At 69.9% G+C, this 51,344-nt stretch carries 48 protein-coding genes and 1 pseudogene (1 of these 49 only partly in view); 24 read left to right on the top strand and 25 right to left on the bottom strand.

The window, feature by feature from the left end:
• The 3 genes from PSH25_RS33915 to PSH25_RS07330 all read right to left on the bottom strand — a co-directional run.
• On the bottom strand, nucleotides 1–3,384 hold a 3,384-nt coding region (locus tag PSH25_RS33915; protein ID WP_238658274.1), incomplete at its 3' end, for a tetratricopeptide repeat protein.
• Nucleotides 3,385–3,776: 392 nt separating this feature from the next.
• Entirely contained in the window at nucleotides 3,777–5,072 is a 1,296-nt protein-coding gene (locus PSH25_RS07335; protein WP_238658273.1) for a GAF domain-containing protein, read from the bottom strand.
• Between the two features lie 216 nt (nucleotides 5,073–5,288).
• A complete protein-coding gene (locus tag PSH25_RS07330) occupies nucleotides 5,289–5,732 on the bottom strand; it encodes a MerR family transcriptional regulator (protein WP_238658272.1) in 444 nt (147 codons plus the stop codon).
• Between the two features lie 55 nt (nucleotides 5,733–5,787).
• On the opposite strand from PSH25_RS07330, the gene PSH25_RS07325 reads away from it, so the two are divergent.
• Complete coding sequence (locus PSH25_RS07325; RefSeq protein ID WP_238658271.1) at nucleotides 5,788–6,708, top strand: oxidoreductase; 921 nt, start codon at nucleotides 5,788–5,790, stop codon at nucleotides 6,706–6,708.
• Nucleotides 6,709–6,814: 106 nt separating this feature from the next.
• Here PSH25_RS07325 and PSH25_RS07320 read toward each other — a convergent pair.
• The 4 genes and pseudogenes from PSH25_RS07320 to PSH25_RS07305 form a co-directional block, all read right to left on the bottom strand.
• Nucleotides 6,815–6,931, bottom strand: a pseudogene (locus PSH25_RS07320) (RNase III inhibitor); the annotation flags it as partial.
• A gap of 36 nt (nucleotides 6,932–6,967) precedes the next feature.
• The gene (locus tag PSH25_RS07315; protein ID WP_238658270.1) at nucleotides 6,968–7,828 is read right to left on the bottom strand and encodes an LLM class F420-dependent oxidoreductase; all 861 of its coding nucleotides are present in this window, start codon (nucleotides 7,826–7,828) and stop codon (nucleotides 6,968–6,970) included.
• Nucleotides 7,829–7,864: 36 nt separating this feature from the next.
• Nucleotides 7,865–8,536 (bottom strand): response regulator, encoded by a 672-nt coding sequence (locus tag PSH25_RS07310; protein ID WP_238658269.1) that lies wholly within the window; start codon nucleotides 8,534–8,536, stop codon nucleotides 7,865–7,867.
• The gene (locus tag PSH25_RS07305; RefSeq protein ID WP_238658268.1) at nucleotides 8,524–9,624 is read right to left on the bottom strand and encodes a sensor histidine kinase; all 1,101 of its coding nucleotides are present in this window, start codon (nucleotides 9,622–9,624) and stop codon (nucleotides 8,524–8,526) included. Before PSH25_RS07305 ends, PSH25_RS07310 begins: the two co-directional genes overlap by 13 nt.
• A 200-nt stretch (nucleotides 9,625–9,824) precedes the next feature.
• Between PSH25_RS07305 and PSH25_RS07300 the strand changes: the two genes are divergently transcribed.
• Together PSH25_RS07300 and PSH25_RS07295 are read left to right on the top strand one after the other, a co-directional pair.
• Nucleotides 9,825–10,226 carry a DUF6069 family protein gene (locus tag PSH25_RS07300; protein ID WP_238658267.1) on the top strand — a complete coding sequence of 134 codons (402 nt, stop codon included), beginning with the start codon at nucleotides 9,825–9,827 and terminating at the stop codon, nucleotides 10,224–10,226.
• Nucleotides 10,223–10,678, top strand: a complete 456-nt coding sequence (locus PSH25_RS07295; RefSeq protein WP_238658266.1) for a hypothetical protein — start codon at nucleotides 10,223–10,225, stop codon at nucleotides 10,676–10,678. Before PSH25_RS07300 ends, PSH25_RS07295 begins: the two co-directional genes overlap by 4 nt.
• 28 nt (nucleotides 10,679–10,706) lie before the next feature.
• On the opposite strand, the gene PSH25_RS07290 is transcribed toward PSH25_RS07295, so the two are convergent.
• The gene (locus PSH25_RS07290) at nucleotides 10,707–11,549 is read right to left on the bottom strand and encodes a LysR family transcriptional regulator (protein WP_238658265.1); all 843 of its coding nucleotides are present in this window, start codon (nucleotides 11,547–11,549) and stop codon (nucleotides 10,707–10,709) included.
• Between the two features lie 72 nt (nucleotides 11,550–11,621).
• Here PSH25_RS07290 and PSH25_RS07285 point away from each other — a divergent pair, with 72 nt between their 5' ends.
• Nucleotides 11,622–12,872, top strand: a complete 1,251-nt coding sequence (locus tag PSH25_RS07285; protein WP_238658264.1) for an MFS transporter — start codon at nucleotides 11,622–11,624, stop codon at nucleotides 12,870–12,872.
• Here PSH25_RS07285 and PSH25_RS07280 read toward each other — a convergent pair.
• Nucleotides 12,799–13,269, bottom strand: a complete 471-nt coding sequence (locus tag PSH25_RS07280; RefSeq protein WP_238658263.1) for a hypothetical protein — start codon at nucleotides 13,267–13,269, stop codon at nucleotides 12,799–12,801. The genes PSH25_RS07285 and PSH25_RS07280 overlap by 74 nt on opposite strands.
• Nucleotides 13,266–13,943, bottom strand: coding sequence for a DJ-1/PfpI family protein (locus PSH25_RS07275; protein ID WP_238658262.1), 678 nt, complete (start codon nucleotides 13,941–13,943; stop codon nucleotides 13,266–13,268). Before PSH25_RS07275 ends, PSH25_RS07280 begins: the two co-directional genes overlap by 4 nt.
• Nucleotides 13,944–14,064: 121 nt before the next feature.
• Here PSH25_RS07275 and PSH25_RS07270 point away from each other — a divergent pair, with 121 nt between their 5' ends.
• A complete protein-coding gene (locus PSH25_RS07270) occupies nucleotides 14,065–15,024 on the top strand; it encodes a GlxA family transcriptional regulator (RefSeq protein ID WP_238658261.1) in 960 nt (319 codons plus the stop codon).
• Here PSH25_RS07270 and PSH25_RS07265 read toward each other — a convergent pair.
• The 4 genes from PSH25_RS07265 to PSH25_RS07250 all read right to left on the bottom strand — a co-directional run bounded on the left by PSH25_RS07265 (nucleotide 14,966) and on the right by PSH25_RS07250 (nucleotide 18,733).
• A complete protein-coding gene (locus PSH25_RS07265) occupies nucleotides 14,966–16,216 on the bottom strand; it encodes an MFS transporter (protein ID WP_238658260.1) in 1,251 nt (416 codons plus the stop codon). The two genes, PSH25_RS07270 and PSH25_RS07265, sit on opposite strands and share 59 nt — an antisense overlap.
• Before the next feature lie 127 nt (nucleotides 16,217–16,343).
• Nucleotides 16,344–17,213 (bottom strand): fructosamine kinase family protein, encoded by an 870-nt coding sequence (locus PSH25_RS07260; protein ID WP_238658259.1) that lies wholly within the window; start codon nucleotides 17,211–17,213, stop codon nucleotides 16,344–16,346.
• 57 nt (nucleotides 17,214–17,270) lie between these two features.
• The gene (locus PSH25_RS33910; RefSeq protein ID WP_238658258.1) at nucleotides 17,271–18,125 is read right to left on the bottom strand and encodes a DUF4253 domain-containing protein; all 855 of its coding nucleotides are present in this window, start codon (nucleotides 18,123–18,125) and stop codon (nucleotides 17,271–17,273) included.
• A gap of 17 nt (nucleotides 18,126–18,142) precedes the next feature.
• Complete coding sequence (locus PSH25_RS07250; protein WP_238658257.1) at nucleotides 18,143–18,733, bottom strand: DinB family protein; 591 nt, start codon at nucleotides 18,731–18,733, stop codon at nucleotides 18,143–18,145.
• Nucleotides 18,734–18,848: 115 nt separating this feature from the next.
• On the opposite strand from PSH25_RS07250, the gene PSH25_RS07245 reads away from it, so the two are divergent.
• A complete protein-coding gene (locus tag PSH25_RS07245; RefSeq protein ID WP_238658256.1) occupies nucleotides 18,849–19,346 on the top strand; it encodes a YcxB family protein in 498 nt (165 codons plus the stop codon).
• Between the two features lie 132 nt (nucleotides 19,347–19,478).
• Nucleotides 19,479–19,853, top strand: a complete 375-nt coding sequence (locus tag PSH25_RS07240; protein ID WP_238658255.1) for a cupin domain-containing protein — start codon at nucleotides 19,479–19,481, stop codon at nucleotides 19,851–19,853.
• Nucleotides 19,854–19,871: 18 nt separating this feature from the next.
• Here PSH25_RS07240 and PSH25_RS07235 read toward each other — a convergent pair whose 3' ends face one another.
• Together PSH25_RS07235 and PSH25_RS07230 are read right to left on the bottom strand one after the other, a co-directional pair.
• Nucleotides 19,872–20,627 carry an MBL fold metallo-hydrolase gene (locus PSH25_RS07235; RefSeq protein WP_238658254.1) on the bottom strand — a complete coding sequence of 252 codons (756 nt, stop codon included), beginning with the start codon at nucleotides 20,625–20,627 and terminating at the stop codon, nucleotides 19,872–19,874.
• Complete coding sequence (locus PSH25_RS07230) at nucleotides 20,624–21,280, bottom strand: pyridoxamine 5'-phosphate oxidase family protein (RefSeq protein WP_238658253.1); 657 nt, start codon at nucleotides 21,278–21,280, stop codon at nucleotides 20,624–20,626. The genes PSH25_RS07235 and PSH25_RS07230 overlap by 4 nt, the downstream gene beginning before the upstream one ends.
• Nucleotides 21,281–21,433: 153 nt before the next feature.
• Here PSH25_RS07230 and PSH25_RS07225 point away from each other — a divergent pair, with 153 nt between their 5' ends.
• The 3 genes from PSH25_RS07225 to PSH25_RS07215 are packed head-to-tail and all read left to right on the top strand — an operon-like array spanning nucleotide 21,434 to nucleotide 22,767.
• Entirely contained in the window at nucleotides 21,434–21,961 is a 528-nt protein-coding gene (locus PSH25_RS07225) for a CGNR zinc finger domain-containing protein (protein WP_238658252.1), read from the top strand.
• A gap of 52 nt (nucleotides 21,962–22,013) precedes the next feature.
• Nucleotides 22,014–22,430 carry a VOC family protein gene (locus PSH25_RS07220; RefSeq protein ID WP_238658251.1) on the top strand — a complete coding sequence of 139 codons (417 nt, stop codon included), beginning with the start codon at nucleotides 22,014–22,016 and terminating at the stop codon, nucleotides 22,428–22,430.
• A 19-nt stretch (nucleotides 22,431–22,449) separates the two neighbouring features.
• Nucleotides 22,450–22,767 carry a hypothetical protein gene (locus PSH25_RS07215; protein ID WP_238658250.1) on the top strand — a complete coding sequence of 106 codons (318 nt, stop codon included), beginning with the start codon at nucleotides 22,450–22,452 and terminating at the stop codon, nucleotides 22,765–22,767.
• A gap of 58 nt (nucleotides 22,768–22,825) precedes the next feature.
• Here PSH25_RS07215 and PSH25_RS07210 read toward each other — a convergent pair whose 3' ends face one another.
• Entirely contained in the window at nucleotides 22,826–24,280 is a 1,455-nt protein-coding gene (locus PSH25_RS07210; RefSeq protein WP_238658249.1) for an alkaline phosphatase PhoX, read from the bottom strand.
• 179 nt (nucleotides 24,281–24,459) lie between these two features.
• Between PSH25_RS07210 and PSH25_RS07205 the strand changes: the two genes are divergently transcribed.
• The 3 genes from PSH25_RS07205 to PSH25_RS07195 are packed head-to-tail and all read left to right on the top strand — an operon-like array spanning nucleotide 24,460 to nucleotide 26,841.
• Nucleotides 24,460–25,257 carry an ABC transporter ATP-binding protein gene (locus PSH25_RS07205; protein ID WP_238658248.1) on the top strand — a complete coding sequence of 266 codons (798 nt, stop codon included), beginning with the start codon at nucleotides 24,460–24,462 and terminating at the stop codon, nucleotides 25,255–25,257.
• Nucleotides 25,254–26,015 carry an ABC transporter permease gene (locus tag PSH25_RS07200; RefSeq protein WP_238658247.1) on the top strand — a complete coding sequence of 254 codons (762 nt, stop codon included), beginning with the start codon at nucleotides 25,254–25,256 and terminating at the stop codon, nucleotides 26,013–26,015. The genes PSH25_RS07205 and PSH25_RS07200 overlap by 4 nt, the downstream gene beginning before the upstream one ends.
• Nucleotides 26,016–26,061: 46 nt before the next feature.
• Complete coding sequence (locus PSH25_RS07195) at nucleotides 26,062–26,841, top strand: MerR family transcriptional regulator (RefSeq protein WP_238658246.1); 780 nt, start codon at nucleotides 26,062–26,064, stop codon at nucleotides 26,839–26,841.
• 36 nt (nucleotides 26,842–26,877) lie between these two features.
• On the opposite strand, the gene PSH25_RS07190 is transcribed toward PSH25_RS07195, so the two are convergent.
• Entirely contained in the window at nucleotides 26,878–27,474 is a 597-nt protein-coding gene (locus tag PSH25_RS07190; protein ID WP_238658245.1) for a VanZ family protein, read from the bottom strand.
• A gap of 164 nt (nucleotides 27,475–27,638) precedes the next feature.
• On the bottom strand, nucleotides 27,639–29,114 hold the full coding sequence (locus tag PSH25_RS07185) for an arabinofuranosidase catalytic domain-containing protein (protein ID WP_238658244.1): 1,476 nt from the start codon (nucleotides 29,112–29,114) through the stop codon (nucleotides 27,639–27,641).
• A 199-nt stretch (nucleotides 29,115–29,313) separates the two neighbouring features.
• On the opposite strand from PSH25_RS07185, the gene PSH25_RS07180 reads away from it, so the two are divergent.
• Entirely contained in the window at nucleotides 29,314–30,327 is a 1,014-nt protein-coding gene (locus PSH25_RS07180; RefSeq protein WP_238658243.1) for a LacI family DNA-binding transcriptional regulator, read from the top strand.
• 10 nt (nucleotides 30,328–30,337) lie between these two features.
• Here PSH25_RS07180 and PSH25_RS07175 read toward each other — a convergent pair whose 3' ends face one another.
• The 4 genes from PSH25_RS07175 to PSH25_RS07160 are packed head-to-tail and all read right to left on the bottom strand — an operon-like array spanning nucleotide 30,338 to nucleotide 35,153.
• Nucleotides 30,338–32,050: an amylo-alpha-1,6-glucosidase gene (locus PSH25_RS07175; RefSeq protein ID WP_238658242.1), complete on the bottom strand. Its 1,713-nt coding sequence runs from the start codon at nucleotides 32,048–32,050 to the stop codon at nucleotides 30,338–30,340.
• A 56-nt stretch (nucleotides 32,051–32,106) separates the two neighbouring features.
• Nucleotides 32,107–32,931, bottom strand: a complete 825-nt coding sequence (locus PSH25_RS07170; protein WP_238658241.1) for a carbohydrate ABC transporter permease — start codon at nucleotides 32,929–32,931, stop codon at nucleotides 32,107–32,109.
• Nucleotides 32,928–33,899: a carbohydrate ABC transporter permease gene (locus PSH25_RS07165; protein WP_238658240.1), complete on the bottom strand. Its 972-nt coding sequence runs from the start codon at nucleotides 33,897–33,899 to the stop codon at nucleotides 32,928–32,930. Before PSH25_RS07165 ends, PSH25_RS07170 begins: the two co-directional genes overlap by 4 nt.
• 18 nt (nucleotides 33,900–33,917) lie before the next feature.
• Nucleotides 33,918–35,153 carry a sugar ABC transporter substrate-binding protein gene (locus PSH25_RS07160; RefSeq protein ID WP_238658239.1) on the bottom strand — a complete coding sequence of 412 codons (1,236 nt, stop codon included), beginning with the start codon at nucleotides 35,151–35,153 and terminating at the stop codon, nucleotides 33,918–33,920.
• A gap of 299 nt (nucleotides 35,154–35,452) precedes the next feature.
• On the opposite strand from PSH25_RS07160, the gene PSH25_RS07155 reads away from it, so the two are divergent.
• Entirely contained in the window at nucleotides 35,453–37,288 is a 1,836-nt protein-coding gene (locus PSH25_RS07155; RefSeq protein ID WP_238658238.1) for an RICIN domain-containing protein, read from the top strand.
• Nucleotides 37,289–37,474: 186 nt separating this feature from the next.
• Nucleotides 37,475–39,043, top strand: a complete 1,569-nt coding sequence (locus PSH25_RS33905) for an arabinofuranosidase catalytic domain-containing protein (RefSeq protein ID WP_308193633.1) — start codon at nucleotides 37,475–37,477, stop codon at nucleotides 39,041–39,043.
• An 82-nt stretch (nucleotides 39,044–39,125) separates the two neighbouring features.
• Here the strand turns inward: PSH25_RS33905 and PSH25_RS07140 are convergent, their stop codons facing one another.
• The gene (locus PSH25_RS07140; RefSeq protein WP_238658237.1) at nucleotides 39,126–40,460 is read right to left on the bottom strand and encodes an extracellular catalytic domain type 1 short-chain-length polyhydroxyalkanoate depolymerase; all 1,335 of its coding nucleotides are present in this window, start codon (nucleotides 40,458–40,460) and stop codon (nucleotides 39,126–39,128) included.
• Between the two features lie 249 nt (nucleotides 40,461–40,709).
• Here PSH25_RS07140 and PSH25_RS07135 point away from each other — a divergent pair, with 249 nt between their 5' ends.
• The 3 genes from PSH25_RS07135 to PSH25_RS07125 all read left to right on the top strand — a co-directional run bounded on the left by PSH25_RS07135 (nucleotide 40,710) and on the right by PSH25_RS07125 (nucleotide 45,443).
• Nucleotides 40,710–41,717: a PaaX family transcriptional regulator gene (locus PSH25_RS07135; RefSeq protein ID WP_238658236.1), complete on the top strand. Its 1,008-nt coding sequence runs from the start codon at nucleotides 40,710–40,712 to the stop codon at nucleotides 41,715–41,717.
• Between the two features lie 449 nt (nucleotides 41,718–42,166).
• Complete coding sequence (locus PSH25_RS07130; RefSeq protein WP_372492737.1) at nucleotides 42,167–43,633, top strand: endo-1,4-beta-xylanase; 1,467 nt, start codon at nucleotides 42,167–42,169, stop codon at nucleotides 43,631–43,633.
• A gap of 508 nt (nucleotides 43,634–44,141) precedes the next feature.
• Nucleotides 44,142–45,443, top strand: coding sequence for an RICIN domain-containing protein (locus tag PSH25_RS07125; RefSeq protein WP_372492736.1), 1,302 nt, complete (start codon nucleotides 44,142–44,144; stop codon nucleotides 45,441–45,443).
• A gap of 73 nt (nucleotides 45,444–45,516) precedes the next feature.
• On the opposite strand, the gene PSH25_RS07120 is transcribed toward PSH25_RS07125, so the two are convergent.
• Entirely contained in the window at nucleotides 45,517–46,287 is a 771-nt protein-coding gene (locus tag PSH25_RS07120; protein ID WP_238658233.1) for a FadR/GntR family transcriptional regulator, read from the bottom strand.
• 147 nt (nucleotides 46,288–46,434) lie between these two features.
• On the opposite strand from PSH25_RS07120, the gene PSH25_RS07115 reads away from it, so the two are divergent.
• The 5 genes from PSH25_RS07115 to PSH25_RS07095 form a co-directional block, all read left to right on the top strand.
• On the top strand, nucleotides 46,435–47,697 hold the full coding sequence (locus PSH25_RS07115) for an ABC transporter substrate-binding protein (protein WP_238658232.1): 1,263 nt from the start codon (nucleotides 46,435–46,437) through the stop codon (nucleotides 47,695–47,697).
• 4 nt (nucleotides 47,698–47,701) lie between these two features.
• Nucleotides 47,702–48,682 carry a carbohydrate ABC transporter permease gene (locus PSH25_RS07110; RefSeq protein WP_238658231.1) on the top strand — a complete coding sequence of 327 codons (981 nt, stop codon included), beginning with the start codon at nucleotides 47,702–47,704 and terminating at the stop codon, nucleotides 48,680–48,682.
• Nucleotides 48,682–49,509, top strand: a complete 828-nt coding sequence (locus PSH25_RS07105; protein ID WP_238658230.1) for a carbohydrate ABC transporter permease — start codon at nucleotides 48,682–48,684, stop codon at nucleotides 49,507–49,509. Before PSH25_RS07110 ends, PSH25_RS07105 begins: the two co-directional genes overlap by 1 nt.
• Before the next feature lies 1 nt (nucleotide 49,510).
• Nucleotides 49,511–50,734 (top strand): mandelate racemase/muconate lactonizing enzyme family protein, encoded by a 1,224-nt coding sequence (locus PSH25_RS07100; protein WP_238658229.1) that lies wholly within the window; start codon nucleotides 49,511–49,513, stop codon nucleotides 50,732–50,734.
• Between the two features lie 106 nt (nucleotides 50,735–50,840).
• A protein-coding gene (locus PSH25_RS07095) for a zinc-dependent alcohol dehydrogenase (RefSeq protein ID WP_238658228.1) crosses the window boundary here: on the top strand, nucleotides 50,841–51,344 show its 5' end (the start). It continues 522 nt past the right edge of the window; the window shows 504 of its 1,026 coding nt (coding positions 1–504); its start codon is at nucleotides 50,841–50,843; the stop codon falls past the right edge of the window.

Here is a 51,344-nt window from a genome sequence, read left to right as displayed (position 1 = left end):
AGCGAGCGCGTCGGACTGCCGCCCGACCTGGCTGTAGCGGATGCCGAGGTTGTTCAGCGCGCCGGCCAGTTCGGGGAGGAATGCGGGGTTGGTGGCGGCCAGTTCCCGGTAGGCGGTGACGGCTTCCTCGGTGGGAGCGAGCGCGTCGGACTGCCGCCCGACCTCGCTGTAGCGGTTGCCGAGGTTGTTCAGCGCACCTGCGAGGTTGGGGAGGAATGCGGGGTTGGTGGCGGCCAGTCGCTGGTAGGCGGTGACGGCTTCCTCGGTGGGAGCGAGCGCGTCGAATCGCCGCCCGACCTCGCTGTAGTGAATACCGAGGTTGTTCAGCGCGGTGGCCAGGTTGGGGAGGAATGCGGGATTGGTGGCGGCCAGTTCCCGGCGCAGGGTGACAGCTTCTTCGGTGACAGTGACGGCGTCGGATCGCCGCCCAACCGCGCTGTAGCGGTTGCCGAGGTTGTTCAGCGCGCCGGCCAGATCGGGGAGGAAGGCGAGGTTGGTGGCGGCCAGTTCCCGGCGCAGGCTGACAGCTTCTTCGGTGGGAGCGACGGCGTCGGATCGCCGCCCAACCGCGCCGTAGCGGATGCCGAGGTTGCTCAGCGCGGTGGCCAGGTCGGGGAGGAAGGCGGGGTTGGTGGCGACTAGTCGCCGGTAGACGGTGACGGCTCTTTCGCTGGGAGCGAGCGCGTCGGATCGCCGTCCGACCGAGCTGTAGCGGTTGCCGAGGTTGTTCAGCGCGGAGGCCAGGTCAGGGAGGAAGTCGGGGTTGGTGGCGGCCAGTTCCCGGTGCAGGGTGACGGCTTCTTCGGTGGGAGCGAGCGCGTCGGATCGCCGCCCGACCTCCCCGTAGCGGATGCCGAGGTTGTTCAGCGCGGTGGCCAGGTTGGGGAGGAAAGCGGGGTTGGTGGCGGCCAGTTCCCGGTGCAGGGTGACGGCTTCTTCGGTGGGAGCGAGCGCGTCGGATTGCCGCCCGACCTCGCTGTAGCGGATGCCGAGGTTGTTCAGCGTGCCGGCCAGTTCGGGGAGGAAGGCGGAGTTGGTGGCGGCCAGTTCCCGGTAGGCGGTGACGGCTTCTTCGGTGGGAGCGAGCGCGTCCAAGCGCCGACCGACCTCCCCGTAGCAGATGCCGAGGTCGTTCAGCGCGGAGGCCAGTTCGGGGAGGAAGGCGGGCTTGGTGGTGGCGACATCGCGGTAGACCGTGACGGCCTCTTCGGTAGGTTCCACGGCTTCCTGCCGGTAGCCCCACCGACGGAAGCGTTCAGCTACGAGTAGCCCTGCCACCGCCACGTCGGGCATGAGTGCCCGATCAGCCTCGGCCAGGAGACGAATCAGATCCAAGCCGTCCAGGCCAGCGTCGGCCGCGTGACGCCAGAAATACCGCCACAGGTAGATGGGTCGCTCCGCGTGCAGCCCGGCGTCGAGTCTCGCCCGGTACAGGGAAGCCAAAGCACCGGCGATCGGGTACGCGTCCGGATCGAACACCTGCTGGTGAGTGGCGCGGAAGGGCGGACGGAGATGGTCAGCCAAGCTTTGATGCGCTACCCGATAGACGGCGGTGCCGCCCTCGCCGTCCTGCACGATGTACCGGCCGAGCTGGTCCAGCAGCCAACTGAGATCGTCGCGCCCGAACGCCTCCGCCGGCTCTCGTCCGGCGTTGGCGATGGTCAACCATTCGTCCTCCGGCAGACCCGCACCATAGCCCCGAGTCAGCGCCGCAAGCAGCTGCCGAGCCACGGTTAGATGGTCGTTCGCTCCCGTCCTCTGAGCCCCCGGCGGTGAGCTGATCGTGGCGAGGTCACTGTCGAACGCCTGCTCGACCGAGACAGCCACCCATCTCTGCCAGTCTTCGGAACTGGTGTCGACCGGCACAGCACTGAGCTGGTCGGCCACCAGCCGTGCGAGTAGGAATGGTCGGCCGGCCTGCCAAACCGCCGCTGCGACGCCCGCTCCGACATGGTCAGCGACCAGCGCTGGATCCATGATTGGATCCACCCCCGCCAGCCGGGCCGCCACATAGTCGACAACATCGCGACGAGTCCGCTCCTGTGCCTGCTCAGTGTCCAGATCGATTCCGGGTCCATCCGGATTCAGCGTGGACACCAGGCCCGCCCCGCCCCCCAGCCGGGGAAGATCGCGGGTGGACACCACCACCACCGCGTGCCGGGACAGGCGCAACATCAGCTCCTCCGCCAGTGTGAACGCTTCGCCACGTGACTCGTCCACGCCGTCCACGACCAGCACCGGTGGTGCGGCGCCTGCCTCCACTGCCCGCTGCACATGGCCGACCAGCTCCGGGGCGTTGCGCCGGGCTGCTTGCGCCGGGAGCACGCCAGACCTGACCAACTGCCCGGCGATCAGCTCCGCGGCCTGGTCCACACTCAGACCACGAGCGTGAACGTGCGCGTGTATCGACCGTTCGCCAGGATCGTCGTGCTCCCACGGCCGCCTCTCTGTCAGCAGGCGGGCGCGCTCGTGTGGATTCGACAGGCTGACGGCCCGGCCCGTGATGGCGGACTTACCAGTCCCTGCCGAGCCTGTCACCACGTACACGCCCGGTATGCCGGCCCGAACCCACGCGACCACCTGGTTCACCTCGGTCGTGCGGCCAGTGAACCAGGACCCCTCATCCTCACGCGCACCGCCACGGGCTGCCCGTAACAGGTGCTCCACCACCTGTTCCGGAGCCCCCGGGTCGAACAGTGGGTTGGGGAACATCCACCAGGCGCTGCCGCCGCTGCGAAACTGCGGCGTCTGCCGGCCGCCAGGCCACTCCTTGACCACCGCATCGCAGAGGTCGTCGCCACGGATCGACTGGTTATGCACCGACCAGCGCAGCCGCAGCATCGCCGACTCCGGTCCATGTGCCAGCAACGCCCGCAGACGTTCACCCAGCAGACCGTCCTGGGCGGTTTCGACAGCCATGCAGGATGTCAGCACTCCTACCCACAGATGCTCGCCGTCGACCGGAAGTTGCTGCATCACCTCGGCCGCCACCGCAACCGCGAGCAACCCTTCACCGGAGAAGCAGGCATCCAGGATCAGCAGCAGCTGGCTCGAACCGGACGATGCGCAGTACGCGGCCACGTCCAGGGCACCGATCCCCGCCGCCGGTCCACTCCCACTGTCACTGGCCAGCAACCTCAACCCAGTGGGGGATCCGATCCCGTGCCCGGCCCACAGCAGCACCAGCGGTCCGTTCGAGTTCTCGTCCGCGAGCCCACGAAGCCGGTCTCGCGCGGTGTTCTCGTCCGGGTCGGCCAACAATGCACTGACGAAGTCCGCCTCCAGCAACTCCGCGAAGGCCTTCACGTCCGGCACCGCATGGCGCAGAGGCAGGTGCCGATCCTGATCGTATTGACCTACGGCGATGCCAACGAATCGTCCCACCCGTTCGACGCTCCCTCTCCGACAACGCGTGATGAGCGCGCCTGACCGTACACAAAGGCCAGCCCAGAGCACATGACAAATAGCCGACAGCGGCGAGCAGGCACCGCGAGGGGTCGCTTTACAGGGGATGCCTGGCGCGCCGTCACAGGCGTCGCGGGCTGCGACGAGTGCGCCGTGGTCAAGCGTTTTCAGACCGGGTATGAGTCCGATTGCCACGCGTACGGCGAAGTGTTTCACCGCTTGGGGGACGGAGGTTTCCTCGATGGCCAACGCTTCGCTGGTCTCGCATATGCGCTCCGAGTGCTCGGGCAGTCGTACAACGAGCACGCCGACCCTACCGTAGGGAGTGGCGTCCCTAGCTGCTCAGCTCCCGCCGGCGCTCTCGCCCGCGATCAGCGGTTGAGGTAGGCGGTCAGGCCGCCGAGTTCCTCGCTGGCGATGAAGACCGACCGTACGTTGAGGATGGCTTCCTCGACGTGGGCGGGGCAGCCCCACGCCGCGTCGCCCCACGAGTCGGCAATCTTGATCTCGGCCGGCGCGGTGCACCCGGCGGCGCCGCCGAGCTGGCAGTGCTCGGGGTGCGGGGTGGCGGCCTGCGCGGCAGCGGCGGCACGCATCTGGGTGGCGAGTTCCGCGGCGGCGGCGGCGCGCTGCTCGGCCTCGGCGCGCAGTTCCCGCTCCACGCGCAGCACCTTGGCCAGCTCGTCATTGGCTGACTTGGCGCGTGCTTCGGCCGCGAGTTTCGCCTGCTCGATCTCGTGGCGTTCGATGGCCAGGGCTGCGGTGCCAGCGAAGAGCCGGGTGAGGGCGAGATCGGTGTCCTGCGGGACGCGTGGGGTGCGGTGGTACATCGCGAAGGTGCCCAACAAGCCGCCGTCGCGGGCCAGGATCGGCGTGGACCAGCAGGCCGCCAACCCGGCCTGGTCGGCCAGGTCCCGGAAGTCGTCCCAGAACGGATCGGTGGCGATGTCGGTGACGATGACTGGTTCGCGCCGGTGGGCGGCGGTGCCGCACGAGCCGATACCTTCGCCGGTCGCGATGCCGTCAATGGCCTCGTTGTAGAAGTCGGGCAGGCTCGGCGCGGCGCCGTGGCGCAGGTGCCGGGCGTCCGGATCGGCGAGCAGGACGGAGACGAGCACCTCCTGCGGTGCGAGGTTCTCGATACAGCGGGCCATCCCGTCGAGCACCTCGGCCAGGGGTGCCTGACGGGCGATCTGCTCCAGCAGGGCGCGGTGTTCCGCCATCAGCCGTTGGGCATGCTTGACCTGCGTGGTCTCCACGCCGAGCACGCGAATCCCGGTGACGTTGCCGTCGGCGTCCCGGCGAGGCTCGTAGGTGAAGTCGAAGAACGCCTCCCGCGCCTGCGGGCCGCTGCCCAGCATGACCCGGACGTCACGGCCGGTGTAGGGCTCACCCGTGTGGAAGACCTGATCCAGCAGCGCGATGAATCCCTGACCGGCCAGTTCGGGCATCAGATCGGCGACCGCGACCCCGACGCGGGCACGTTCTTCGCCGATGCTGGCGAAGAATGCCGGGTTCGCCGTCTCCACCAGGTGCGTTGGCCCCGCCAGAGACGCGAAGACGGCGATGGACTGCCCGAACAGCGCCCGCAGGTCCTCCTCCGCCGCTTGCTCGGCAGCCGCCGGACCCGCAGCAGCAGTAGACCGTTGGTCTGGTACTGCGGTCATGGTGTGGTTTCGCCTCTCGTCTGCGGATACGGGAACGCCAGTGGTGCCACCCGGGCGGTGTGGGTGGCCGTGGTGCGGAGGTGCTTGGCTGAGGCCACCGCCGGTGCAGCGTACCCATCTGCCCGAGATTCAGGTCCTACCCACCAACCAGGCACCGCAACCCGTCACCCGAACGGCCACGAGAGCCAACGAACCCAGTCTGGGCGGCGGTGTTCGTCAGCCCAGCTGAGGCGTGTGCTCTGTCGGGGCGGGCTGAGGTTGCTGTTGCCAGGGGTCACCGGAGGCGCCGGCGGCGAGGTGTTGTTCGTAGCTGGCCACTTTGCCGTTGATGAGTTCGAGGGTGTCATGCAGCTGCGTGAGCTGACCGGCGATGTGGCGCTGGTGTTCGCGGAGCAACGTGAGCCGCTCGGCCTCGTTGCCGCTGCCGTCGCGTACGAGCTGGGCCAGGCGGCTGATCGTGGTGAGTGGCATCCCGGAGGCACGGAACCTCACGCAGTTCGCCAGCCACTCGACGTCCCAGGCGCTGTAGACGCGCCTGCCGGACCCGTCGCGCCGCACCTCGCTGGCTAACAAACCCTCACGCTCGTAGAGCCGCAGGGTGTGCACGCTCAACCCGGTCCGTTGCGCCACCTGCCCGATGCTCAGGCCGCTGTCCGCCATGGCGTCGACCGTAGCCATTGACCTAGACCTCGGTCTAGCACCTAGCGTCCGCGGCATGACCAGCGACACGACCCACACCAGGTTCGGTGCCCACAGTACGGCCGGAGACGTCCTCGCCGGGATCGACCTCACCGGAAAGACCGCCCTCGTCACGGGCGGCTACTCCGGCCTCGGTCTCGCCACGACCCGCGCGCTCACCAGAGCCGGAGCTCGGGTCGTCGTCCCAGCTCGCCGGCCGGACGCAGCGCAGCAGGCACTCGCCGACGTACCCGGGGTCGAGGTCGACCAGCTCGATCTCGCCGACCTCGCCTCCGTCCGCGCCTTCGCCGTACGGTTCCTCCGCAGCCATCCCGCCCTCGACGTCCTGATCGCGAGCGCCGGCGTCATGGCCTGCCCGGAAACCCGGGTCGGACCCGGCTGGGAAGGACACTTCGCGATCAACCACCTCGGCCACTACGCGCTGACGAACCTGTTGTGGCCGGCGCTCACCGCCCCCGACACGGCTCGCGTCGTCTCGGTGGCCTCCGGGCGCAACCCGGCATGGCGTATCCGGTGGGACGACGTGCAGTTCGAGCGTGGGTACGACAAGTGGGAGGCATACACCCAGTCCAAGCTCGCGAACATCCTGTTCGCCCGCCACCTCGATCTGCTCGGCGGGCCGCAGCGCGTCCGCGCCTTCTCCATCAACCCCGGCTGGATCCTCACTCCCCTGCAACGGCACCTCGCAGTCGAGGAGATGGTCGCCGCCGGCTGGATCGACGTTGACGGCACTCCCGCACCGGGCCTGTTCAAGACCGTCGAGCAGGGCGCGGCGACACAGGTCTGGGCCGCCACGTCACCCCACCTCGACGCGAACGGCGGCGACTACTGCGTGGACTGCCGCATCACCGACGGCGGCCCCACGGACAGCAGCGAGGCAGCCCGCCTCTGGGCGCTGTCGGCGGACCTGACCGGCCTCGATCTCAGGCGAGCCTGAGCGGCGTCGCGGCCACCAAGCTCAGGCCTGAAGCGCCGCAGTCAGCAGTTCGCACGTCGCGTCGTCGAAGGCGACCAGGCGAACACGCTCCACCGTTGTCGGCGTCATGACGTATCGGTGGGTCCAGGTCGAAAGCTGGCGTGGCGACCGCATCGCCGGGATCACACGACGCCGGCGCCGCCCCCGCCTGGGCGAGGCGAGGCCCCGCCGCACGGTGAATCGCCGCGACGGGGGCCTACGGTGCTGCGGGTTTCGGAAGTCAGATCAGGACTGCGGCGAGGGCGCGGAAGCCGTCGGCGGGGAACGTCCTGTCGTCGCCGTTGAGCACCTGGATCGCCACCTCGTCCGCGCCGGCCTGGTAGTGCTTCTCCAGCCCGGCCGCCACCTTCTCGACGGTGCCCCAGGGGATCAGGGCGTCGATGAGGCGGTCGCTCCCGCCGTCGGCGAAGTCCTCGTCGGTCCAGCCGAACCGCCGGAGGTTGTTGGTGTAGTTCGGTAGGGCGAGGTACCCGCTCGTGTACTGCCGGGCGGTGGCGCGCGCGGTGCTGGCGTCCGCGTCGAGGACCACCGCGACCTCGGGGGCGAGCAGCCGGTCGGGCCCGATTGCCGCCCGGGCCTCGGCGGTGTGCTCGGCAGGGACGAAGTACGGGTGCGCCCCGGCGGAACGGTCGCGGGAGAGTTCGAGCATTCGGGGGCCCAGTGCCGCCAGGATGCGCCGCTCGGGCGAAAGCCCGGCCGCGTCGAGGCCGTCCAGGTAGTTCACCATTTTTGAGTACGGCTTGCGATAGTCGGTGCCGCCGCCCTCCACCACCACGGCGTGGCTGGCGCCGAGACCGAGCAGGAAGCGGCCGGGATGCGCCCGCTCCGCGTCCTGGGCGAACGCCGCCGCCTCGGGGGGCGACGAGTGCCAGATGCTCACGATCCCGGTCGCGACCCCGATGCGCGTCGTCCCGTCCAGGATCTCCCGGAAGCGTGGGGCGACGTTCTCGCCGAAACCGCCGGAGAACCAGATCCGTGAGTAGCCGAGGTCCTCCAACTCGGTGGCGGCATCGATGGCCGCGCCCTGGCTCTCGCTGGCCAGGAAGAACGGTTGCCATACGCTGACGAGTCGTTGTGCCATACCGCAACCCTACGACCCTCAACGCCGATTCCTCACCTATGGTGCAAGACCGAGCCGGCCGTCGTGGGCGAGCAGGGCGATCTGGGTACGGTTGTCGAGGTCCAGCTTGGTCAGGATGTGCGAGACGTGGGCCTTCACCGTCGTCACGCTCATCAGCAGCCCGCTGGCGATCTCGGCGTTGGAGCGCCCCTGCGCGATGGCCAGCACGACGTCGCGCTCCCGGGGGGTGAGCAGGGCCAGCCGCGCGTGCGCCTGCTCGTACGATTCGGCCCCGGAGGCGACCCGCTGCATGAGGCGGCGGGTCACGCCCGGAGACAGCATCGGGTTGCCGGCCGCGACCGCGCGGACCGCCTGACTGATCTGCTCGGGCGGGGTGTCCTTGAGCAGGAAGCCGCTCGCGCCGGCCCGGAGGGCTCGCAGCACGTGCTCGTCGGTGTCGAACGTGGTGAGCACGATGATCTCGGGTGGCCGGTGGCGGCGGCGCAGGCGCTCGGTGGCGGTGATGCCGTTGACGCCGGGCATCCTGATGTCCATCAGCACCACGTCGGGCAGGTGCCGGTCCACCGCCGTGATCGCCGTGGCGCCGTCGGCGGCCTCACCCACGACGACGATCCCGTCGGCGCCGTCGAGCATCAGCGTGAGCATTCCCCGTACCAAAGGATCGTCGTCGACGATGACGACCCGGATCGGACCCGTCACCTCGGCCACGGCAGCCACGCGGTGAGGTGGAACCGACCCGCGGCGTCGACGTGGTGGGCGACCCGGCCACCGGTGAGCGCGGCCCGTTCGGCGAGCCCGATCAGGCCGGTACCGGCGCTGCCGGTGGCGCCGCTGTCGGGCGTGGTCGGGTTGCTCACCGCGATGCTCAGGCCGGCGCCGGGCGCGCCACCGAGCACCAGCCGGACCGGCTGACCGGCGGCGTGCTTGCGGGCGTTGGTCAGTGCCTCCTGTGCGATCCGGTACGCGGTGCGGCCAACCGTCGGGGGGATCTCGACCGGCGGGCCGAGCGGGTCGTCGACCTCGATCTGTTGCCCGGCGGCCCGCGCCTCGTCGACCAGGCGCGGCAGGTCGGCGAGGGTCTGCCCGGGTGGCGCGTCGGTAGGCGACTCGGCGTCGTCGCTGCGCAGCAGCGTGATGACCTCGCGCAGCTCGTCGAGGGCGTGATGGGCGCTGGCCCGGATCACCCCGGCGGCGGCGCTGAGTCGCTCGGGTGGCGCGTCCGGCCGGTACTCCATCGCGCCGGCGGCCGCCGCCAGCAGGGACAGCCGGTGGGCCAGCACATCGTGCATCTCCCGCGCGATCCGGCTGCGCTCCGCCGCCCGCGCCTCGCCGACCCGCCGTTCCTGCTCCTGCTCGGCCCGTCGGGCCCGGTCCCGCAGCGCCGCCAGCAGGGCGTTGCGGGCCTGCGCCCAGGTGCCCCAGCCGAGCAGGGCCGCGTACGCGATCGTCATCAGCAGCAGCCGCCACCCGTACGGCAGGCTGGGCACCGGCCGCCAGAACGCCTGCACCGCCTCGCCCGCCACACCGACCGCCGCCACCGCCGCCGCCTGCCGAAACGGCCGGTTGCGGGCGATGAACAGCACCGCGAAGCTGGCCACCGGCGTGACCACCGGAGACAGCGCGACGAGCAGGCCGGCCAGCACGCCACCGATCCATGGGCGGCGGACGACCACCGGAACCAGGGCCAGGGCGGCCACCGCCAGCGCGACGTCGACGCCGACCAGGCCGACGGAGCTGGACCGGGTGGCGGACCACAGCATGGTCACGACGAGGACGCCGACCGCCACGGTCGTCACGGTCGTCACCGCCACCGGGACGGAACGCCCCGTCCGCGGCGGCTTGACCTCGCACGTCGCCGCATCCACACCGCGCACGCTACTGGGCTCCCGGCGGCCCGGACCACCTCCTTTGGTAGTACGCCGAGCCGCCAGCGGACGTACCCGCCGCGGCGTCTGGACCGACGTGCCCGGCCCGGCCCGGTCCGCAGACTCAGGCCATGACGAACAACCTTCTCCTGCGCCGAGCAGCGGTGGCGGCCGGCGCGATCGTGGTGGCGGTGGCCGAGTTCGCGCTCCTGCACTCGGCGGCCGGCGTCGACCTGGCGGTCCGGTCCGGAAGCTCGACCCGGCAGATCACCGTGGCCGCGGTCGTCGTGGCCGCCGCGGTCGCGGCACTGGCCGGCTGGGCGCTGCTCGCGGCACTGGAACGCCGCACCAACCGCTCCCGCGTCTGGTGGACCTCGATCGCCGTCGCGGTCCTGTTGCTGTCGCTCGTGGTCGGGCCACCGGGTGGCGTCGGCGGGGGAGCGAAGGCGAGCCTCGCGCTGCTGCACCTGAGCGTCGGCGTTCTCCTCATCCTCGGCCTGCCCCGGCCGCGCCCACAAGGGGCGAACCGATGACCGCGCTGACCGTACGCAAGCAGGACGCGGCGTTCGTCCTCGACTGCGCGCCGAGCGCCTCGCTACGTACCGGCTGGACCTGGCGGTGCGGCGAGATCCGCACCGGCACCGGCCGCTGGACGGTCGAACCGACCGGCCGCCGGCGCATCGGGTTCACCGCGCGGGGCGAGCACGGCGTGCCGGTGCGACTCGACCCGGGCCGGTCGCACGTGCCGGGGCCCGGCGGAGTGGCCCACTGGGCGCCCGGTCGGTGCGGTGGTGAGCTGGTACGCGACGGGAACCGCCTCGCGGTGCGCCTGCCCGGCCGGCTGGGCGGGCCGATCCGCGTCGACGTCACCGGCGAGTGGGCCGAACTGGAGCTGGTGGTGCTCACCGCCTGTTTCGCGCTGATGAGTCGACGGCGGCGACGCACCCTGATCATGATGGCGGTCGTCAGCGCGGGCAGCGGGTGACCGCCGGCCCGACGGCGAGGGCGTGTGCTCAGACGATGCGACGGAGCGCCGTCTCCACGGCGTCGATCAGCGGGTCACCCTCGGTCCGTGGGTGCCGGGCGAGACCGAACTCGACGTCCGGCAGCACGGGCAGGGCACCCGTGTCGCGGCAGATCATGGCCGGTTCGAGGTTCGCGGGCATGAGCGCCGCGACGCCGAGCCCGGCCCGTACCGCGGCGAGCACCCCGACCAGGCTGTTGCTCTCGAAGGCCACCCGCCAACGCCGATCGGCCCGCTCCAGCGCGTCCAACACCGACGTACGCCAGGAGCACGGGTTGGAGAAGAGCACCACCGGCAGCGGATCGGCGGTCACGTCCACACCCTGCCCGGTCGCCCAGACCAGCGGGGCGCGCACCGTCCAACGCGGCGGCCCGGGAATGTCCGGCACCGCGTCGAGCACGAGTTGGACGCGGCCCGCGTCGTAGGCCTCCCGCATGGCGGCGTTGGAACAGCTGAGCACCTCCAGCGTCGCGCCGGGGTGCAGCCGGGCGAGGTCGGCGAGGGCCTGCGGAAGCTGGGCCGCGGCGAGGTCCTCGAGCAACCCGACACCACAGTGGCCGGTGAGCGCGCGTCCGGTTTCGGCGAGTGCCTGGGCGGAGAGCGCGAGGATGCGTTCGGCGTACGGCAGGAGTTCTTCGCCGGCCCGGGTGGGCGCGACCCCGGCCGACGAGCGGTGCAGCAGCGGACGGCCGACGACGCTCTCCAGTCTGCGTAACTGTTGGCTGAGGCCGGGCTGGGTCTGCCCGAGCGCGGTCGCGGCACGGCTGATGCTGCCCTCGTGTACGGCGGCGACGAACGACCGTAGCAGAACGGTTTCCAGGTCCCTGGCCATAAGCATTCATTATGTCGGCCTCAACAAGATGACGTCTTCTTATGGCGCGCGGGCGGAACTAGCGTCAAGCGGGTGACCAGCTACCCGCAGGTGCTCGCCGTGCCAGGGATGGCACCGCTGCTGGGCGTCTCGCTGCTCGCCCGCACCGCGATAACCGCCGACGTGATGGCGCTGACCCTCGTCGTCGTCCTGGGCCTGGAGCTGAGCTACGCGGCGGCGGGTGGGGTCGCGGCCGCCCTGACCGCCGGAGTGGCGCTGGGCGGCCCGCTGCTCGGTCGCATGATCGACTCGCGGGGCCTGCGCCGCGTCCTGCTGGTGACCGTCGCCGCGCAGGTCGTGTTCTGGCTGGGCGTGCCGATCCTGGCGTACGGCTTCCTGCTGGTCGCCAGCTTCGTGGCGGGCCTGCTGATGGTGCCGGCCCAGGCGGTGAGCAGACAGGCGATCGCCGCGATGACGACGGCGCAGCAGCGCCGGGCCGCGTTCGCGCTGGAATCGGTGCAGGGCGAACTGTCGTACATCGTGGGGCCGGCGGTGGTGATCCTCGGTGCCTCGACGGTGTCCCCCGACGTGGTGGCGTGGGGGGTCGGCGCCGCGATCCTGGCCGGCGGCGTCGGCATCGCCGTGCTCAACCCACCAATGCACGCCCAGGACGAGGCGGACGCCGCCACGGCGGAACGACCCCCACGCCGGCAGTGGCTGGACGCCAGGATGATCGCCGCGCTGACGATGGCGTTCGGGACGACGACGCTGCTCAGCGGCGTCGACCTCGCCATCGTCGCCACGCTGCGGGAGGCCGGTCAGGTGTCCTGGGCCGCCGTGGTCGTCGTGGTGTTCGGCGTGTCGTCCGTCATCGGCGGACTGGTCTACGGCGCGCTGACCCGGCCGCTGCCCACCTGGCTGCTGCTCGGCCTGCTCGGGCTCGTGACGATTCCCGCCGGGCTGGCCCACGACTGGCCCTGGCTCTGCGTGGCCGTCGTCGGGAGCGGGCTCCTCACCGCGCCGACCCTTGGCACGGTGGCCGACGCGGTGAGCCGACTGGCGCCACCCGGGGTGCGGGGCGAGGTGACGGGTCTGCAGTCTTCGGCGCAGAGCGCCGGTTTCGCCCTTGGAGCCCCGCTCGTCGGCGTGGCGATCGACCTCTCCGTGCCGGCGGGCGGTTTCGCGGCGGCCGGGCTTGCCGGCCTCGCCGCCGCGGGGACCGGATACCTGCTCTCCCGCCGCTCCAGGATCGGCGGAATCCGACGCGGGCTCAGCGACCAACTCCCGTGGTCGAGCCAGGCCGGTAGATCATCAGCACGACGACGATCGCCCACAGCAGGTTGAACACGCCCGTCACCATCCCGAGCCGGCGTGCGGTGCCGTCCGGCATGGACTCGCCCGTGTCGAGCGCACCGACGACGCGTTTCTGCCCAGGCAGAATGAGGGCGATCAGCATCGTGGCCGCCCCGGCCGTCAGGATCATCGAGACGATCAGCCACCGGTCGCCGAGCACGCCGATGCTCGCGGCCGTCGCGAGGCCGAACACCGGAACGAGCACGCCGATCACCGCGTAGACCCGGGTGATGCGGTGCAGGATGCGCACGGCGGCAACCCGTCCCGGCTCGTCGGGCGCGGCGAGGGCGAGACGCGCGAGGCGCGGGAACATGCTCGCGGCGATGGCGACCGGGCCGATGGTGAGGATGGCCGCGAGCACGTGGACCGACAGCAGGAACGCACTCACGCGCTGGTCCCCTCGCCGAGCACGCTCGTCCGCGGCAGCCGCCAGGTGGTGCCGCGTCGCTCGTACTCGAACAGCTCCTCCACGGCGAGCGCCGTCGACGAGCCGAAGTCACGTTCGAGCAGGTAGAGGGCTACGTCGAGACCCGACGTGACGCCGCCGCCGCTGACGAGGTCGCCGTCGTCGACCACCCGGGCGCGCACGGCCGTCACCCCCGTGGCGCCGAGCAGGCCGATGCCGAGCCGGTGCGTGGTCGCGGTGCGGCCCTCCAAGAGACCGGCCATCGCGAGGGCGAGTGATCCGCCGCAGAAGGCCGCCACGGTGATGTCCGGGTTGTCGAGCGCGCGACGGACGAGGGGCATCGCGGCGCTCGACGCGAAACGGCCCAGGAGTACGGGGATGGTCTCATCCCCGGCGTCCGGGTCTCCGTCGACGGGGCCGACCGCCCCCGGGACGACCACGTAACCGGGTACGTCCGGGTCGAGCCTGGCGGTTGCGGTGAGGCTGATCTGCGGGTTGCCGGAGCGCACAACGCGGGGACCGCTCGCGCTGACGAGCTGCACCGCGAGCGCGCCGCCGAGGAGTTGGCTCCCGGCGGTCAGCACCTCGAACGGGGCGACGACGTCGAGGGGGTCGAACCCGTCGAAGAGGACGATCTGGGCGTGAAATCGAGGCATGGGTGATCTCTTCCGGTGGAGGTGTCCTCCATGTTCGCGCCCCACCAAGCGCGACGCCGATGGCAATCAAGACAGACTTCACCTGTATCTGGCCAGCGGTCGAGTGCCTTATTCTGCTGCGATGTACACGGTCATGGTGCTCGCGCTTCCGGATGCGATCGCGTTCGATATGGCCACCGCCATCGAGACCTTCGGGCGCGTACGCCTACCCGACGGCCGCCCGGGATACCGGCTCGTCGTCGCCGGCCACGAGCCGTCCGTCCAGGCCGGTCCGCTGCGCCTGGCCGTCGACGAGGAACTGGACGCCATCGAGCGGGCAGACCTCGTCGTGGTGCCGGGAAGGAACGACCCGTTGCAGCCCTCGCCGCCCGCCGTTCTCGCAGCCCTGCGGGCCGCAGCGGCGCGTGGGACGCGGGTCGCGTCGATCTGCGTCGGCGCGTTCACCCTGGCCGAGGCGGGCCTGCTCGATGACCGGGACGCGACGACACACTGGCTCGCCGCGGACGAGTTCGCCCGACGGCACCCCGCCGTTCGAATGAACCCCGACGTGCTCTACACCGACAACGGGAGCATCCTGACGTCCGCCGGAGCCGCCTCGGGTCTCGACCTGTGCCTGCACATCGTTCAGCGCGACTACGGGACGGCCGTCGCGGCGGACGCCGCCCGCCTCGCCGTCGCGCCGCTGCACCGCCCGGGCGGACAGGCGCAGTACATCGTCCGGAACCGCGCCACCTACCGGACGTCGACTCTGGAACGGGCGCTCTCCTGGATCGAGGCGAACGCGTACCGTGACCTCACCCTCGCCGACATCGCCGCCGCGGCCGGCATGAGCGTGCGGACGCTGACCCGTCGATTCAAGGACGAGACAGGGCAGAGCCCCATGCAGTGGGTGTCGGGGGTACGCATCCGTCATGCGCAGGACCTGCTGGAGACGACCGACCACACCGTCGACCGGATCGCCGCCCAGACCGGGTTCCCCACCACGAGCAACTTCCGATCCCAGTTCGGGCAACTCCTCGGCGTCACACCAGGCGCGTACCGGAAGGTTTTCCGTCCGCAGCCGGGTCCGGGCGGCGCGTAGCCGGGGGACGGGCGGCGGTCGGCTCCGGCCCGGCGACGCGGCCACGCCGGGCGTCCACGGCGAGCAGGGTGAGGGCGGCCAGTGTCAGCAGCCCGCCGGCGAGTGCCAGCGGGCGTGCCCCCGAGGTGGGCAGGAGGGCGCCGCCGAGCAGCGATCCGCCGGCGATGCCGGCGTTGAAGGCGGTGCTGACACCGGCCGACGCGATGTCGGTGCTGCCCGGGGCCAGTTGCAGCATCCGGTTCTGCACGGCCGAGCCGAACGCCGCGTACGCGAGGCCGATCCCGGCGAGGAGCGCGACCACACCCGGCTTGAGCGCGCCGAGCGCGGACAACCCCAGCAGCGAGGCCGTGCCGATGCCCAGCGGCGTCAGCAGTGAGGCGATCGGTCGGCTGTCCAGAGTCCGGGCCGCGACCAGGGTGCCGACGACCCCGGCCGCGCCGGCGACGAACAGCAGCGGCGCCAGGACCGCGTCGGCGAAGCCGCTGACGTCGAGCAGGAACGGTGTCACGTAGGTCTGCAGGGTCATGAAGCCGCCGATGCCGAGGGCGGTGGCGATCAGCAGGACGGCGAAGCGCCGCCCGTCCGGTGCGGTGCCCCGGGCGGCGCCACCGGCGGCCGGGGGATAGGACGGAAGAAGGACCAGCACCGCGGCGGCGATAGCCAGACCGACCCCGGCCAGCACCGCGAACGCCGCGCGCCAGCCGGCCTGCTGCCCGAGCCAGGTGCCGAGGGGTACGCCGAGCACCGGGGCGAGGGTCGCCCCGGTCGCGAAAAGCGCCACCGCCCGGCCGCGCACCGCGACCGGAAACGGCCCGATCACGGTCGCCGTGGCGATGGACCAGAACAACGCCTGGGCGAGGGCGGTCACCAGGCGGGAGCCGGCCAGCACGGCGTACGTCTGCGCGAGCGCGGCGGCGGCGTTCGCGGCGGCGAACAGGAGCATCGTGACGCCGAGCAGCTGCCGGCGGGGGATCCGCTGGGTCAGCCGGGTCAGCGGCACCGACGCCAGCACGACCACCACGGCGTACCCACTGACCAGCAGACCCACCTGGGAGCGGGACCGGTCGAGATCGGGTGCGATGCGGGTCAGCAGACCGACGGGCAGCAGCTCGGTCGTGATGAACGCGAACGCGGCGAGGGAGAGCGTGACGAGCACGGCCCTGGCCCTTCGCGGCGACACCTCCGGTGCCATGGCCCACCCCCGATCCAGGGGCCACCGTAATCGAGGGCCCGAGCCCCACTGCGCGCGCGGGCCCCGGCGGCCGTCGGCCGGATCGGCTGGCCGGGCCGGGTGCCGCCGTCGACGGCCGGGCCTCCGGTCAGGATCGTGTCCGGAACGGGGCAAGGACGGCGCGGATCTGGTCGGCCGCGCCCCAGTCGTCGTCGAACTGGGCCAGCACGGCGAGGTGTTGTCGCAGCTGGATGACCGGCATGCGGGCCTCCCAACCGCCGTCGAGCGAGGTCAGCTCCGCGTAGACCTCGAACATCCGTCGTGCCTCGGGCGGGGGCGAGGTGGACCACACGTGCGCGAGGTCGACCTCGGCCCACACGTACGACACGGCCGGGTCGATCAGCGCGGGCTCTCCGTCCGCGGTGGCCAGGATGTTCTGTGCCCACAGGTCGCCGTGCGTCAGACACGCCGGCCGCTCCGGCAGCAGGTCGGGCAGCCGGTCACAGAGCCGTTCCAGCGCCGCCCGGTCTCCGGCGTCGAGCGCCGCCTCGACGCGGGGCTCGTCGAGCCACCGCAGCAGCCGGTGCTGCGCGAAGAACGCGAAGCCGTCGTCGTTCCACGTGTTGACCTGGCGGCGACGGCCCAGCCAGTTGTCGTGGTGCCAGCCGAAGCGAGGGTGGGTCGTGCTCAGGTGCAGGCGGGCGAGCAGGTGCGCGAACTGCTCCCAGAAGGCCTCGCTCGGCGGCCGCTCGCGCAACACCGACAGCACCAGTAGGTCCCGGTCCGCCAGGATCACCTCGGGTGTCGCCACACCGCCGAGTTCGCGCAGGGCGGCCAACCCTTCGGCCTCGGCCACGAAGACGTCGTCGGCCGGCGGGTCGGCGAAGGCCTTGACGAACACCGGCGGAGCGTCCCGAAGGGTGGCGATGCCCGCGAGCGCCGCAAGCCCGCCTGTCACCGGCTGCACCGTGACGGCGTCAGACATACCGGCCAGGTGCAGTCGCTCCAGCAGGGTCATCCAGGACGCTCCTAGGAAGGGGTCACGCAGACCGCGAGACCGGAACAGACAGGTCGGTCAGGGCCGGTTGTGGACGAACCACGCGTCACCGGCCGGTAGGGCGACGGCGACCTCCCACCGGCTCAGTTCGAGGTTCGGAGCGAGCGCCTTGAGCTGACCGGCTGCCGCCCACGCCTCGTCACCCGGTGTCGGGCGACGACCCACCTGAAACTGGAGCATGGTGCCCCACGACGCGACCAGGCGGGCGTCCCACCGGTGCCGCCACTGCTCCAGCACCTCGCCGAGCCTCTGCTGATCCTCCAGGTCGAGCGCACCATAGAAGTCCACCCAGTACGCCGAGCCGCGGACGTCGCTGGTGGGCAGCAACATGAGCAGGACGCTGTCCGGCGCGTACCAGTAGTCGGTCTGCGTCACGAGTCGCACCTTGCCAAGCACCTGGGCGTGCAGGTCGGCGTCGGTGAGCAGCCGGTCGTACAGCATTCGCTCCAGCACCGGGAGCGGCGTCGGCAGCACCACGTCCGACGCCAGGGCGGTCAGGTCGACGCCGGTCGTGCCACGCGCGTAGAACTCGATCTCGTCCTCGTCTACCTGGTGGTCCTCGCTGTGGTGGCGGTAGGTGAGCCAGGGTTCGGACGACGCCGCCGCCTCGGCGAACGCGCGCAGCTCCGACTCCGACGGACCCTGCTCGGGCTCGGGCCGAATTGTCAGCGTGTCGTCGAAGTCGTCGGTGACCATGACGGGCCGACGCCCGGTGACCGGCACCAGCGCGTCGGCGGCCTGCCAGATCTCGTGCAGGCGGTCGGGGTCGACGTCGGCGACGAGGACGGTGCCCGATGGGCCGTGCCCGATCGGCAGGCCGGCCAGTGGCGTGCCCAGGAAGGTCGCTTCGACCTGGTCGAGGTCGTCTCGCACGGTGGCAGCCTTCCCGATCATCCGAACTGGTCGGCCAGCTTGGTCAGCTTGCCCACATACGCCGGCCAGTCGTAGTCGTCGGGGAGGTTGGTGTTGTCCCGCCGGAGGCCGACCGCCCCGTCGTGCTGTTCGCGCATGATGTCGGCGTGCCCGGCGTGCCGGGCGATGTCGCAGGTCACGTGGATGATGATCCGCTGTAGCGTCACATCCCGCCGACCTGGCCGCCACCACGGCACCTGCCCCGGCGCGTCGAGCGGTAGCTGCTCGATCGTCTGGTCGGCGAACGCGCCGACCCGGCGATACAGGTCGATCAGCCCGTCCTTCGACTCGTCCTCCCGGGCGTACCAGTCTGCGTGCGGGTCCTCGTCGAACGCCGCCATCGGGACCAGCTCGTCCGGCGTCGGGAATTCACGGCCGAAGGTGGGCCCGAAGTAGCCGGCCTCGATGTTGAGGCAGTGCTTGAGCACGCCCAGCAGGTTGTTGCCTGTCGCCGTGCGGGGCAGCCTGGCCTCGCGCTCGCTGAGCCCGTCGAGCTTCCAGATGAGGTCTTCGCGGTTCTCCCGGAGGTAGTCGTGCAGCGCGGCCTTCGCGTCGTTCAGATCAGCCATGCCCGCCAGCCTTCACCAACCGCCGGGCCGTCGCTGCCCCGGGGCGCCCCGGTGGCCGGCCGTGCGGGCGGGGCAAGGCGCCTTCAGGGGCGGGCGGAGGCACTATCGTTCTGGCGTGCACATCCGATTCGACGTCCCCGCCGATCCCGCCTACCCGGGTCGGGTGGCCGCTGCCCTCGGCAACGTCCGGTTGCGCAGATTCGGCTATATCGGAGCGGTGCTGACGGTGGCCGGGGTCATCGGTCTCGTCGTCTCGCGCGGGTTCGGGTGGGGCGAGCGGAGTACGCCGCTCTGGACAACGCTGGTCGTGGCCGGCGTGCTGTCGATGCTGTACCGACCGTGGGTGCTGGCGCGCGCCCGACGCCGCTCCGGTAGCTACGCCGTCGAGGGCGCCTACGACATCACCGATGACAACATCATGATGCGCAGCGGCTCGGAGTCCGGCGGCATCGCCTGGGACGGGGTCACCCAGGTGCGGGAGGTCGGAGATTTCTGGGTCGTGTACGTCGGCCGGATGCCGGCCACCGTGATCCCGCGCTGGTTGATGTCCGCCGAGGATGCCGAGACGTTGCGTGCCCACCTGACCGAACGAGGGCTGCTGCGCCGTCGGTGACCTCAGCTGCCGAGGCCGCTGGGGGATCGGACTACCGCATCCGCGCCCCGGATCGCCTGCTTCTCCCTATTCTCGACGGGTATGCACCAATCCGAGTAGTGGCCGTCGGCCGGCGGCTCACAGGAGGCCGTCATGAGCACCACGGATCGACCCGAGGGGATCAGCCCGACAGCGGTGGAGTCAGCACCAGGGTTATGGCGGATCGATCTGCAACGGCACGACCTCAGCATCCCCGGGCGGGAGGTCATTCAGACTCGGGTGGAGTTCACACCGGATTCGCCACCGTTCAAGCATTTCCACCCCGGCGAGGAAATCATCTGCGTACTGCAGGGGACGCTGGAATACCGGCTTGAGGGGCAGCCGCCCATGGTGTGCAATCCCGGCGACGCGTTGACGGTTCCCTACGGCGTGCATCACCAGGCGCGCAACGTTGGCGACAGTATCGCGGTCGAGTTGGCCACGTACGTCGTCGAGAAGGGGAAACCACTTCTCACCAAGGTGGAGTGAGATCTCCCCGGGCCGCGGTCAGACGGTCGCCGAGTGGCCGGGTCGCAGGTCGACGAGCACGTCGGTCAGGCCCGCGGACTCGAACGCGCGCACGACATCGTCGGCACCCTGGGTGTAGTGCGCCCAGCCGTCCTGGTGAACCGGGATTACCGCCCGGACGCCGAGCAGGGTCGCCGCTCGGGCCGCCAGTTCCGCGGTCAGGGTGAGGAACGCCTCGCCGCGTACCGCGATCCTGGCCGCGCCGAGGTTGAGGATCGCGATCTCTGTCGCCGGAAACTGCTCCGCGACGACCGCCACCACATCCAGCGAGGCGTTGTCGCCGCTGACGTAGACGGTCGGCCAGCCGGCCGCCTCCAGCACGAACCCGATCACCGGGCCGTTGACCACGCCGATCTCCGGCGAACCGTGCAGCGCCGGAACCGCCGTGACGCGTACGTCGCCGACCTCGGCGTACTGGAAGGGCCGCAGGCCGGTCGCCCCAGGCCCGAGATTCGGTGCCCCCGCCGTGGTGGTGAACACCCGGCGGGCCTGGCGCGCGTACTCCCGCCCGGAGATGTCGAGGTTGTCGATGTGGTGTTCGTGCGACACGAGCACCACGTCGACCGGGTCGAGGTCCGTGGGCGCGGCGCTCGGGCCGGTGAACTTGGTGGCGGTGACCGGCCCGGCCTGGTACGTCCGCGGGTCGTCGAACGTCGGGTCCACCACGAGGCGTTGGCCCGCGTAGTCGAGGACGGCCGTGGGACCGCCAACGGAGCGTACGGTCAGCTTGTTCATGGTGTTCTCCCTGGTTGTTGGTTCGCCTGCTCGCGGAGGGCCTGGTTCTCGGCGCGCAGGCGGGCGAGTTCGTCCCGTACCGGCGCGAGCGCGTCCGAGAGTTCCGCCTCGCTGAAGCGGGGCGTGATGTGTTGGGGGCAGTTCCAGTCGTAGCCCTGCACCTTGACGGTGATCAACCGTTCCACCCGGCCCGACGGCCCGGGCGCGCCCAGCCTTTCCAACAGTTCCTCGAACCCGGGGTCCCGCACGTCGGTGACGTGTGCCGTGCCGATGATCTTGAGGCGGCGTTGGTGGGCGTAGTCCATGAGCAGCAACGACACCCGGGGTGAGCTGGCGAGGTTGCCGACCGACAGGTACTGCCGATTGCCGCGCAGGTCGGCCCAGCCGAGGACGCTGTGCCCGTCGACGGGGTCGAGGACGTGCAGGAAGCCGGGTGGGCCGCCGCGGTGCTGCAGGTACGGCCAGCCGTTCTCGCCGACGGTGGCGAGGTAGAAGCTGTCGCGTTCGGTGATGAAATCGGCCTCATCGTCACTCAATGTCGCGTCGGTGTCCCAGCCAGCGGTCATCCGCTGGATGGCGGGCCGGCTGCCGTAGCGCTGTTGCGCGGCGACCACCGACGCGGTGGTCAGTTCCTGCAGGTAGCGGTGTGGCATGACGGGCACCTTCCAGGGGTCGGTCCGGCCGGGGAGGGTCGGCGCTCCGGCAGGCGAACGAGCCTACCTAACCACCGTGATGACGTTTGCCGGTAAGAAGCTACGCCGTAGTGCCTAACCTGTCAAACGGCTGACGGTGGTAAGGTTGGTGTCATGACACGTCGGCCACTGGTGGGCGAACCCCTCGCGCTGGACCTGGTCAACACCCAGTGGGTCGAGCGGGGCCGCATGGTCGACCTGTTCGACGAGCCGGACGGGCTGCGGGAATGGCTCGCCGAGCACCGGCTGGAGGGTGACCCGGCGGCGGTGGAGACCCCGTTGCGGCAGACGCGTTCGGCCCTGCGCCGCGTCCTCGAACAGCCCGACGCGGATTCCGAACGGGCGGTCAACGCGATCCTCGCCCACGGTGCCTCGCGCTACACGCTCCACCGGGCGGCCGTGCACGAGCAGCAGGACGTCGACCCCGACTGGCTGCCCTCCTGGCGAGCGGCCATCAACTACCTGGATCTGCTGCGTCAGCAACCCAACCGCATTCGACGCTGCGGTAACCCCGCCTGCGTCCTGCACTTCTACGACACGTCGCGCAACGGCACCCGACGCTGGTGCTCCATGGACGGATGCGGCGCCCGTGCCAAGGCCGCCCGCCACTATCAACGCCAGCGCATCACACCCGCCTCATAGAGCGCGGGGGTACGGGGGACAGCGGCGGCGGCCCGGCCCATAAGGTGAACGGATGTCGGTCAAGCAGTTCCAAGTGACCTTCGACTGCGCCGAGCCTGTGCGCGTCGGTCGTTTTTGGTGCGAGGTGTTGGGGTACGTCCCCCCGCCGCCCCCGGAGGGGTTCGCCACCTGGGACGATGTCGATCGCGAGCACGGCTCGTGGTTCGCGTGCAGTGACCCCTCGGGGGTTGGTCCGCGACTGTTCTTCCAGCGGGTGCCCGAGGGCAAGGTCGTGAAGAACCGGGTGCACCTCGACGTGCGGGTCGGCACCGGGCTGGTGGGCGAAGAGCGCCTGGCCGCCCTTGAGGCCGAATGCGCGCGACTGGTCCCGCTCGGCGCGGTACGCGGGCAGCTGTTGCTCGCCGACGGCGAGAACGAGTCGTGCCTCAACATGCAGGACGTCGAGGGCAACGAGTTCTGTCTCGACTAGGTGGCCGGGCGCCGGCCGGGTGGCGCTAGCCTCGGCCCTCGACCTGCTGCGGCACGAGAAGGAGATCGCCGCGCACCAGTCGTTCAACTACGCGTTGCTGGACGAGGGGGAGACGGCGATCCTCGGCTGCGTCTACATCGACCCACCGGAGCGCACCGGCTCCGACGGCGAGGTCTCCTGGTGGGTGGTGGACGACCTGGTGGGCAGCGAGCTGGAGGCTGCCGTCGACACGCTGGTGCCGCAGTGGATCGCCGCGGACTGGCCGTTCCACCAGCCCCGCTACCTGGGCCGCGACATCGCCTGGCAGGACTGGCTGTCGTTGCAGCGCGTCTCCTGAGCGCGGCGAGCGTGGTGGGGGCCAGACGAGGTCGCCTGGCCCCCACGGTCGGGCTCGGTCAGCCCAGGTACTTCTCCCACGGACCGGTGATGGCCAGGGTGAGGCCCGGGTCCTGCATGTTGACGAAGAGCACCTTGCCGTCCGCGCTGAACGTCGGCCCGCAGAACTCCGAGTCGTTGAGCTGGTTGCGGGCGATCGCGTACGTGGGCCCACCCGGGATCGTGCTGAGCACGTGCGAGGCGCCCGCGCCGTCCTCGGCGAGCACGAGGCTTCCCCACGGGGTGACGGTCACGTTGTCCGGGCCGTCGAAGGTGATATCGGTGTACTTGACCGGCGCACCCTCCTCGGAGGCGGTCTGGTGCGGGAAGTACGTCACCAGCTGGATGGTCTGGTTCTTGTAGTTGTAGAACCAGACCATCCCGTCGTGCGGCGCGGCGTCCGCCGGGAGGTCACCCTCGTCCCAGGCGTAGGAGTTGACCACGTACACGCCCTCGTCGGTGGCCCACACGCCCTCGAACTTGCGTCCGCGGGTGACCTCGCCGTCGGCAAACTGCTCGCGCACCGACGTGGTGCGCGCGTCGCGGTCCGGCACCTCGATCCAGCGGACCGGGAAGGGGCGGCCCAGCTGGGCGGAGGTCAGGTAGGCGACGTCCGGCAGCACCGAACCGTCATCCATGATGATCTGCATCGCGGCGAGGACACCGGCGTTCGGTGCGAGGCGGGTGAGCACGCCCGGGCCCAGCTTGACGCCGTGCGGCGCCGTCCAGCGGTAGAAGAGGCCGTTGGGCTCGTCGGCGTCCTCGGAGAGGTAGATCCGGGTGCGGTCCTTGTCGACGGCCAGCGCCTCGTGCGAGTAGCGGCCCAGGCACTTGATCGGCTTCGGGTCGGCGCTGCCGTCGGCCCACACCTCGAAGACGTAGCCGTGATCCTTCTGGTAGACGCCGGACCGGCTGCCCTCTTCCCACGTGTCGCCGGCCCGGTCCTCGGTCTCCTCGCAGGTGAGCCAGGTGCCCCAGGGGGTCGGCCCGCCGGCGCAGTTGGAGATGGTGCCCGAGAGCGCCACGAACTCACCCAGGTTGCGGCCGGCGAGGTCGGTCTTGATCACGGTGCAGCCGCCGGCGTCGACGGCGCCCGCGTCGTAGACCGTTCCCTTGACGTGCGGCACGCCGAACTCGGCGCCCGGGTCGATCTCGTGGTTCTGGATCAGGGTGTACCGGCCGTGGCCGGCGTCGTAGACGGCCATGCCGTCGTGGTCCGACGGGGTCATGCCCTGGCCGCGGTCGAGCCGGGTGACGCCGGTCCGGGTGACCACGGTGTAGCTGAAGCCCTTGGGCAGCGCCAGGACTCCCTTGGGGTCGTCCACCAGCGGTGGGAAGGGCACGTTGCCGGGCTTCACCGGCGGGTGCGGCCGGGCCGGGCTGGCCTGGGCCAGCGACGGCAGGCCGCCCGCGACGGCGAGGCCGACGCCGGCGGCGGCGCCGCTGGCGAGGAAGGTACGACGAGAGGAAGGCACGTGGATCAGCTCCTGGTCAGGACAAGTGCGACGACTGGCAGCCAACTCCTGCGGACGGACAGCGACACGTCAACCGAGGAATCGGGCGGTGACATCGGAGTTAAGAATCAGGGTCGCGTACGCGTCGCGGGGTCGGCCAACTTGACCTTGACGCTGCGTCAACCCCCCATGCTGACGCCATGAGCATCCCACCGCCAACAGCTCAGGCCGAGCAGCCCGCGATCCACGTGCACGGCCTGGAGAAGTCGTTCAAGCAGGTGAAGGTGCTGCGCGGCGTCGACATCGACGTGGCGCGGGGCAGCATCTTCGCCCTGCTCGGCTCGAACGGGGCCGGCAAGACCACCGTGGTGAAGATTCTGGCCACGCTCCTCAGGGCCGACGGTGGGACGGCCCGGGTCGCCGGCTTCGACGTGGCGACCCAGGCCGCCGACGTACGTCAGTCGATCAGTCTCACCGGGCAGTTCGCGGCGGTCGACGAGATCCTCACGGGGCGGGAGAACCTGGTCCTGGTTGCCCGGCTGCGGCACCTCAAGGAGCCCGGTGCGATCGCGGACGACCTGCTGAGGCGCTTCTCGCTGACCGAGGCGGGCGCCCGGAGGGTGCGGACGTACTCCGGTGGCATGCGTCGCCGTCTGGACATCGCGATGAGCCTGATCGGGAACCCGCCGGTCATCTTCCTCGACGAGCCGACGACCGGGCTGGACCCGGAGGCACGCATCGAGGTGTGGCAGGCGGTCAAGGAACTCGCCCGGGGCGGCACCACAGTGCTGCTCACCACCCAGTACCTCGACGAGGCGGAACAGCTCGCCGACCGGATCGCGATCCTCCACGAGGGACGGATCGTCGTGAACGGCACGCTGGGCGAGCTCAAGCAGCTCCTGCCACCCGCCGAGGTCGAGTACGTCGAGAAGCAGCCGACCCTCGAGGACGTCTTCCTCACCCTCGTCGGCGCCAAGGCGGAGAAGGAACAACGATGAACAGGCACTTCCTCGGTGACACCACAATCCTGCTGGGACGCTCACTGCGCCACATCGCCCGCAGCCCGGACACCATCATCACGACCGCCGTCATGCCGATCGCCTTCATGCTGCTGTTCGTCTACGTCTTCGGCGGCGCGATCGAGACCGGTTCCGACTCGTACGTGAACTATCTGCTCCCCGGCATCCTGCTCATCACGATCGCCTCGGGCATCTCGTACACCGCCTTCCGGCTCTTCCTGGACATGCAGGGCGGCATCTTCGAACGGTTCCAGTCCATGCCGATCGCACGGTCCTCGGTGCTGTGGGCGCACGTGCTGACCTCACTTGTCGCCAACCTGGTCTCGCTCGTGGTCATCGTCCTCGTCGCCCTGCTCATGGGCTTCCGCACGGGCGCGGGCGTGCTGGGCTGGCTCGCCGTCACCGGCATCCTGCTCCTGTTCACCCTCGCGCTGACCTGGATCGCCGTGATCCCCGGCCTCACCGCGAAGTCCGTGGACGGCGCGAGCGCGTTCTCGTACCCGCTGGTCTTCCTGCCCTTCGTCAGCTCGGCCTTCGTGCCCACCGCGTCGATGCCCGGCCCGGTGCGCGCCTTCGCCGAGCACCAGCCGGTGACCGCCATCGTCAACGCGATCCGCGACCTCTTCGCGCAGAAACCGGTCGGGGCGGACATCTGGACCGCCCTCGCCTGGTGCGTCGGGATCCTCGTTCTCGCCTACCTGTTCGCCAACCTGACCTACCGCCGCAAGATCTCCTGAGCTGGATTCGGGTGGGGCCGAGCGACTCGGGGGGCAGGATCAGGGCATGCTGACGATCAGTCAACTGGCGGCGTATGCCGGGGTCACGGTGCGGGCGGTTCGGCACTACCACCAGATCGGCCTGCTGCCGGAGCCCGAGCGGGACACCTCGGGCTACCGGCGGTACAACGCAGGGGCGGTCGTGTCCCTCATCAGGGTCCGGATTCTCGCCAACGCTGGCGTGCCGCTCTCCCAGATCCGTCAGCTGCTGGAGGCCGACGCGTCGACCTTCGCCACTGCGGTCGAGGAGATCGACAGGCAACTGGGCGACGAGATCGCACGACTGGAGGCCAGCCGGAAGCAGATCGCGCAACTCGCCGCCGGGGATCGTCTGGCGCTTGCACCAGAGGTGATCACCTACCTCGACCGGCTCCGGGACATCGGCGTCTCCGAGCGGGTGGTGGCGGGTGAGCGGGACAGCTGGATCCTGATGTCGGCTCGCTGGCCCGATCGCGTCCGCGAATGGATGCCCAGCAAGACCGCGCAGCTCGACGACCCGCAGCTCGTTCGGCTCTATCGGATCCTGTCGGAGGTCTTTGAAAGCGACACCGGCGACGACGCGCGTCTGGTGGAGGCCGCCGACATCCTGGCCAGCCTCGCCGAGCAGGCATACCGTTCTGGCGAGATCGACCTCGGTGAGGTGGCGCAGGACGATTTGCCGTTCGATCTTCTGGACGCGCTGGCCGTCGAGGCGGACCCCCGGGTGGAGCGACTGCTGGAATTGATGCGCGAGCGCGGCTGGGATGGTCTGGCCCGGCTGGAGCGGCTGGCAGAGCCGCCCACTTGATCGACTGTCAGCTCTGTTGGTGCTTGACCGCGGCGTTCAGCGTCCCGCTGCCGGGGCCGGTTCTGGTCGGCGCTGCGTGGACGTATCGGGTGTGGCGCGCCACCAGCGGCGCGCCACCAGCGCCGACAGCCCGGCGCCCGCGGCGTTGAGCAGGACGTCGTCCACCGACGACACCCGGTCCAGCCGCAGGACGTACTGGGCGGTCTCGACCAGGACCGAGCAGCCCGCCGCGAGGGCCAGGACCCGCGGCACCGACGCCAGCGCCGGGAACCGCAGCGGCGCGAAGAACCCCAGGGCCGCGAAGACCAACAGGTTGCCGACCACCTGGACCGTCGCGGTCAGCGGCCCCCCGTCGGAGACGATCGTGAGCAGGTCGCGCAGCGGCACCAGGGCCACCCGACCGGGAACGACGCCGGCCTGGTCACCCGGCAACATGATCATCCATACCCAGGGGACCGTGCCGTAGACGATGCCGACGTCGGCCAGCGACGTCCGCCACGCCGAGCCGGTGCCGGCGGCACGTCTACGGCGTGCCAGCACCCACACCGCCAGTGCGGCCAACGGCAGGACGACCATCGTGATGAGGACGACGCCGTTGAACGTACCGAGCCAACCGTGCCAACCCCTGACCATGCGACCCCCGCTGTTCGCCCGGTCCCGAAACCTACCCGGCGCTCCTCGGCAGATCGACAGGGCGGGTCAGCCGAGCGCAGGGTGCGGGCCGCCAGGTAACTCAAGGTCGTGCCGCCCCCGGCGGCGCTGCGGGGGGCGGCACGGGTGATCAATCGTGCGGTGGGTCAGCTACGGGTGGACCACTGCTGGTTGGTGCCGCCGTTGCAGGCCCAGAGGATGAGTTTGGTGCCGTTGGCGGTGGCGGCACCGTTGGCGTCGAGGCAGAGCCCGGACTGGACGCCGGTGACGGTGCCGTTGGAGTTGAGGTTCCACTGTTGGTTGGTGCCGCCGTGGCAGTCCCAGATGATGGCCTGGGTGCCGTTGGCGGTGCCCTGGCCGCTGGCGTCGAGGCACTTGTTGCCGTACACCTGGAGTTGCTTGCCGGCCGTGTAGGTCCACCGCTGCGCGGTGTTGCCGGTGCAGTCCCAGAGTTGGACCTGGGTGCCGTTGGTGGTGCTGCCGTTCGGTACGTCGATGCAACGGCTGGACTGGCCGCCCACGACCTGGACGTTCTGTTGCGGGTTGCCGCCGCCGGCCGGCGCGTAGGCGGCGGCGTTGATGTTGGCCTGGACGGCGTTCTCGGTGGCCGCCGTCGGGTAGCCGGAGGTCAACACACCCTCGAAGAAGGTGCCGCGGCCGGTGATGCTGTTGTCACCGCCGATGCCGAGCAGGATCGCGCCTTCCTTCTTCATCGGGTGGTAGCCGTTGGGGCGTGGCCCGTCGAAGTAGGTCGTCAGGCTGCCCGACTGGGCGTTGCCGCCCCGGATCGCCCAGTGGTTCGGCTCGCCCTTGACCATGGCGGTGACGAAGCGGTGGTTGATCGACGCGATGTTGTTGTAGCCCGCGTTGACTCCGGAGAAGAGCCCCCACTCCAGGTCGGCCATGATCCAGGGGCCGGCTCCCGCCCCGTAGCCCCACTGCTTGTTGGCGCCGAAGTAGACGGTCTCCATGATGGCGCGTTCGTCGGCGAGGTTGTTGGTCTGCGCGTTGCCGTAGTCGAAGCAGCACCACTGGTTGTAGTGCGTGCCGTCGACAACCGCGTAGATGCCCTCGGGCTGGTCGCCGGTCGCGACACCGTTGGTGTTGTTGTTGCGGTACCCGGTGCCGGGGGCGATGTAGACGCCGTACGCCTTCTGCCCGCCGACGGTGACCGGTGCCGCCTTCGCGTCGGCGAGGTTGTCCCAACCGCCCGGGGCGGGGCCGACGAAGTAGCCGGGGGGCGCCTGGGTGAGACGGTTGTTGCGGCCGGACTGGTCGTAGATGATCGTGATGACGCAGTTGGTGTTGACGCAGAACGTGTCCTGGGTGGCGGCGTTGGCGTAGCCGCCCTCACTGAGCACACCGACGTCGCGGGTGGTGTTGTCCGACGATCGTCGGACCTGGTAGAGCGGGCCGTTGTACGCGCCGTACAGCGCGCGGGTGGTGCTGTGCGCGGCCACGCACGGCGTGCCGCCGGAGGCGTAGATGTCACACGGACCCGTGCCGGCGGCGTGGGCGACGCCCGGCGCGTCCGAGACCACGTAGACGCCAGCGCCGACGACGAGGACCAACAGGGTCCCGGCGGCGGCCAGCAGGCGACCCAGCTTTCTCCTCACATTCATCGGATCCTTTCCCGTGCGTGGTGGGGGTGGGGCGTGAATTTGACGTCACACGTCATACCTGTGACATTAATGGGCGTCCATCTATTGGCGCTAGTTCGCAGGCGCTGCTCATCGATCGACGAGCCCGGGGACGGATATGCTGGTCAGCGGAGCAAGGTGCGTCCCCGTGTCGGGGCAGAAATCGATTCGAGGGCGATTGATGAACATCGGGGAGATCGCTCGCCGGGCGGGGGTGTCCCGCAGCACCGTCTCCTACGTGCTCAGCGGGAAACGCAGCGTCTCCGAGGCGACCCGGCAACGGATCCAGTCGGTCATCGACGAATTGGACTACCGGCCGAACGCCAGCGCCCGGGCTCTCAAGGAGGGGCGCACCCGCACCCTCGGGCTGGTCATCCCGCCGGCGAGCCAGCGGTTGACCGACATGCAACTGGGCTTCGTCGCCAGCGTCGTCGAGGCCGCCGCCCGCCATGACCTCGACGTGCTGCTGTCCCCCTCCGGCGGCGACCATGACCGGTCGTTCGAGCGGATCGTCACCGGGCGTCGGGTGGACGGCGTGGTCCTCATGGAGATCCGGTTGGCGGACGACCGGGTGACCCGGCTGACCAAGGCCGGGCTGCCGTTCGTCACCATCGGCCGGACCGCCGAGCCACACGGGATGAGCTGGATCGACATCGACTACGCCGGGCTGATCGCCCGGTGCGTGCAGCACCTGGCCGACCTGGGGCACCGGCACGTGGCGCTCGTGAACCGGTCCGCCGAGTTGGTGGCCGCCGGGTACGGCCCCAGCCATCGCGCGCTGACCGGGTTTCGTGCGGCGGCGGTGGAGCGGGGGTTGACCGGCGTGGAGGTCTGCAGCGGCGACGACACCGCCTCCGGCGAGGCATGTATGGAGCAGCTGCTCGCGACGCACCCGGAGGTCACCGCGGTGGCCACCATCAACGAGGCCGCACTGCCCGGGATGCAGCGCGCGTTGACCGGCGCCGGGTTGTCCGTGCCACGCGACTTCTCCGTCACCGGAGTCGCCGCGCAGCACTGGGCGGAGGATTTCCGCCCGCCGCTGACCGCCGCCGACGTGCCGATGGTCGAGATGGGCGCCGAGGCGGTGTCGCTGCTGTTGGAGATCATCGCGGCTCCCGGCGCCGTGCCACGACACCGCCTCTACAGTCCGCCCATCTCGTTGCGTTCCAGCACCGGCCCGGTTCGGGCCCGCTGATCCGAGCCGGCTATTCGCCCCTGACCCGCCGTTCCTCCGCAGCAGCGGCGAGGATGAGATAGCTGCTGGCGGTCCAGGTGTACGCGCGGTCCCGCAGCCCGGTGCCGGTCTCGGCGTCGAAGTTCTCCGCGAAGCCGGACTTCTCGCACAGCGCGAGGAACCGCCGACTGATGTCGTCGGCGATCCGGGTCTGCCCGGCCCGGCGCAGGCCGTCCTCGACCAGGACTGTGGACGGCGCCCAGATGGGGCCACGCCAGTAGCCGTCGGCGAGGTAGTGGGCCGAGTCCGTCGGCTCGGTGGCCAGCCCGTGCGTGGTCAGGTGGGTTTCCACGCCTCGTGCCAGCGCGGCGGCGACCGGGGCCGGCAGGTCGGCCCCGAGTGCGACGGGCATCAGGTCGAGCAGGCTGCGGCTCCGTCGCCGGTGCCCGGTGTGCGGGTCCCGGGCGCAGAAGCGCTCGCCGTCCCACAGGTCGCGCAGCATGGCCTCGTGGATCCGGTCGGCCTCCCGGGACCAGCGGGCCGCGGGCTCACCCAGCTCGGTGGCGAGGTCGGCGAGGCAGCGAAGCTGCGAGACCAGGAACGCGGCGAGGTCGGCCGTCTCGACGACCCGGCTGTCGTCGAAGGTGGTGGCGTTGTCCCAGCCGCTGTCGTTGCCGTGCTGGTAGTGCGGCAGGTCGTGGCCGGGGGCGCGCCGCGCGTCGAGCCAGAATTCGGACCAGCGGGCAAGCCGGTCGTACGTCTGCGCCAGCGCCGCCCGGTCCGGCGGGTGGGGCAGGCGTCGGCGCAGGTGACGGAGCGCCCAGCCGTGGATGGGTGGCTTGACGTAGTTGTGCAGGACCTCGGAGTGGGTGACCGAGTCGGGGAGCGCGCCGGCCTCGTCCTGGTGGTCGAAGGGCAGGTGGAACTGGTGCCAGGCCAGCTCCGGCTCGCCGGCCGCCAGGGCGATGGCGTTGAAGCAGTGGTCCCAGCTCCACACCTTGTCCATCCAGTGCTTGGACATCAGGACGGCCGGCCGGGTCACGAAGCCCGCCGGGGCGACGGTGGCCGACCACAGGACGTACGCGGCCAGCTCGGCGGCCGGCGTCTCCGGACCACGCCAGGGCGCGATCGCGTCGACGAACGCGGTGAAATCCGCGAGCCGGTCGCGGCACAACTGCTCGAAGGTGGCGGATCGGGCGTACGGGCGGCGCGCCGTGGCGTACTCCTCGATGGCGATCTCCCAGGGCTGGTCGCCGGGAAGGTCCAGGGACCGGTCGGCGGTGCCGAGTGCCTGCGCGCCGTCGGTCCGCAGCAGAGCGCCGGAGAGCACCGTGATCCGGTAGCGGCGACCGGTCTCGTACGAGGTGAACACGTGTGATCCGTCGACCGGGTCGGCGTACAGGTAGGTGCCGCTGAACGGGGTGAGGGTGTGCGCGGCGGCGGCCACCCGTAGGCCGAGCCGGTGGCCCCGGATCCGCAGGGTGTCCGGCCCGTCGTAGACGGCCTCGATCCGGTCGGCTCCGTTGTGCCAGGTCAACAGCGCGGGGGTGGCGACGACGGTGGAGCCGGCGACCGTGGGGGTGAGCCGCAGTACGGGGTGCAGCCCGGTCTGGTGGGAGACCAGGTGCAGGTCGTCGGCGTACGTCTTCTCGGCTACCACCGGGGAGATGTTGAACCAGGATCCGCGGTAGCTGAACGGGATGTCCTGGATGGGGAACTCCGGACCGGACGGGGCGACGGTCATGGGTGGCGGGTGCCTTTCTGTGGTGCGGGTGGTCAGTCCTCGACCGCCGCGGATGGTCAGTCCTTGACGGCGCCGGCGGTCACACCCATCGAGACGTACCGCTGGGCCAGGATCAGCAGCACGGCGGCGGGGATCGAGGCGACGACGGCGGTGGCCATGATGGCGTTCCACTGCTGGTTGTTGTTGCCGATGTAGTGGTAGATGCCGAGGGTGATCGGCTGGTGGTCGCCGCCGCCGGACAGGGTCGAGGCGAAGATGAAGTCCGACCAGGACCACAGGAACGCGAAGAGCGACACCGTGACGATCGAGTTGCGGCTGACCGGCAGCACGACCGACCAGAAGGTCCGCAGCCGACCGGCGCCGTCGACCACCGCGGCCTGGAGCAGCTCGTCGGGGATGCCGGACATGAAGGCCGTGAAGATCAGGACAGCGAACGGCACCGCGAGCGTGGTGTCGGCCAGGATCAGGCCGGGCAGCGTGTTGAGGACGCCGAGGGTGAGGTAGATGGCGTAGAAGCCCATCGCCATGATGATTCCCGGGATCATCTGCGCGATCAGCAGCAGGAAACTCAGCGCCGGGCCGCCGGGTGGCCGGAGCTTCGCCAGCGCGTAACCGGCGGGGGCGGCCAGCGCCACGGTCAGCACCACCGTGCCGAGGCCGACCAGGAAGCTGGTGCCGAGGTAGGGCAGTTGCTGGTCGAGCACCGCCCGGTAGCCGTCCAAGGTGCCGTTGGTGGGGAACAGGTGCGGGGGACTGGCCCGCATGTCCTGGTCCCGGGTGAAGGACACGTTGATCATCCAGTAGACGGGGAAGAGCATCAGCCCGGTCAGCACCAGGCCGACGCCGGTCTTCCACCAGGCCCGAGGCGTCGAGGTGGTCATCGCAGCTGCTGCCTCCGCTCGATCCGGATGTAGACGAGACCGGCGATCAGCGCCAGCACGATGAGCAGGTTGCCGATGGCCGCGCCCGGGCCGAACTCGGGCAGCAGGTTGCCGAAGCCGAGCCGGTACGACCAGGTGGCGAGCGTGGCCGAGGAGCTGGTCGGGCCGCCCTTCGTCATGATCCAGATGAGGTCGAAGACCTTCAGCGTGTAGACCAACCCCAGCAGCAGCGTGATCAGGGAGACGGGACGCAGCAACGGGAAGGTGATGCCCCAGAACCGTTGCCATCCCGTCGCGCCATCGAGCGCGGACGCCTCGTACATCTCCGTCGGGATCGCCTGCAGGCCGCTGTAGAGCACCACCAGGTTGAACGGGATGCCGATCCAGACGTTCGCGATGATCACCGAGGTGAGTGACCAGCCCGGCGAGGTGAGCCAGTTGACCGGGTCGATTCCGACGACGCCGAGCGCCGCGTTGACCAGCCCCGAGTCGCTGTTGAGCAGCCACGACCAGGTCGACGCCGAGACGATCAGGGGCAGCAGCCACGGTACGAGGATCAGTGCCCGCAACGTGCGCGACAGCGGGAAGTGCTGATGGAAGAAGAGGGCCAGAGCCATGCCGATGGTGAACTGGAAGGCGAGCGAGGCCGCGGTGAAGACCACTGTGTGCGTCAGCGTCGGCACGAAGGCCGGGTCGGTCAGGACCGTCCGGTAGTTGTCGAGGCCCGCGAAGGGCGCCCCGCCCTGCACGAACGAGCGGACGGTGTACTCCCGCAGGCTCAACTCGACGTTGCGGTAGAGCGGGTAGGCGTAGAAGGCCGCCAGGTAGATGGTCACGGGTGCCAGGAAGCCCCACGCCCACCAGCGGCTGGGCCGGCGGGCACGGGACGGGGGCGGCCCGGGTGGGGCGGCGGTCGCCGCCCCACCCTGGTCGCGTACCGCGGTGGAGGTCTCTGTCGTGGAGGGCATGGTGTCGGTTCGGATCGCTTACCTGGTCGTGGCGGCGGTCTGCGCGGCGGTCAGTGCCTGCTGCGGCGACTTCCCGCCGCTGAGGGCCGACTGCACCGCGGTCCACAGCGCCTCGGAGATCTTCGGGTACTTCGTGCCGAGGTCGTCACCGGTACGGCCCTTGGCTGCCCGGACCGCCTCCACCCAGACCTTGAGCTTGGGGTCCGCGGTCGCCTGTCGTTCCTGTACGGCGGCGACGGGTGCGACGTAGGAGAGCGTGGTGTCCGTGGTGAGGAGGTTGTCGGCGTTGGTCAGGCAGGCGACGAGCTTCTGCGACGTCTCGTACCGGCCGGTGTTCTTCTGCACGGGGATGGAGACGAACTCACCACCGGTGGGTGCAGGGGCGGGCCCGCCAGCGCTGGCCGGGATCGGAATCGTGCCGTACGAGAAGCCGAGCTTCTCCGCGTTGGCCAGTTGCCAGGTGCCGTTCTCGGCGAAGGCGTAGTCGCCGGTGGCGAACTCCTGCCAGCTCGTGGTCTGGGTGTTGTTGATGACGGAGTTGGGCGCGTGGCCCTGCTTGAGCCAGTCGGTCCAGAGCGTCAGCGCGGACACCGCCTGCGGCGAGTCCAGACTGGTCAGTTGGGCGCCCGACCCCCAGAACCAGGGCAGGAACTGGAAACTGCCCTCCTCGGTGCCGATCGCGGAGAAGGTGATGCCCTTCTTCCCCTTGGCCTTGACCTTGGTCAGTGCCGCGGTCAGCGACGTCCAGTCCGTGACGGCGGCGGGGTCGACGCCGGCGGCGGTGAGCAGGTCCTTGTTGTAGTAGAGGGCGAGGGTGTTCGCCCCGATCGGCACCCCGTAGGTCTTGCCGCCGCTCTGGCCGGCGCCGAGCAGGTTCTTCTCCATGGCCGAGACGTCCAGCTTGTTGTCGTCGGTGGTGGTGAGCGCACCCGCCTCGGCCAGGGTCGAGATGACCGGGTTGTCCACGATCAGCACGTCCGGTGAGTTTCCCTGCTGGGCGGCGAGCAGCGCCTTGTTGGTCAGGTCGGTGGTGTCGTAGCCGGTTCGCTCGACCGAGACCCCCGCGGAGGTGCCGCACTTCTTGAGCAGCGCGACCCACTCGGAGTCGTCGGCGAACTGCGGATACGGGTCCCAGACGAGGTAGGCGCCACCGTCGGTGGGGCCGTCGGCGGACGACGAGCAGGCGCTGCCCGTCACTGCGGCGAGTGCTATCACGGCGACGGCGGCCAGGCGCCGCCGACTGAGTCCGGTCATGTGGTGCCTCACTTCAAATCGATCGTCAGGTGGGGTGTGTGAGGTGATCGTCGCGGGTTGGACCAGTCCAACCATGAGGCGAATCGATTCGACGAATCGGTTCGCCCGAAGATAGGTCTGGCCATGCCCGAAGGTCAATAGTCAGTTGGCTTCGCCGGGAGGAGCGCTGGGCAACACGGACGTCACCGCGCCGTTACTTCATTGACATGGTTCAGTTCCCGGTCCTACGATCCGTGCGAATCGATTCGCAAGCGCTGCCCTCCGGAGAGCGTCCCCCGCGCCCCACCAAGGAGCCGCCCGTGAAAACCCCGTCCCGCAGCAGGTCCGGACGAGCCCGCGTGTTCGTGGCCCGACTCGTCGTCGGCCTGCTCGCCGCCGCTGCCGCCGTCACCGTCGTCCCGTCCCCCGCCCAGGCCGCCGACGAGTCGATAAGCGTCAACTTCGCCACCACCAGCGGTGCGCCGACCTACCGCGCCTCCGGCTGGATCTACGGCATGACCGAGAACGCCAGCGGTCCGGCCGACCACTTCTACCGGGACGTCAAGTTCCAGTACATGCGCGCCGGCGGCGCGCAGCTCCCGGGCAGTGGCTGGGTCGGCGGCACCTACGACCGTCGCTGGAACTCCACACTCGCCCAGGCGCGTCGGACCACCGCCCTCGGCGGGAAGTTCATCATCCTGCCGCACGACCTCTGGGGTGCCGACGGCGCCGGAATCTCCCGCTTCCCCGGTGACAACGGCAACTGGACCGACTACGACAACTTCCTGACCCGCCTGATCAGCGACGTCCGGGCGTCCGGGCTGTCGGTGCAGTGGGACATCTGGAACGAACCCAACATCACCATCTTCTGGAACCGGCCGATCTCCCAGTACCTCGAACTGTGGCGGCGGACCTACCAGCGCATCCGGGCGGAGATCCCCAGCCAGCTCATCGTCGGGCCGAGCTGCGCCTGCGTACCGTCGACCACGCACGCCTTCTGGAACCAGTACCTGGACTTCGTCCGCTCGACCAACACCGTGCCGGACATCATCAGCTGGCACTCGCTGCCCGGTGACCCGGTCGCCAACGTCGCCGCCGCCAACGCCACCCTCGACCCGCGCGGCATCGCCCACCCGCGTCCGTACCAGATCAACGAGTACGGCGCGCCCGACGAGCAGAACCCGGCCGACGGCGCCTGGTACATCGCGCGTCTGGAGCGGGCCCGGGCCGACGGCCTGCGGGCGAACTGGGCCAGCGGCGGCAGCCTGCACAACGACCTCGGCAACCTGTTGATCCGCAACTCGGCCGGGCAGCACCAGCCCAAGGGGGAGTGGTGGAACTACCGCTACTACGCCTCCCAGGTCGGGGAGATCGTCGCGGTGACCCCCAGTCAGTCGTACGACGCGTACGCCACGAAGACGGCCGGGGTGGCGAAGGTGCTCATCGGCGGTGGTCGTACCACCGGGAACCTGACCGTCAACCTGCAACGCCTGGACACCACCAGCGGCATCGTGCAGAACAACCAGGTCCGGGTGCTCACCCAACGCATTCCGCACAACGGCGGCGGCGCGGTGGCGGGGCCGGTCACGGTGTCGAACAGCCTGGTCGGCGTGTCCAACAACAACGCCACGGTGACCCTGCCGTACACCAACCAGACCGACACCTTCACCGTCACGCTGCTGCCCCCCTCGGACGGTGGCTTCCAGTCGGTGGCGGTTGCCCAGCACTCCCAGCAGTGCCTGAACAACGCCGGCCTGAGCACCGCCGACGGCAACGTCCAACAACAGAACTACTGCGACGGCGGTGACCAGCAGCTCTGGAACTTCCGCCCGGTCGCCGGCGTGGCCGACACCTACACGGTGGTCAACCAGCAGAGCGGCAAGTGCCTCGACGTCAGCGGCGTGTCCACCGCCGACGGCGCGGCCGTGCACCAGTGGACCTGCCTGAACAGCCTCAACCAGCAGTTCACGCTGCGCAAGGTGACCTACTCGGGCAACGACTCGCACGACTACCAACTCGTCGCGCGGCACAGCGGCAAGTGTGTCGATGTCAACGCGGTCTCCACGGCGGCCGGCGCGCTTGTCCACCAGTGGACCTGCAGGGCGGTCAACCAGGGCAGCCCGTTGAACCAGACGTGGCGGATCCTGGGGCGGTAGGCGTCCCGAGGGGAGGTGACGGGCTGGCCGTCCGCCCAACGGCCAGCGCGTCACCCCCCTATCGCATTCATTGACATAAATAAAACAAAGGTCATACCATTCGCTGCGAATCGATTCGCCACCGCCACCGCCCTCCGTGGCGCGTCGACACCCCACCGCGCTTCCACGACTCCGAGGAGCCACCTCGTGCGAACCCCGTCCCCCGTCGGGCCAGGAAAGGCCCGTGATCCCATCCCGAGACGTCAGCGCGCCGGACGTCTGACCGCCCTGGCGGGTGCGCTGGTCGGCGTTCTCGTCGGCATCGGCGCCACCCCCGGTGCCCCGGCACCGATCGCCGAGGCCGCCGCCTTGGCGGCCGCCATCGTGCCGGGGCAGAGCACCCCGATCATCGGTACGCCGTCCGGCCGCTGCCTCGAGGTGCCCAACTCCAGCACCACCAACGGCACCCAGACGCAACTCTGGGACTGCAACGGCACTGCCGGCCAGACCTGGACGTGGACGTCGACAAAGCAACTCCAGGTGTACGGCAACAAGTGCCTGGACGCCTCCGGCCGCGGCACCACCAACGGCACCCAGGCGATCATCTGGGACTGCAACGGCCAGAACAACCAGCAGTGGAACGTGAACAGCAACGGCACCATCACCGGCGTGCAGTCGGGGCTCTGTCTCGACGCCAACGCCGCCGCCACCGCGAACGGCACCAAAATCATCCTCTGGGCCTGCAACGGTGGCGCCAACCAGCAGTGGGCCTCGCCGACCACCACCCCGCCGCCGACCAACCCGCCGACCGGCGCACGCCCGTGCGACATCTACGCCTCCGGCGGCACCCCGTGCATCGCGGCGCACAGCACGACGCGGGCGCTCTACGAGGCGTACGCCGGCAACCTCTACCAGGTTCGACGCTCGTCGGACAACACGACCCGCAACATCGGGCTGACGGGTACCGGCGGCACCGCCAACGCGGCCACACAGGACTCGTTCTGCACCGGCACGACCTGCGTGATCACGGTCGTCTTCGACCAGTCCGGGCGCGGGAACGACCTCTGGTACCAGGGGTCGAGCGTCGTTCCGGGCTCCCCACAGAGCAAGCCGGCGATCGCGACCTCGGAGTCGCTGACCGTGGGCGGCGCGAAGGCGTACTCGCTCTACATCAATCCCGGCAACAGCTACTGGCGCGACGGGCACCTCACCGGCGTACCGACCGGCGCGGCGCCCGAGGGCATGTACATGGTGACCAGCGGAACCCACGTCAACAGCGGCTGTTGCTTCGACTACGGCAACAGCGAGACGACCCGGAAGGCCGACGCCGCGGGGGCGATGGACGCCATCAACTTCAGCAAGCAGTGCTGGTTCGGCGGCTGCTCCGGCAGCGGCCCCTGGGTGCAGGCCGACCTCGAATGGGGTCTCTTCCCGGGCGGCAGCAGCTCCTGGAACCCGAACCAACGGGCGTTCACCAGCAAGTTCGTCACCGCGACGCTCAAGAACAACGGCACGTCCCGCTTCGCCATCAAGGGCAGCGACGCGCAGGCCGGCAGCCTCTACACGCTGTACGACGGCTCGCTCCCGCCCGGATACAGCCCGATGAAGAAGCAGGGCGCGATCATCCTGGGCAGTGGCGGTGACTGCTGCAAGCCCGACGGCGGCGCCAACCTGAGCGCCGGCACCTTCTACGAGGGGGCCATGGTCGCCGGCTATCCGTCCGACGCGACCGAGAACGCCGTGCAGGCCAGCGTGGTGACCGCCGGTTACCGCTGATCCCGGCGACGCCCGAACGAGTCGTGCGTCGGTCACCACCTCGTGGTGACCGACGCACGCTCGGGTGGACGTCGACCCGGTCTCAGGCGACCGTGCAGGACGCGCCGTTGAGGGTGAACGAGGACGGTCGGGCGTTGTTACCGGTGTGGGTGGCCTGGAAGCCGAAGCTCACCGAGCCGTTGGCGGGAATGCCGCCGTTGTAGGCGACGTTCCGGGCTGTCACCTGCCCCGAGTTGGGGGAGTAGGTGGCGTTCCAGCCCGAGGTGATGGTCTGCCCGCCCGGCAGGGTGAAGACCAGGGACCAACCGTTGACGGCGCTGGTGCCGGTGTTCGTGACGGTGATGTTCTCGGTCAGCCCGGTGTTCCAGGCGTTCACGTCGACCGTCACCTGACAGGCGCCGGAGGCCGGCGGTGGAGTGGTTGGCGGCGGGGTGGTCGGCGGTGGCGTGGTCGGGGGCGGCGTGGTCGGGGGCGGCGTCGTGGGGTCGGTCAGTCCGAAGAACGCGATGGCGGACGCGGCCATGCCGCCGGAGGGCAGGCTGTGCCCGGCCCCCTGGATGCTGTACGCCTCGACCTGGACGGTGCCGCCGCTGTCGGCGTACCGGCGCCGGTTCCAGTTGGCCTGGGGCGTGTCGGTGGAGGTGGGTGTCTGGCTCAGCCCGAACACGTTGGTCCACTGCTCGATCGCCTCCTGCAACAAGGAGTACGGCACGAGCGTGTCGTTGGTGCCGTGCCACAGCTGAACCCGGGGGCGGGGCCCGGAGTAGCCGGGGTACGCCTGGCGGACCGCGTCGCCCCACTGCTGCGGGGTCCGGTTCATGGTGCCGCCGGTGCACTGGCTGCTGGTGGGCGGGAAGTCCGCCGCGTTGGCGAAGCAGTTGAACGGCACGCCCATGAACGCGGCGCCGGCCTTGAACAGGTCGGGATGGAGGGCCAGCATGTGGTTGGTCATCATGCCGCCGGACGAACTGCCGGTGGCGTAGACCCGGTCCGGGTCGGCCGCGTACTGCTGTTGCACGTACCGGATCATGGAGACGATCGACACCGGGTCGCTGCCACCGCCACGTCGCTTGGCGGCGTCCGACCAGACGTCGAAACAGTTGCCGAACCCGGCCTGCTGGGTGGCGGACGGGTAGATCACGATATATCCGTAGCGGTCGGCGAGGCTGGCGAACTCGCTCCCGGAGTAGAAACCGGGGCCGGACCCGCCGCAGCCGTGCATGGCCACCACGACCGCCGGCCGGGCCGGGCGGTTGTCCGGCACGTAGACGTGCATGCGCATCCGGCCCGGGTTGTCACCGAAGCTGGTCACCTCGGTCAGCGACGCCGCGTACGCGGGCCCGACCGTGGGGACCACCAGGCCGGCGGCCATCAGTGACGCGGCCAGGGCGAACAGCAGTTTCCTTCTGATCTTCAACGGACGACTCCTTCGATTGCCTGTGCAGGCTGGATCGGCCGTGCGATCCGGTTGCGGGTGTGCCCGTCTCCCGCGGTGGTCGCACGAGGCCCGCTACCTGTGGCTCGCCCGGCCCGGCTTCGGATGGCGTCGCGTGGCATTTAGTGTTCCCTCCGGACCAACAAGTGTCAATCGAAGTATCTCTATCTATGGGGAGCGTGGCGCTCGGTCTACAGTCGTCCTGCTGTCCCCGAGGAGCACGGAGCGCCTGTGGCAAGCCCCTTCGACATCGACGAGATCTATCCGGACGATGGAGACCACTCCCTCCGGCTGCCTCGCAAGCAGGTCGGCAACTCACCGCAGGGCGTCGCGGTGACCCTGTTGGCCGACTACACGCTGCGGACCCGTGCCGCCCTCCCGTCCGCCGCCATCGTCGCGCTGCTCGGTGAGACCGGTGTGACGACGGCCGGAGCGCGGACCGCGATCAGCCGGTTGGCCCGCCGTGGCGTGTTGGAGGGCAGTCGACTGGGGCGGCGCAGCTCCTACCGGCTCAGCCACGCCGCCGCCGCCAACCTCTCCGCCGGAGGGCAGTGGATCCTCGCCTCCACCACCTCGACGGCGCGGTGGGACGGGTGCTGGACGCTCGTCGCCTTCTCGCTGCCGCAGGATCGCAGTACGCAGCGCCGGGCCCTGCGGGGGCAACTGCGGTGGCTCGGTTACGCGCCGCTGTACGACGGCTTGTGGATCTCACCGCAGGAGTTGACCCCCGCGGCTCGGGCCGAGCTCGACCGGCTCACCCTCGGCGCCGTGACGGTGTTTCGGGGGCGGCAGACCGCGCTCGCCTCGACCATCCACCGTGCGCCGATCGAGGCCTGGGACATCGAGGCCATCAGCCGGAGTTACGACGCGTTCCTCCGGCGTTGGACGCCACTGTTGCCCGGAGTGCTGTCCGGGCAGGTCGACGGTGCTGCCGCGGTACGGGCCCGTACCGAGGTCATGGACACCTTCCGGCGTTTTCCCGTCCTCGATCCGCAGTTGCCCGTGGAGCTCCTCCCAACCGAATGGCTCAGGCGCCCGGCGAGGGAGCTGTTCGCGGCCGTCTACGACGGCCTCGCCGCACCCGCGGAGCGACACGTCCGGGCGGTCGTCGAGCGATTCGCCGACGCCGCACAGCCCGGCATCGAGGCCCACACCACCGCCGACCTGATCGCCGGAGTGCGCGCCGAGGTGGCGCCGGCGCAGCGGTCTCCGAGTGGCTCGGCCACCGGGTGCCCGTGAACCGTGCGGCGGTCGTCGTCGGCCGACGACTGTGAGCGATAACAGGGTTGCTGTCCGGTGCGGCCCCGGCGGCACGCTGGCGCGGCTCGTCCGCTGGTCAGCCGGCGGCTGAGCACGGTTGCCCTGGGCCTCTGGGGCCGGGCGAAACGTGGCGTTCCGGGAGATCGGCGTGAACGGCTCGTTACGTCTTGACGTACGGCATGTTATCGCTCACTCTCGATATAGAGCACGATCGCTGCCGTGGCTCACCGGGCGAGCCGCACGGGTCGTACCTCGGATCACGACGTCCGCACGGGCAGACGGACGTCACCTCGGGACCCGGCAGTTGCCGGCGGCAGCCCTCTCGGACTGTGTGCTGATGCCGGGCGGCCAGGACGACCGTCCCGATCAGTCGTCCCGAGCGAAGTGGCACATCACCACCACCGATGCAACCACTGAAAAGGAACGCCATGAAACCCATGAGAACGATGCTGGCGGCGGCGACCATCGCCGTCGCCCTCACCACTGGTATGACGGTGGCGCTGACTCCCGCATCCGGTGCCGGCACGACCCTGAAGGCGGCCGCGGCCGAGAAGGGCCGCTACTTCGGCGCGGCCGTCGCGACGGGCAAGCTCTCCACCAGCGCCTACACGACGATTCTGAACCGTGAGTTCAACAGTGTCGTGGCCGAGAACGAGATGAAGTGGGACGCCACCGAGCCGCAGCAGGGTCAGTTCCGGTACACCGGTGGTGATCGTCTGGTCAGTCACGCGCAGGCCAATGGCATGAGCGTGCGGGGTCACGCGTTGTTGTGGCACCAGCAGCAGCCGGGTTGGGCGCAGGGCATGTCGGGCAGCGCGTTGCGGAACGCGGCGATCAACCACGTCACCCAGGTCGCCACGTACTACCGGGGGAAGATCCACTCGTGGGACGTGGTGAACGAGGCGTTCGCCGACGGTGGTGGCGGTGGGCGGCGTGACTCGAACCTGCAGCGCACCGGTAACGACTGGATCGAGGCGGCGTTCCGGGCGGCGCGGGCGGCGGATCCGGGTGCGAAGTTGTGTTACAACGACTACAACACCGACGGGATCAACGCGAAGTCGACGGGGATCTACAACATGGTGCGGGACTTCAAGTCCCGTGGCGTGCCGATCGACTGCGTGGGCTTCCAGTCGCACCTGGGTACCTCGTTGGCCGGTGACTACCAGGCCAACCTGCAGCGGTTCGCCGATCTCGGTGTGGATGTGCAGATCACCGAGCTGGACGTGATGACCGGTGGCAACCAGGCCAACATCTTCGGCGCCGTCACCCGCGCCTGCCTGGCCGTCTCGCGCTGCACCGGCATCACCACCTGGGGTGTACGGGACTGTGACTCGTGGCGCGGGTCCGACAACGCTCTGCTGTTCGACTGCAACGGCAACAAGAAGCCCGCGTACACCGCCGTCCTGGACGCCCTGAACGGTGGCTCGACCCCGCCCACCACGCCCCCGCCGGGCTCCGGGGTGGACACCAGCGCCTGGTACGTGTTGCTGAACCGGAACAGCGGCAAGGCGCTTGACGTGTACGCCTCGGCCACCACCGACGGGGCGCGCATCAGCCAGTGGACGCGCAACAACGGCGTCAACCAGCAGTGGCAGTTCGTCGACTCGGGCGGTGGCTACTACCGGGTGAAGTCCCGCAACTCCAGCAAGGTGCTCGACGTCAGCGGCTTCTCCACCGCGGACGGCGGCGCGATCGTGCAGTGGGCCGACCTCAACGGTACGAACCAGCAGTTCCGGCTCGCGAATTCGACTGACGGCTACGTGCGGCTGATCAACCGCAACAGCAGCAAAGCCGTCGAGGTGCAGGGCGCGTCCACCGCCGATGGTGGGAACGTCGTGCAGTACGCCGACTGGGGCGGCACCAACCAGCAATGGCAACTGGTCCGGATCGGCTAGCGACCGGCGCCATCGACCTGGGGAAGTGGGAGCTGCCGGCCGATCGGGATCCGGCCGGCGCCCGCCCGGGCGAGGCGTGACGAACGACGGCCCGCCCCGTCCGGGGCGGGCCGCCGTGACCGCCAGATTGTCGTTGCCGGTCAATCGACCGGATCGACAGCAATCATTTGACGTATGACGTCTTTCCCGTTAATTTTCACCCGCGGGCCACGCGGTCGCCGGGAACCAGAACGTCGCACCGCGCGGTCTGGCGCGGGCCTGCTTCGAAGCCCGGTTCGTGGCATCGCCATCGACGTGCGCCGCTGGCCGCAGGATGCCCGCACCCAACACCCCAGACGTGCTGACGCCACCACCAGGACGCCGGCACGCACGCCAGGGCACGCGCGGGCGTTCCGCTCGTGGGTGACCCCGATCGAAGGAGTGGACCATGAAAGCCCTCGGTGAGGCTCGTCCCGCCTCTCGACAGAGACGTTGGCGGTCAGGGTTGGCCGCGGCGGCGGCCGCGGTCATGGCAGCCAGCACACTCGTCGCGGTCAACGCGGCGCCTGCGGCGGCAGCGACCGTGGACACCAACGCCTGGTACGCCCTGGTGAACCGGAACAGCGGCAAGGCGTTGGACCTGTACGCCTCGGCCACCAACGACGGCGCACGGATCAGCCAGTGGACGCGCAACGACGGCGCCAACCAGCAGTGGCAGTTCGTCGACTCCGGGGGTGGCTACTACCGGATCAAGTCACGGCACTCGGGCAAGGTGCTCGACGTCAGCGGCTTCTCCACCGCCGACGGCGGCGCGATCGTGCAGTGGGCCGACCTCAACGGGACGAACCAGCAGTTCCGGCTGGCCGACTCGGACGGTGGCTACGTTCGGCTGATCAACCGCAACAGCAACAAGGCCGTCGAGGTGCAGGGCGCGTCCACCGCCGATGGTGGGAACGTCGTGCAGTACGCCGACTGGGGCGGCACCAACCAGCAGTGGCAACTCGTCCCCGTCGACGGCGGCAACCCACCGCCGTCGGGTGGTAGCGGGTGCGGCAAGGCGCCGACGCTGGCCAGCGGCACGCACACGATCCAGAGCAACGGCAAGAGCCGAACCTTCATCCTGCGGGTGCCCGCCAACTACAACAACAGCAACCCCTACCGCCTGATCTTCGCCTTCCACTGGAGGGGCGGCACGATGCAGGAGATCTCCTCCGGCGGCACCAGCGGGACCGCGTGGTCCTACTACGGGCAGCAGGAGCAGTCGAACAACAGCGCGATCCTGGTGGCGCCCCAGGGCTTCGGCAACGGCTGGGGCAACTCCGGCGGTGAGGACATCACCTTCGTCGACGACATGATCAGCCGGATCGAGAGCAGCCTCTGCGTCAACCCGCGGCAGCGGTTCGCGCTCGGCTTCAGCTGGGGTGGCGGCATGAGCTACGCCGTCGCCTGCGCGCGGGCCACCGTCTTCCGGGCCGTCGCGGTCATCTCCGGCGCGCAGATCAGCGGGTGCAGCGGCGGTACGCAGCCGATCGCGTACTTCGGTCTGCACGGCATCACGGACAACGTCCTGAACATCTCCCAGGGCAGGGCGCTGCGCGACACCTTCGTCCGCAACAACGGTTGCACCGCGCAGAGCCCGCGCGAGCCGGCCGGCGGCAGCCGTACGCACATCACGACCGCCTACTCCGGTTGCCGGGCTGGTTACCCGGTGCAGTGGGCCGCGTACGACAACGGTCACATGCCCGGCCCGGTGGACGGCACCTACGCCGAGAGCGGCATCACGACCTGGACCAAGGGTGAGATCTGGAGGTTCTTCGCCCAGTTCTCGTGACCCTGGTCGGTCGCAGCCGGCGGCGCCCGCTCCCGTACCTCGGGGGTGGGCGCCGTTGGTCTGCCCGGGACGGTCAGCGTTCGAGGCGGACCGGGCTCCCCGAGCCGCTGCGGCGGACCAGCCAGGCCTCGGTGATGTGGGTGAACATCGCCTCGGCGGCACCATTGGAGTCGTGGGCGGCGATGCGTTCGTAGATGCGTCGGTGACCCTGGTTGGACGCCACGCACAACGCGCGTTCCGTCCGGCCCATGTAGCGGGCGGTGTTGATGACCTGGCTCTCCAGTGCGCGGACGACGCCACGGGCGATGCGGTTCCCGGATGCCTGCATGATCGTGTCGTGGAAGGCCCGGTCGTGGTCGTGGTAGGTGACGTGGTCGTCGACGAGTTCGTCCATCCGGTCCACCATGGCCCGCAGTCGGTCCACGGTCTCGGTGTCGGCGAGGCGGGCGGCGACGTTCGCCATGTCGGACTCCAGCACCCGTCGGGTGACGACCAGGTCGTCGAGGATGGCGAGGCTGTCGTCCACCGCGATGGTGGCCGCGAGGACCAGCTCGTCGAGCATGTCCCACTGTGAGGGTGGGGTGACCATGGTGCCGGCGCCCTGGCGGACCTGCACCAGCCCCTTCTCCTGAAGGATCTTCACCGCTTCCCGGACGACGGTCCGGCTCACGCCGAAGGTCTCGCAGAGGATCGGCTCGGGGGGCAGGGAGGTCCCGGACGGGTGTACGCCGCGGACGATGCGCTCCACCAGTTCGGCGGTGACCGCCCTGGCGAGGTTGGTCGGCCGACGCACCCACGCTGGGGTTGCCGGGCTGTTCAGGGCTGTCTCCTGCGGTGGCGTCATGTCCCCCTCCGAATGGCTCGCCGTGGCACGACGTCCGGCTCAGTGTACGGCCGACTGTTGACGTCACACGTCATACGAGTTACCTTCCGGTCAACATTTGGCTCGCGGGGCACCCGCCGGCCACCCCCCATACAGAGGTGACAATCGATGAGACAGCGCGCAATATGGTCGGCCGTCCTCGTTGTGGGCCTGGCCCTGGCCGGTTGTGGAAGTGCTAGCGATTCGGGCAAGTCAACCAGCTCGGACGGCAAGTTGGTGGTGTGGGACTGGAAGTCCGGTGAGCCGTTCGCCAAATCCTATCTGGACAAGGCCAAGGCCGACTTCAAGAAGAAGCACCCCGACGTCGAGGTCGAGTTCGTCGCACAGCCCTTCGACCAGTACTACACCCTGCTCGGTGCGGCGATCCAGTCCGGCAAGGGCCCGGACGTCATGCTGTTCAACGGTGGCGGCCAGATCCGTGACCGGGTGGACGCGCTGGTGCCCCTCGACGACTATGTGGCCGAGGACAGGCAGCGGTTGGCCGGCTGGGAGGCGTTCGCCAAGGACGGCAAGACCTACGCCGCCCCGGTGACGCTGCAGGGTTACCCCATCTACTACAACAAGGAAATCTACCGGAAGGCCGGCCTCGACCCGGCGACCCCGGCCACCACCTGGGACAAGTTCGTCGCCGACTGCGCCGCCATCGCCAAGGCCGGCTCCAAGTGCTTCGCCCTCGGCAACAAGGAGGGCGTCGGCATCCAGTTCTGGCTCTCCAGCCTGGGCTCGACCACCCTGACCACCGCGGAGTACGACTCCTGGATCGCCGGCAAGCGCGACTGGAACTCGCCAAACGTCAAGCGGATCTTCCAGACGTGGAAGGAGGCCGGCGACAAGAAGATGAACAGCGACGGGGCCAACTCGACCGCCATGTTCAACGACTCCTTCGCGCTCTTCCAGTCCGGTAAGGCCGCGCACGTCATGGGTCTGATGTCGGACGTGGGGCACTGGCAGGACTTCAACGAGTTCCTGACCGCGGAGAAGCTCGGCGTCATGAAGGCCCCGGTCGTCACCGCCGGCACCACCCCGACCCTCCCGTACGACGGTGGCATCGGCTACGCGGTCGCCAAGTGGACGAAGGACCCGAAGGTGGCCGCCGACCTGGTGCGCTCGCTGAGCTCGGCCGACGCGTTGAAGGCCTTCTACGCCGACGCCGGCGCGATCGCCGCCGACACCACCATCGACGTGTCGCAGGCCGGGCCGGCCGTCAGCACGCTCGTCAGCGAGCTGAAGAGTGGCAAGCCCGCTCTGCACGTGGCGCTCTCCTCGAAGACGCTGGACCTGATGGGGCGCCTCTCCCAGCAGCTGCTCAGCGGTTCGGTCACCGTCGACGAGGTGGTGAAGCAGTTGGCCGCTTCCGACCAGGCGGGCTGACCTCGTGCCGATCGGAAACACGCAACCGTCGGTCCGTCCGGCTTCGGCCGGACGGGCCGGCGGGGCGGCGGTCACAGCCGCCGCGCATCGGAGTGGCGCCCGACCCGGTCGCAACCGTGGCGGCCTGCGGGCCGAGCGCTACGCCCCCTACATCCTGGTCGCCCCGGCCGTTCTGATCATCGTGCTGCTGCGGCTCTACCCGCTGCTGCTCGGCGTCAACTTCTCGTTCACCGGTGACGGCGCGCAGAACGGGACGGCGGTCGGGTTCGGCAACTACCGCGAGCTGTTCGCGGACCCGCTGTTCCAGACCGCGCTGCGCAACGTCGGGCTGCTGGTGCTCCTGCTTCCGGTGGCGGTGGCGATCCCCGGTCTGCTCGCGACGTTCATCTACCTTCGGGTGCCGGGCCACCGCTTCTACCGCAGCGTCTACTTCTTCCCGGCGGTGCTGTCGCCGGTCATCGTCGGTGCGATCTTCAACCTGCTGCTCGCCTTCGACGGCCCACTCAACGCCGTGCTCGGGTCGGTCGGTGCCGGTCCGGTGGACTGGCTCGGGGACCCGGACGTCGCGATGTTCATGGTGGTGGGCGTGCACATCTGGGCCACCTTCGGGATGGCCCTGGTGGTGTTCCTCGCCGGCTTCGCCACACTGGACGCCGCGCTCCTGGACGCCGCCCGGGTGGACGGGGCGACGCTCCGCCAGGTCGTCTGGCACGTGATCATCCCGGCCCTCTCGCGCACCATCCAGTTCGTCTTCGTGACCACGATGATCGGGATGCTGACCTCGATGTTCGGCCTCCTCTATGTCATGACCAGCGGCGGCCCGGAGGGGTCGACGTACCTACCGGAGTTCTACATCTGGAAGCAGCAGGGCCAGATGAACCGTCCGGCTCTCGCGTCGGCGGCCTCGACGATCCTCTTCATGATCATGCTCGTCGTGGGGCTGTTGCAGATCAAGCTGCTCGAACGATCCGGAAAGGAGGACTGATGTCTCGCCTCCGCCTGGGACGGTGGCTGATCGCCATCCCCATGTCGCTGCTCGCCCTGGCGACGATCTACCCCCTGCTGTTCACCGCCAACGTCGCGATGAAGACCCGGCGTGACTACATCCTCGACCGGTTCGGCCTGACCGACGCCCTGCGCTTGGAGAACATCAGCGCGGCGTGGACCAGCGTCGGCATGGGCCGCTACTTCGTCAACTCGCTGTTCGTGGTGACGGTGTCGGTGCTCCTGCTGCTGCTGTTCGGGTCGATGGCCGGCTTCGCCCTGAGCCAGCTGCGGTTCCGCGGCTCGTCGGCGTTGTTCCTGGGTTGCCTCGCGGGGCTCTTCATCCCGTTCCAGGTGATCATGGTGCCGCTCGCTCGGATCATGGCCGACACCGCGCTCATCGACACGTACCCCGGCCTGATCCTGGTCTACGTGGCCCAGTTCCTGCCCTTCACGGTCTTTCTCATGACGAGTTACTACAAGGGCATCCCGCCGGAGATCGTCGACGCGGCGCGGATCGACGGCAGCACCGTGTACGGCGTGTACCGCCGGATCATGCTGCCCCTGGGCACCCCGGCGCTGCTGTCGGTCGGCATCCTCAACGCCCTGTTCTGCTGGAACGACGTCCTCATGGCGCTGGTGATGATGCCGTCGGCCGATCACCGGACGCTCATGATCGGGGTGACCTCGTTGCGCGGGCAGTACTCCGACAACATCCCCACCTTCGCCTCCGGGGTGCTGATCGCGGCGATACCCGTCCTGTTGGTCTACCTGTTCCTCCAGCGCCAAATTGCCGACGGTGTAGCCGCCGGTTCCACGAAGGGTTGACATGCGGATCACGGGATATCGGACGCTCACCACGGTCCAGGAATGGGGGCGACCCGTCGGCGACGCCAACGGCGTGTTCGCCGACGGGGTGGTCCCGGTCTCGATCGTCATCGTCGACACCGACGAGGGCATCTCGGGAGTCGGCCTCGGGCCGCACGTCGAGATCGAGCGGATCTTCCCAGCCATCGAGGGCGAAGACCCCCGGGCCGTGACGTCCCTGTACGACCGCATGTTGCGGCACACCTTCAAGGCGGGCCACGCCGGGCCGGTGTTCGGCACCATCGGCGCTCTGGACACCGCCCTCTGGGACATCAAGGCACAGGCCGCCGGCGAACCGCTGTGGCGGCTGCTGGGCGGGCGAGACCGGCGGGTCACCGCCTACGCGTCCGGGCTGGACATCGGGCTCACCGACGACGAACTCGTCGCGGAGTACGAGGTCTACGCGAGCCACGGGCTGCGGGCGGCCAAGCTCAAGGGCGGCCTCGACATCGAGCACGATCGGCACCGCCTGAGCCTGGTCAAGGAGGTCCTGACCGAGGCCGGGCACGGCCGGCGGCCGGGTCTGATGCTCGACGTCAACGAGGCGTGGACCCGCAAGCAGGCCGTCCGGCACGTCTGCGAGATCGAACGCACCCTGGACCTCATCTGGATCGAGGAGCCGGTCCGGCGCTGGGACGCCGAGGGCCTCGCCGCGGTCAGTCGAGGCGTGTCCGCGTCGGTCGCCACCGGTGAGAACCTGACCGGGCTCGAACAGTTCCGTCCGCTGATCGCTGCCGGCGCGGTCGACATCGTCCAGATGGCGGCCGTCTGGGGGGTCACCCACTTCCTGCGGGCGTCCGCCCTGGCCCACGCCAACGACCTGCCGGTCAGCCCGATCGGCAACAGCCCGGTTGGGCTGCTGCACGCCGCGACCTCGGTGCCCAACCACCTGACCAGCGAGTTGCAGGACCTGCACCCGCCGGTCGGTGTCTCCATCGACCTGTACGTCGAGGATGGCGCCTTCATCCTGGGCGACGCACCCGGGCTGGGCGTCCGGGTGGACGAGGAGCGGATCCGGGCGGCGAACCGCCGCCCGCAGGCGCACACGGCCGACAGCCCCAACGTCCGGCCGGAGCGGGCCGGACGGCGCCTGCTGGCCGGGGTCGACGGGGTGATCCCCGCCCGCCAGGTGCCTGTGGTGCCGCTGAACTCCCACAACGAGGTGTCGCCGACCGTACGGCACTGAGCTGACCACCAGAACAGGGAAGGCGTGGGTGCATCGCGACGGCGATGCACCCACGACCATGCCCGGTCGGCACGACCGACGTACCGACCGTCGAGACGGAGGAACGATGAAGGCAGTCGTCTACCGGGGAGCGCGACACCTCGGAATCGAGAACCGCGACCCGGAGCCACCGGGCCGCGGCCAGGTACGGATCGAGGTGGCGTACACCGGGATCTGCGGTACGGACCTGCACATCTACCACGGGGACATGGACGCCCGGGTCGGTGACTCCGCGATCATCGGGCACGAGATGTCCGGGCGGATCGCTGCCGTCGGCGAGGGCGTGACGGGCTGGAACGTCGGTCAGCCCGTCACCGTGATGCCGACCCGGCCCTGCGGACGCTGCGCGGCCTGCCAGCGGGGCAACTCCCACGTCTGCCACGCGATGAACTTCCTCGGCATCGACTCACCGGGCGCCATGCAGTCCTCCTGGACCGTGCCGGTGGAGCTGGTCCTGCCGCTTCCGGAGGAGTTGCCCCTCGACCACGCGGCGCTCGTCGAGCCGGTGGCGGTCGCCGTGCACGACGTACGCCGGGGCAACGTGACCGCCGACGACCAGGTGGTCGTGGTC

The organism is Micromonospora foliorum (assembly GCF_022229015.1).
GTDB lineage: Bacteria > Actinomycetota > Actinomycetes > Mycobacteriales > Micromonosporaceae > Micromonospora > Micromonospora foliorum.
Note: the sequence above shows the minus strand (reverse complement) of the source record. Positions and strands in the feature narration are given on the sequence as shown.

What these genes read in the sequence shown, in the direction of transcription:
- PSH25_RS07335 (WP_238658273.1), bottom strand. Translation starts at nt 5,072, where the DNA reads ATGACCGCAGTACCAGACCAACGGTCTACTGCTGCTGCGGGTCCGGCG.
- PSH25_RS07330 (WP_238658272.1), bottom strand. Translation starts at nt 5,732, where the DNA reads ATGGCGGACAGCGGCCTGAGCATCGGGCAGGTGGCGCAACGGACCGGG.
- PSH25_RS07325 (WP_238658271.1), top strand. Translation starts at nt 5,788, where the DNA reads ATGACCAGCGACACGACCCACACCAGGTTCGGTGCCCACAGTACGGCC.
- PSH25_RS07315 (WP_238658270.1), bottom strand. Translation starts at nt 7,828, where the DNA reads ATGGCACAACGACTCGTCAGCGTATGGCAACCGTTCTTCCTGGCCAGC.
- PSH25_RS07300 (WP_238658267.1), top strand. Translation starts at nt 9,825, where the DNA reads ATGACGAACAACCTTCTCCTGCGCCGAGCAGCGGTGGCGGCCGGCGCG.
- PSH25_RS07295 (WP_238658266.1), top strand. Translation starts at nt 10,223, where the DNA reads ATGACCGCGCTGACCGTACGCAAGCAGGACGCGGCGTTCGTCCTCGAC.
- PSH25_RS07290 (WP_238658265.1), bottom strand. Translation starts at nt 11,549, where the DNA reads ATGGCCAGGGACCTGGAAACCGTTCTGCTACGGTCGTTCGTCGCCGCC.
- PSH25_RS07275 (WP_238658262.1), bottom strand. Translation starts at nt 13,943, where the DNA reads ATGCCTCGATTTCACGCCCAGATCGTCCTCTTCGACGGGTTCGACCCC.
- PSH25_RS07270 (WP_238658261.1), top strand. Translation starts at nt 14,065, where the DNA reads ATGTACACGGTCATGGTGCTCGCGCTTCCGGATGCGATCGCGTTCGAT.
- PSH25_RS07265 (WP_238658260.1), bottom strand. Translation starts at nt 16,216, where the DNA reads ATGGCACCGGAGGTGTCGCCGCGAAGGGCCAGGGCCGTGCTCGTCACG.
- PSH25_RS07260 (WP_238658259.1), bottom strand. Translation starts at nt 17,213, where the DNA reads ATGACCCTGCTGGAGCGACTGCACCTGGCCGGTATGTCTGACGCCGTC.
- PSH25_RS07250 (WP_238658257.1), bottom strand. Translation starts at nt 18,733, where the DNA reads ATGGCTGATCTGAACGACGCGAAGGCCGCGCTGCACGACTACCTCCGG.
- PSH25_RS07240 (WP_238658255.1), top strand. Translation starts at nt 19,479, where the DNA reads ATGAGCACCACGGATCGACCCGAGGGGATCAGCCCGACAGCGGTGGAG.
- PSH25_RS07235 (WP_238658254.1), bottom strand. Translation starts at nt 20,627, where the DNA reads ATGAACAAGCTGACCGTACGCTCCGTTGGCGGTCCCACGGCCGTCCTC.
- PSH25_RS07230 (WP_238658253.1), bottom strand. Translation starts at nt 21,280, where the DNA reads ATGCCACACCGCTACCTGCAGGAACTGACCACCGCGTCGGTGGTCGCC.
- PSH25_RS07225 (WP_238658252.1), top strand. Translation starts at nt 21,434, where the DNA reads ATGACACGTCGGCCACTGGTGGGCGAACCCCTCGCGCTGGACCTGGTC.
- PSH25_RS07220 (WP_238658251.1), top strand. Translation starts at nt 22,014, where the DNA reads ATGTCGGTCAAGCAGTTCCAAGTGACCTTCGACTGCGCCGAGCCTGTG.
- PSH25_RS07205 (WP_238658248.1), top strand. Translation starts at nt 24,460, where the DNA reads ATGAGCATCCCACCGCCAACAGCTCAGGCCGAGCAGCCCGCGATCCAC.
- PSH25_RS07200 (WP_238658247.1), top strand. Translation starts at nt 25,254, where the DNA reads ATGAACAGGCACTTCCTCGGTGACACCACAATCCTGCTGGGACGCTCA.
- PSH25_RS07195 (WP_238658246.1), top strand. Translation starts at nt 26,062, where the DNA reads ATGCTGACGATCAGTCAACTGGCGGCGTATGCCGGGGTCACGGTGCGG.
- PSH25_RS07190 (WP_238658245.1), bottom strand. Translation starts at nt 27,474, where the DNA reads ATGGTCAGGGGTTGGCACGGTTGGCTCGGTACGTTCAACGGCGTCGTC.
- PSH25_RS07185 (WP_238658244.1), bottom strand. Translation starts at nt 29,114, where the DNA reads ATGAATGTGAGGAGAAAGCTGGGTCGCCTGCTGGCCGCCGCCGGGACC.
- PSH25_RS07180 (WP_238658243.1), top strand. Translation starts at nt 29,314, where the DNA reads ATGAACATCGGGGAGATCGCTCGCCGGGCGGGGGTGTCCCGCAGCACC.
- PSH25_RS07175 (WP_238658242.1), bottom strand. Translation starts at nt 32,050, where the DNA reads ATGACCGTCGCCCCGTCCGGTCCGGAGTTCCCCATCCAGGACATCCCG.
- PSH25_RS07170 (WP_238658241.1), bottom strand. Translation starts at nt 32,931, where the DNA reads ATGACCACCTCGACGCCTCGGGCCTGGTGGAAGACCGGCGTCGGCCTG.
- PSH25_RS07165 (WP_238658240.1), bottom strand. Translation starts at nt 33,899, where the DNA reads ATGCCCTCCACGACAGAGACCTCCACCGCGGTACGCGACCAGGGTGGG.
- PSH25_RS07160 (WP_238658239.1), bottom strand. Translation starts at nt 35,153, where the DNA reads ATGACCGGACTCAGTCGGCGGCGCCTGGCCGCCGTCGCCGTGATAGCA.
- PSH25_RS07130 (WP_372492737.1), top strand. Translation starts at nt 42,167, where the DNA reads ATGAAACCCATGAGAACGATGCTGGCGGCGGCGACCATCGCCGTCGCC.
- PSH25_RS07125 (WP_372492736.1), top strand. Translation starts at nt 44,142, where the DNA reads ATGGCAGCCAGCACACTCGTCGCGGTCAACGCGGCGCCTGCGGCGGCA.
- PSH25_RS07120 (WP_238658233.1), bottom strand. Translation starts at nt 46,287, where the DNA reads ATGACGCCACCGCAGGAGACAGCCCTGAACAGCCCGGCAACCCCAGCG.
- PSH25_RS07115 (WP_238658232.1), top strand. Translation starts at nt 46,435, where the DNA reads ATGAGACAGCGCGCAATATGGTCGGCCGTCCTCGTTGTGGGCCTGGCC.
- PSH25_RS07105 (WP_238658230.1), top strand. Translation starts at nt 48,682, where the DNA reads ATGTCTCGCCTCCGCCTGGGACGGTGGCTGATCGCCATCCCCATGTCG.
- PSH25_RS07100 (WP_238658229.1), top strand. Translation starts at nt 49,511, where the DNA reads ATGCGGATCACGGGATATCGGACGCTCACCACGGTCCAGGAATGGGGG.